The 56019-nt window shown below is 65.1% G+C and carries 56 protein-coding genes, 3 pseudogenes and 1 riboswitch (1 of these 60 only partly in view); of the genes and pseudogenes, 23 read left to right on the top strand and 36 right to left on the bottom strand.

The features are described 5' to 3' along the window. Positions 1 to 111 precede the first annotated feature (111 nt). The 7 genes from E3O45_RS14435 to chvE (E3O45_RS14465) all read right to left on the bottom strand — a co-directional run bounded on the left by E3O45_RS14435 (position 112) and on the right by chvE (E3O45_RS14465) (position 7210). Positions 112 to 372 (bottom strand): Txe/YoeB family addiction module toxin, encoded by a 261-nt coding sequence (locus tag E3O45_RS14435; RefSeq protein ID WP_134444030.1) that lies wholly within the window; start codon positions 370 to 372, stop codon positions 112 to 114. After that, positions 369 to 620 (bottom strand): type II toxin-antitoxin system Phd/YefM family antitoxin, encoded by a 252-nt coding sequence (locus tag E3O45_RS14440; protein WP_134444031.1) that lies wholly within the window; start codon positions 618 to 620, stop codon positions 369 to 371. The genes E3O45_RS14435 and E3O45_RS14440 overlap by 4 nt, the downstream gene beginning before the upstream one ends. Positions 621 to 685: 65 nt before the next feature. Beyond that, complete coding sequence (locus E3O45_RS14445) at positions 686 to 1948, bottom strand: FAD-binding protein (RefSeq protein WP_134444033.1); 1263 nt, start codon at positions 1946 to 1948, stop codon at positions 686 to 688. 26 nt (positions 1949 to 1974) lie between these two features. Continuing rightward, entirely contained in the window at positions 1975 to 3204 is a 1230-nt protein-coding gene (locus tag E3O45_RS14450) for an ROK family transcriptional regulator (protein WP_241985376.1), read from the bottom strand. Between the two features lie 59 nt (positions 3205 to 3263). Further along, positions 3264 to 4454 carry a multiple monosaccharide ABC transporter permease gene (gene mmsB, locus E3O45_RS14455; protein ID WP_134444034.1) on the bottom strand — a complete coding sequence of 397 codons (1191 nt, stop codon included), beginning with the start codon at positions 4452 to 4454 and terminating at the stop codon, positions 3264 to 3266. Between the two features lie 5 nt (positions 4455 to 4459). Continuing rightward, positions 4460 to 6010 carry a multiple monosaccharide ABC transporter ATP-binding protein gene (gene mmsA / locus E3O45_RS14460; protein ID WP_134444035.1) on the bottom strand — a complete coding sequence of 517 codons (1551 nt, stop codon included), beginning with the start codon at positions 6008 to 6010 and terminating at the stop codon, positions 4460 to 4462. A 78-nt stretch (positions 6011 to 6088) separates the two neighbouring features. Then, positions 6089 to 7210: a multiple monosaccharide ABC transporter substrate-binding protein gene (gene chvE / locus E3O45_RS14465; RefSeq protein WP_134444240.1), complete on the bottom strand. Its 1122-nt coding sequence runs from the start codon at positions 7208 to 7210 to the stop codon at positions 6089 to 6091. Between the two features lie 507 nt (positions 7211 to 7717). Here chvE (E3O45_RS14465) and xylA point away from each other — a divergent pair. From xylA to E3O45_RS14485, 4 genes are all read left to right on the top strand, one after another. Beyond that, a complete protein-coding gene (gene xylA, locus E3O45_RS14470) occupies positions 7718 to 8914 on the top strand; it encodes a xylose isomerase (RefSeq protein ID WP_134444037.1) in 1197 nt (398 codons plus the stop codon). Positions 8915 to 9129: 215 nt separating this feature from the next. Next, positions 9130 to 10599, top strand: a complete 1470-nt coding sequence (locus tag E3O45_RS14475) for a xylulokinase (RefSeq protein WP_134444038.1) — start codon at positions 9130 to 9132, stop codon at positions 10597 to 10599. Positions 10600 to 10888: 289 nt separating this feature from the next. Next, positions 10889 to 11776, top strand: a complete 888-nt coding sequence (locus E3O45_RS14480; protein WP_241985377.1) for a thioredoxin domain-containing protein — start codon at positions 10889 to 10891, stop codon at positions 11774 to 11776. A gap of 1 nt (position 11777) precedes the next feature. Further along, on the top strand, positions 11778 to 12290 hold the full coding sequence (locus E3O45_RS14485) for a CHY zinc finger protein (protein WP_134444042.1): 513 nt from the start codon (positions 11778 to 11780) through the stop codon (positions 12288 to 12290). A gap of 285 nt (positions 12291 to 12575) precedes the next feature. On the opposite strand, the gene crcB is transcribed toward E3O45_RS14485, so the two are convergent. The 4 genes from crcB to E3O45_RS14505 form a co-directional block, all read right to left on the bottom strand. Beyond that, positions 12576 to 12956, bottom strand: a complete 381-nt coding sequence (crcB, locus tag E3O45_RS14490; RefSeq protein WP_134444044.1) for a fluoride efflux transporter CrcB — start codon at positions 12954 to 12956, stop codon at positions 12576 to 12578. Then, a complete protein-coding gene (locus tag E3O45_RS14495; RefSeq protein WP_241980675.1) occupies positions 12953 to 13417 on the bottom strand; it encodes a CrcB family protein in 465 nt (154 codons plus the stop codon). The genes crcB and E3O45_RS14495 overlap by 4 nt, the downstream gene beginning before the upstream one ends. Then, positions 13415 to 13484, bottom strand: a riboswitch (Fluoride riboswitch). Its footprint overlaps the gene before it by 3 nt. An 88-nt stretch (positions 13485 to 13572) precedes the next feature. After that, positions 13573 to 14073 (bottom strand): universal stress protein, encoded by a 501-nt coding sequence (locus E3O45_RS14500; RefSeq protein WP_134444046.1) that lies wholly within the window; start codon positions 14071 to 14073, stop codon positions 13573 to 13575. Positions 14074 to 14254: 181 nt separating this feature from the next. Beyond that, a complete protein-coding gene (locus tag E3O45_RS14505; protein WP_092448311.1) occupies positions 14255 to 14614 on the bottom strand; it encodes a helix-turn-helix transcriptional regulator in 360 nt (119 codons plus the stop codon). 146 nt (positions 14615 to 14760) lie between these two features. Between E3O45_RS14505 and arsB the strand changes: the two genes are divergently transcribed. The 3 genes from arsB to E3O45_RS14520 are packed head-to-tail and all read left to right on the top strand — an operon-like array spanning position 14761 to position 16890. Next, positions 14761 to 15828, top strand: a complete 1068-nt coding sequence (gene arsB / locus E3O45_RS14510; protein ID WP_198414315.1) for an ACR3 family arsenite efflux transporter — start codon at positions 14761 to 14763, stop codon at positions 15826 to 15828. A gap of 16 nt (positions 15829 to 15844) precedes the next feature. Then, the gene (locus tag E3O45_RS14515; RefSeq protein ID WP_104131561.1) at positions 15845 to 16249 is read left to right on the top strand and encodes an arsenate reductase ArsC; all 405 of its coding nucleotides are present in this window, start codon (positions 15845 to 15847) and stop codon (positions 16247 to 16249) included. Between the two features lie 2 nt (positions 16250 to 16251). After that, positions 16252 to 16890 (top strand): arsenate reductase ArsC, encoded by a 639-nt coding sequence (locus E3O45_RS14520; RefSeq protein ID WP_134444049.1) that lies wholly within the window; start codon positions 16252 to 16254, stop codon positions 16888 to 16890. Positions 16891 to 16988: 98 nt separating this feature from the next. Here the strand turns inward: E3O45_RS14520 and E3O45_RS14525 are convergent, their stop codons facing one another. The 5 genes from E3O45_RS14525 to E3O45_RS14545 all read right to left on the bottom strand — a co-directional run bounded on the left by E3O45_RS14525 (position 16989) and on the right by E3O45_RS14545 (position 21863). Then, complete coding sequence (locus E3O45_RS14525; protein WP_105033762.1) at positions 16989 to 17255, bottom strand: metal-sensitive transcriptional regulator; 267 nt, start codon at positions 17253 to 17255, stop codon at positions 16989 to 16991. Between the two features lies 1 nt (position 17256). Next, the gene (locus E3O45_RS14530; RefSeq protein ID WP_134444051.1) at positions 17257 to 17559 is read right to left on the bottom strand and encodes a rhodanese-like domain-containing protein; all 303 of its coding nucleotides are present in this window, start codon (positions 17557 to 17559) and stop codon (positions 17257 to 17259) included. Next, on the bottom strand, positions 17556 to 19208 hold the full coding sequence (locus tag E3O45_RS14535) for an FAD-dependent oxidoreductase (protein ID WP_134444052.1): 1653 nt from the start codon (positions 19206 to 19208) through the stop codon (positions 17556 to 17558). The genes E3O45_RS14530 and E3O45_RS14535 overlap by 4 nt, the downstream gene beginning before the upstream one ends. Before the next feature lie 199 nt (positions 19209 to 19407). Next, positions 19408 to 21597 (bottom strand): cation-translocating P-type ATPase, encoded by a 2190-nt coding sequence (locus E3O45_RS14540; RefSeq protein WP_241985378.1) that lies wholly within the window; start codon positions 21595 to 21597, stop codon positions 19408 to 19410. Between the two features lie 38 nt (positions 21598 to 21635). Next, positions 21636 to 21863: a heavy-metal-associated domain-containing protein gene (locus E3O45_RS14545; protein WP_092448318.1), complete on the bottom strand. Its 228-nt coding sequence runs from the start codon at positions 21861 to 21863 to the stop codon at positions 21636 to 21638. A 126-nt stretch (positions 21864 to 21989) separates the two neighbouring features. Between E3O45_RS14545 and E3O45_RS14550 the strand changes: the two genes are divergently transcribed. Continuing rightward, complete coding sequence (locus E3O45_RS14550; RefSeq protein ID WP_104131557.1) at positions 21990 to 22301, top strand: metal-sensitive transcriptional regulator; 312 nt, start codon at positions 21990 to 21992, stop codon at positions 22299 to 22301. Between the two features lie 119 nt (positions 22302 to 22420). Further along, the gene (locus tag E3O45_RS14555; protein ID WP_092448320.1) at positions 22421 to 23080 is read left to right on the top strand and encodes a response regulator transcription factor; all 660 of its coding nucleotides are present in this window, start codon (positions 22421 to 22423) and stop codon (positions 23078 to 23080) included. On the opposite strand, the gene E3O45_RS14560 is transcribed toward E3O45_RS14555, so the two are convergent. After that, complete coding sequence (locus E3O45_RS14560; protein ID WP_241985379.1) at positions 22980 to 24746, bottom strand: GAF domain-containing sensor histidine kinase; 1767 nt, start codon at positions 24744 to 24746, stop codon at positions 22980 to 22982. The genes E3O45_RS14555 and E3O45_RS14560 overlap by 101 nt on opposite strands. 66 nt (positions 24747 to 24812) lie before the next feature. Beyond that, positions 24813 to 25667, bottom strand: a complete 855-nt coding sequence (locus E3O45_RS14565) for a universal stress protein (protein WP_134444055.1) — start codon at positions 25665 to 25667, stop codon at positions 24813 to 24815. A 212-nt stretch (positions 25668 to 25879) separates the two neighbouring features. Here E3O45_RS14565 and E3O45_RS14570 point away from each other — a divergent pair, with 212 nt between their 5' ends. The 4 genes from E3O45_RS14570 to E3O45_RS14585 all read left to right on the top strand — a co-directional run bounded on the left by E3O45_RS14570 (position 25880) and on the right by E3O45_RS14585 (position 29178). Beyond that, on the top strand, positions 25880 to 26935 hold the full coding sequence (locus E3O45_RS14570; protein ID WP_134444057.1) for a zinc-dependent alcohol dehydrogenase family protein: 1056 nt from the start codon (positions 25880 to 25882) through the stop codon (positions 26933 to 26935). Positions 26936 to 26957: 22 nt separating this feature from the next. Next, positions 26958 to 27152 (top strand): hypothetical protein, encoded by a 195-nt coding sequence (locus tag E3O45_RS17820; protein ID WP_198418274.1) that lies wholly within the window; start codon positions 26958 to 26960, stop codon positions 27150 to 27152. 118 nt (positions 27153 to 27270) lie between these two features. Then, the gene (locus E3O45_RS14580; RefSeq protein ID WP_134444059.1) at positions 27271 to 28149 is read left to right on the top strand and encodes a universal stress protein; all 879 of its coding nucleotides are present in this window, start codon (positions 27271 to 27273) and stop codon (positions 28147 to 28149) included. 114 nt (positions 28150 to 28263) lie between these two features. Then, positions 28264 to 29178 carry a hypothetical protein gene (locus E3O45_RS14585; RefSeq protein ID WP_134444061.1) on the top strand — a complete coding sequence of 305 codons (915 nt, stop codon included), beginning with the start codon at positions 28264 to 28266 and terminating at the stop codon, positions 29176 to 29178. A gap of 79 nt (positions 29179 to 29257) precedes the next feature. On the opposite strand, the gene E3O45_RS14590 is transcribed toward E3O45_RS14585, so the two are convergent. Continuing rightward, positions 29258 to 30133: an NUDIX hydrolase gene (locus E3O45_RS14590; protein WP_134444063.1), complete on the bottom strand. Its 876-nt coding sequence runs from the start codon at positions 30131 to 30133 to the stop codon at positions 29258 to 29260. A gap of 89 nt (positions 30134 to 30222) precedes the next feature. Here E3O45_RS14590 and E3O45_RS14595 point away from each other — a divergent pair, with 89 nt between their 5' ends. From E3O45_RS14595 to E3O45_RS14625, 7 genes are all read left to right on the top strand, one after another. After that, positions 30223 to 30999, top strand: a complete 777-nt coding sequence (locus tag E3O45_RS14595; RefSeq protein WP_134444064.1) for an MBL fold metallo-hydrolase — start codon at positions 30223 to 30225, stop codon at positions 30997 to 30999. 201 nt (positions 31000 to 31200) lie between these two features. Further along, positions 31201 to 31482 carry a hypothetical protein gene (locus E3O45_RS14600; protein ID WP_134444066.1) on the top strand — a complete coding sequence of 94 codons (282 nt, stop codon included), beginning with the start codon at positions 31201 to 31203 and terminating at the stop codon, positions 31480 to 31482. 277 nt (positions 31483 to 31759) lie between these two features. Further along, positions 31760 to 32722 (top strand): hypothetical protein, encoded by a 963-nt coding sequence (locus tag E3O45_RS14605; RefSeq protein ID WP_134444067.1) that lies wholly within the window; start codon positions 31760 to 31762, stop codon positions 32720 to 32722. After that, positions 32723 to 34303, top strand: a complete 1581-nt coding sequence (locus E3O45_RS14610; protein ID WP_241985380.1) for a hypothetical protein — start codon at positions 32723 to 32725, stop codon at positions 34301 to 34303. Continuing rightward, a complete protein-coding gene (locus tag E3O45_RS14615; RefSeq protein WP_134444069.1) occupies positions 34300 to 34980 on the top strand; it encodes an ABC transporter ATP-binding protein in 681 nt (226 codons plus the stop codon). Before E3O45_RS14610 ends, E3O45_RS14615 begins: the two co-directional genes overlap by 4 nt. Continuing rightward, a complete protein-coding gene (locus E3O45_RS14620; protein ID WP_370450382.1) occupies positions 34977 to 36545 on the top strand; it encodes an ABC transporter permease in 1569 nt (522 codons plus the stop codon). The genes E3O45_RS14615 and E3O45_RS14620 overlap by 4 nt, the downstream gene beginning before the upstream one ends. Before the next feature lie 69 nt (positions 36546 to 36614). Further along, entirely contained in the window at positions 36615 to 37769 is a 1155-nt protein-coding gene (locus E3O45_RS14625; protein WP_134444070.1) for a lytic transglycosylase domain-containing protein, read from the top strand. Positions 37770 to 37781: 12 nt separating this feature from the next. Here E3O45_RS14625 and E3O45_RS14630 read toward each other — a convergent pair whose 3' ends face one another. Continuing rightward, positions 37782 to 39095 carry a class I SAM-dependent methyltransferase gene (locus tag E3O45_RS14630; RefSeq protein WP_134444071.1) on the bottom strand — a complete coding sequence of 438 codons (1314 nt, stop codon included), beginning with the start codon at positions 39093 to 39095 and terminating at the stop codon, positions 37782 to 37784. Next, positions 39092 to 40471, bottom strand: coding sequence for an FAD-binding oxidoreductase (locus E3O45_RS14635; RefSeq protein ID WP_134444073.1), 1380 nt, complete (start codon positions 40469 to 40471; stop codon positions 39092 to 39094). The genes E3O45_RS14630 and E3O45_RS14635 overlap by 4 nt, the downstream gene beginning before the upstream one ends. 202 nt (positions 40472 to 40673) lie before the next feature. Here E3O45_RS14635 and E3O45_RS14640 point away from each other — a divergent pair, with 202 nt between their 5' ends. Next, positions 40674 to 41225, top strand: coding sequence for a YdeI family protein (locus E3O45_RS14640; protein WP_134444074.1), 552 nt, complete (start codon positions 40674 to 40676; stop codon positions 41223 to 41225). A gap of 35 nt (positions 41226 to 41260) precedes the next feature. Here the strand turns inward: E3O45_RS14640 and E3O45_RS14645 are convergent, their stop codons facing one another. Next, positions 41261 to 41803 carry a bifunctional nuclease family protein gene (locus E3O45_RS14645; protein ID WP_241985381.1) on the bottom strand — a complete coding sequence of 181 codons (543 nt, stop codon included), beginning with the start codon at positions 41801 to 41803 and terminating at the stop codon, positions 41261 to 41263. Between the two features lie 117 nt (positions 41804 to 41920). Beyond that, positions 41921 to 42102: pseudogene (locus tag E3O45_RS14650) on the bottom strand (ribonucleotide-diphosphate reductase subunit beta); the annotation flags it as partial. Between the two features lie 83 nt (positions 42103 to 42185). Between E3O45_RS14650 and E3O45_RS14655 the strand changes: the two are divergent. Further along, the gene (locus E3O45_RS14655; RefSeq protein ID WP_134444076.1) at positions 42186 to 42488 is read left to right on the top strand and encodes a hypothetical protein; all 303 of its coding nucleotides are present in this window, start codon (positions 42186 to 42188) and stop codon (positions 42486 to 42488) included. A 168-nt stretch (positions 42489 to 42656) separates the two neighbouring features. On the opposite strand, the gene nrdF is transcribed toward E3O45_RS14655, so the two are convergent. The 11 genes and pseudogenes from nrdF to E3O45_RS14705 form a co-directional block, all read right to left on the bottom strand. Beyond that, positions 42657 to 43631: a class 1b ribonucleoside-diphosphate reductase subunit beta gene (gene nrdF, locus E3O45_RS14660; RefSeq protein ID WP_104132179.1), complete on the bottom strand. Its 975-nt coding sequence runs from the start codon at positions 43629 to 43631 to the stop codon at positions 42657 to 42659. A 174-nt stretch (positions 43632 to 43805) separates the two neighbouring features. Continuing rightward, entirely contained in the window at positions 43806 to 45911 is a 2106-nt protein-coding gene (gene nrdE / locus E3O45_RS14665) for a class 1b ribonucleoside-diphosphate reductase subunit alpha (RefSeq protein ID WP_134444248.1), read from the bottom strand. Between the two features lie 26 nt (positions 45912 to 45937). Next, the gene (gene nrdI / locus E3O45_RS14670) at positions 45938 to 46342 is read right to left on the bottom strand and encodes a class Ib ribonucleoside-diphosphate reductase assembly flavoprotein NrdI (RefSeq protein WP_092448337.1); all 405 of its coding nucleotides are present in this window, start codon (positions 46340 to 46342) and stop codon (positions 45938 to 45940) included. A 53-nt stretch (positions 46343 to 46395) separates the two neighbouring features. After that, positions 46396 to 46629 (bottom strand): glutaredoxin-like protein NrdH, encoded by a 234-nt coding sequence (gene nrdH, locus E3O45_RS14675; protein WP_092448338.1) that lies wholly within the window; start codon positions 46627 to 46629, stop codon positions 46396 to 46398. A gap of 452 nt (positions 46630 to 47081) precedes the next feature. Next, entirely contained in the window at positions 47082 to 48311 is a 1230-nt protein-coding gene (gene mmsB, locus E3O45_RS14680) for a multiple monosaccharide ABC transporter permease (RefSeq protein ID WP_134444077.1), read from the bottom strand. A 30-nt stretch (positions 48312 to 48341) separates the two neighbouring features. Beyond that, positions 48342 to 49871, bottom strand: a complete 1530-nt coding sequence (mmsA, locus tag E3O45_RS14685) for a multiple monosaccharide ABC transporter ATP-binding protein (RefSeq protein WP_134444079.1) — start codon at positions 49869 to 49871, stop codon at positions 48342 to 48344. A gap of 143 nt (positions 49872 to 50014) precedes the next feature. Beyond that, positions 50015 to 51085 (bottom strand): multiple monosaccharide ABC transporter substrate-binding protein, encoded by a 1071-nt coding sequence (gene chvE, locus E3O45_RS14690; protein ID WP_370449877.1) that lies wholly within the window; start codon positions 51083 to 51085, stop codon positions 50015 to 50017. A 113-nt stretch (positions 51086 to 51198) separates the two neighbouring features. Further along, positions 51199 to 51426, bottom strand: a pseudogene (locus E3O45_RS14695) (L-arabinose isomerase); the annotation flags it as partial. Next, positions 51375 to 52085 (bottom strand): L-ribulose-5-phosphate 4-epimerase, encoded by a 711-nt coding sequence (locus E3O45_RS14700; RefSeq protein ID WP_134444084.1) that lies wholly within the window; start codon positions 52083 to 52085, stop codon positions 51375 to 51377. The pseudogene E3O45_RS14695 and the gene E3O45_RS14700, both read right to left, overlap by 52 nt. Then, the gene (locus tag E3O45_RS17595; RefSeq protein WP_166789509.1) at positions 52082 to 52243 is read right to left on the bottom strand and encodes a hypothetical protein; all 162 of its coding nucleotides are present in this window, start codon (positions 52241 to 52243) and stop codon (positions 52082 to 52084) included. Before E3O45_RS17595 ends, E3O45_RS14700 begins: the two co-directional genes overlap by 4 nt. Before the next feature lie 252 nt (positions 52244 to 52495). Then, positions 52496 to 53533 carry a LacI family DNA-binding transcriptional regulator gene (locus E3O45_RS14705; RefSeq protein ID WP_166789520.1) on the bottom strand — a complete coding sequence of 346 codons (1038 nt, stop codon included), beginning with the start codon at positions 53531 to 53533 and terminating at the stop codon, positions 52496 to 52498. A 124-nt stretch (positions 53534 to 53657) separates the two neighbouring features. Here E3O45_RS14705 and E3O45_RS14710 point away from each other — a divergent pair, with 124 nt between their 5' ends. After that, positions 53658 to 54476, top strand: coding sequence for a shikimate 5-dehydrogenase (locus tag E3O45_RS14710; protein ID WP_134444085.1), 819 nt, complete (start codon positions 53658 to 53660; stop codon positions 54474 to 54476). Between the two features lie 105 nt (positions 54477 to 54581). Here the strand turns inward: E3O45_RS14710 and E3O45_RS14715 are convergent. Further along, positions 54582 to 55749: pseudogene (locus E3O45_RS14715) on the bottom strand (cystathionine gamma-synthase). Positions 55750 to 55772: 23 nt separating this feature from the next. Then, positions 55773 to 56019, bottom strand: the 3' end of a protein-coding gene (locus E3O45_RS14720) for a cystathionine beta-synthase (protein ID WP_134444087.1). The gene runs 1118 nt beyond the window's last position; 247 of the gene's 1365 nt are visible here — the last part of the coding sequence; its start codon lies off the right edge, out of view; it ends in the stop codon at positions 55773 to 55775.

A 56019-nucleotide genomic window follows, 5' to 3' on the forward strand; every position in this document is an offset into this window, starting at 1 on the left:
CAATTCCCCCATTGGCTACCGCGCCAGCAACACCCAACCCACGCCGAGACATGGACCCGTATTCCGCGGCATCAAGCCGAAATAGGCGTTACTGACTCACGCTCCTAGAGATCAATCGTCGTAGTGGAACCGTGCCTGCAGGATCACCAAGTCATTGCCCACGATTCGATAAACGAGGCGGTGCTCTTGGTTGATCCGTCGGGACCAGACGTCGCTGGCGCGATGCTTAAGTCGTTCCGGCTGACCGCGACCGTCTGCAGGAGTACGCATCGCATCATCGATAAGGGTGTTGATTCGTTTGAGAACCCGACGGTCGTTAACCTGCCACCATTGGTAGTCGTCCCACCCGGCCAGGTCAAAGACTAGCCTCACGACCGGTCGAGGTCGTGGGGCGCGTAGTTGCCCTGCTCAGAACGTTCGATCGCGTCGGCGAGGCGTCGTGCATTCGCCGGGGTGGAAAACAGGTACAAACTCGTCTGCCAGGCTTCGTAGTCCTCTTCCGAGATGAGAACTCCGTTTCCAGCCTTGGACGTGATCGTGACGGCCGTGTGATCGTCGTTGACTTGGCCCAACAGAGGAAACAACGATTTGCGGGCATCGCTGGCGGTAATCGTGGTCATCGTTTTTCCTCCGGCTCGGGCGTCTGACTGGTACGAGAAATAGTACCATAGCGAGAGGGTAACGACTAGACCCGTGCCGTTACACAGAACACCGTGTGCTCCAGAAACGCGTTCCGAAACTTGCCGGCCGGATCGAGCCGATCGGCCAGGGCCCGAAAATGCCCGAGCCAGGGATAGGCGGTCGCGAGGGTTGCGACATCCGCTTGAAAGAGCTTGCCCCAGTGCGGCCGCACCACGAAGGGGGCGAGCGCGGCTTCGAGGGCGGGCAGCAACGCCTCGACGGCGGCCTGATCGGGCTTCCAGGTGAAGTGCAGGGCAACGCCCGCACGCTCGAAGCTCGGGCTGAGCCAGAGGTCGTCGGCGGCGATGCTGCGAATCTCGCTCACCAGCAGTAGTGGCGCGATGCGCGAAGACAGCGCCCGCATGGCCTCGATCGCGGCGACGGCGTACTCCCGCGGCACGTGGTATTCGCTCTGCAACTCGTCGCCGTCGCTCGGCGTGAACGCCAGGCGAAAGTGCGCGAGCCGCTCCGACCACGGCCCGGCTACGCCGAGTTGTTCGGTGCAGTTGATCGCAGAAATTCCGGGCAGCGGATGCCTGCCCTCGGTCGCCGCCGTCCCCCCGAAGAACTCCGGGCCGCCGGCGAAGTCAGTTCCGCGGCTCTTCACCCAGGCCTGCTGTACCGTCTCTCCCTGCCAGTCGGTGAACAGACTCACGCTGTAGGCGCTCCCCATGACGGCGTCGAAATCGTGCAGCACGTCACTCCAGGGCAGGTTTTCGTAGACGAACTGCCGCACGTCAAAGCTCGGCTGAATATCGAGCGTGACTCGGGTGACGATGCCGAGGGCGCCGAGCCCCACCACCATGCCGGCGAAGTCGGGCGTCGACCGGTCGACCCGCAGCAGCTCGCCCGAGGCCGTGACGATCTCGAGGGCCGACACCGCGGTGGCGAGGCTGCCGTTCTGGTCGCCGGAGCCGTGGGTTCCGGTCGCGATCGCACCGGCGACGCTGATGTGCGGCAGCGAGGCGAGGTTGTGCAGGGCATACCCCTGGCGTTGCAGCTCCACGGCGAGGGTGCCATAGGTCGTGCCGCCCGAGACCTCGACGCTCAGCGCGACCGGGTCGATGCGAATCGAGTCGTCGAACCCGTCAAGCGCGACGAGCGTTCCGGCCGAATCGGCGATGGCATTAAAGGAGTGACGCGAACCCAGGGCGCGTACCCTGGTGGCTGCGGCGACGATCTGTTGCATCTGCTCAACGCTGGTTGGGTGCACGATCGGTGCCACATAGCGGTAGTTGCCGGCCCAATTGCGTTCACTCTGGTTCATTCGGACCGCCTCACGATATTTGGTGTTTATAACAACATACCAAAACGGGGGCGGTCCCGCACGCAACCGGCCGGGTCATCAAGCAGTCCGGCAAAGGCGAGCTCGGCCGCCCCGACCATCATGAGCCGCGAGCGTAGCTGGGCCCGTTCGAGCAGCACCGCGTGCCCGAGGCTTCCAATCGAGCTCACGCTCACCGCTTCGGCCAGACGCTCCCGGCCGACCGACAGCAGCGATCCCAGAAAACCGCCGAGCACGACCATCTCCGGGTCGAACATGTTCACAAAGTTCGAAATGGCCACCGACAGAAAGTCAATCTGTCTGGCTACCTCGCGCAGCACTGCCGGGTCGCGCGAGACCCCGAGGGCGATGTCGAGTTCGTCCTGGTCGACCCGCTGCAGTCTGAGCACCTTAAGCAGTCGCGGCATGCTTACCTCGGTTTCGAGGCAGCCGATCCGCCCGCAATGGCAGCGCACGCCCGCCGAGTTGACCAGCGTGTGGCCGAGTTCGCCGGCATACCCGCTCGTGCCCCGCAGCGGGCTGCCGCCAATGATGAGACCACCGCCGATGCCGTTCGACGCGCCGTTGAGGTAGACCAGGTCGGTCGTGCCGCGAGCCGCCCCGAACAGACTCTCGGCGATGGCGCCGAGGCCCGCGTCGTTACCGGCGAACACGGGGTAGTGCAGGGCCTTGGCGAGGGCCGTGGTGATGGCACTATCGCGCCAGCCGAGGTGCGGAGCGATCAGCACGCGCCCGTCGACCGTATCGACCAGGCCGGGTACGGCCACGCCGACCCCGGAGATCTCGTAGTTATTCTCGATCTCGCCGCGCATCCCGTCGACGATGGCCTTGACCGCGTTCACTGTTTCGAACACGGTCGGAACCCGGGCCGTATCAAAGCGGATGCGACGAATCACCTCACCGCCGAGCCCCACGAGCCCGACGGTGATCGCGTCAACGTCGGGACTCACCGCGATGGCGGCAATCTTCAGGCTCGGGAACACCTGCAGGCTGGGCCGGCCGACCCGGCCGGGTACGTCTTCGGGCTCGCCCTCGAACGCCAGGCCGAGCTCAACCAGCTCGGCCACGAGGGCCGAGATGGTCGAGCGGTTCAGGCCGGTGCGACGCGTCAACTCGGCGCGCGAGCATCCGCTTGAATGATGAATCATGGTGAGAATCATCGACAGGTTGAACCGGCGCAACTGGTCATTGCTCGAACCGCCGCGCGAGGTCAGTGTGGGCAGCGCCAATTTGGTCACGATTTTCCACCTCTCGGGTTCAGTTATACCCGACAGAATACCGCAGGCTTCGAGCGGAGCTAGCGGCCGCCGGCCCGACGCTTGTTGAAGATATCGAAGGCCACGGCGAGGAGCAGCACGAGACCTTTAATGGTCATTTGCCAGGCGGCATCCACCGACAGAATCGACAGCCCCATGTTGAGCACACCCATCACGAGGGCGCCGATGACTGCGCCGATCACCGTGCCGACACCACCGGTCACCGCTGCGCCACCAATGAAGACGGCGGCGATGGCGTCGAGCTCGTAGTTCTGCCCGGCCGAAGCCACGGCGCCGCCGGCGCGGGAAGTCGAGACTATGCCCGCCAGCCCCGCGAGCACGCCCATGTTGACGAAGATAAAGAAGTCGACCCACTTGGTCTTGACGCCACTCATCTTGGCGGCGAATAGGTTGCCGCCCATGGCATAGACGTGACGGCCGAACACGGTCTGGTTCAGCAGAAAGGTGTAGCCGAGAATGAGCACGGCGAGCATGATCAGAATGATCGGGGTGCCACTATAACCCGAGAGCAGCCAGGCGAACCAGATAATGGCCACGGCGGCGATGCCGTTCTTGATCCACAAGCTCACGATCGGTTCGCGCGGCAGGTCGAGTTTGCGAAGCGTGGCGCGGGTGCGCAGCTGCTGCACGATCAGGGCGAGCGCGGTCAGCACGCCCAGTGCCATGGTGAGCAGATCCCGGCCGCCGACCTCCCCGAGCCAGGCGGGAAGCCAGCCGGCGCCGATGGCGGTGAATTCGGAGGGGAGCCCACTAATGGTGCCACCGGTGAGCAGCACCAGGGTGAGCCCGCGAAAAATCAGCATGCCGGCGAGCGTGACGATGAACGCGGGGATACCGACGAACGCCACCCAAAAGCCCTGCCAGGCACCGACCAGCGCACCGACGAGCAGCGCGATGATCACGGCTGCCCACCACGGCAGCCCCCAACTTCCCATGCTGATCGCGGTTACGGCGCCGACCATCGCAACGACTGAACCGACCGACAGGTCGATGTGGCCGGCGATGATTACGATGACCATGCCGATGGCGAGAATCAGCACGTAGGCGTTCTGCTGAATCAGGTTGTTCACGTTGCCGGGAAGTAGCAGTCGTCCGTGCGTAAGAATCTGGAACAGCACGATAATAATCGCCAGGGCGGCGAGAATTCCGTACTGTCTGAGGTTGACCGCGAACTTAGGCTTGGATCGCTTCACGGGGGTTGTCGTGCTCATCGGGGTCAGTCCTTTCCCGCGGTCATGTAGTGCATGAGTGTTTCTTGGGAGGCATTCGCTGCGGCAACTTCACCGGTGAGCTTGCCCTCTGAAATGACGTAGATGCGGTCGGAAAGGCCGATGAGTTCTGGCAGCTCGGAGGAGATCACGACGACGGCTTTGCCCTGCGCTGCCAGCTCGTTGATGATTCCGTAGATCTCGTATTTGGCGCCGACGTCGATGCCGCGGGTCGGTTCGTCGAGAATGAGGATGTCGGGGCCGGCGAAGATCCACTTCGACAGCACGACCTTCTGCTGGTTACCGCCGGAGAGCTTGCCGGTGATCGACGAGACGCTCGGCGCCTTGATGTTCATTTTCTCGCGGTAGGAGTTGGCGACCTTGTACTCGCGGTGCCGATCAATGACGCCCCACCTGGCGAGCTTGGCGAGTGCGGCAGCCGAGACATTCACGGTGATGTCGCCGATAAGGTTGAGACCATACAGCTTGCGGTCTTCGGTGGCATAGGCGAAGCCGTGCTTGATCGCCTCGTCTACCGTGCGCAGCTGAATTTCGTCGCCGTTTTTGAAGATCCTGCCGGAAATCTTGGTGCCGTAAGAGCGGCCGAAGATACTCATGGCGAGTTCGGTGCGTCCGGCTCCCATCAGCCCGGCGAAACCGACGATCTCGCCGGCCTTGACGGTAAACGAGGCAGCGTCGACGACCTTGCGGCTGGTGTCCACCGGATGGTAAACGGTCCAGTCTTCGACGCGCAGAACCTCGGTGCCGATCTTGGGTTCGCGCGGCGGAAACAGGTTGTTGAGTTCGCGACCCACCATAGAGCGGATGATCCTGGCCTCGGTTGCGTCCGGGCCATCCATTTTGATGGTCTCAATGGTCTTACCATCACGAATGACGGTGACCGTGTCGGCGATGCGCTTAATCTCTTTCAGCTTGTGGCTGATGATGATGCAGGTAATGCCCTGGCCACGCAGGTGTTCAATCAGGCCGAGCAGGTGCGCAGAGTCCTCGTCGTTGAGGGCTGCGGTCGGCTCGTCGAGAATGAGCAGCTTGACCTGCTTGGAGAGCGCCTTGGCGATCTCGACCAGCTGCTGCTTGCCGACGCCGAGTTCGAGCACCTTGGTGGCCGGGTTTTCGGCGAGGCCGACCCGAGCGAGCAGCAGGGCGGCTTCGCGGTTGGTCTTATTCCAGTCGATGACGCCACGTCTGGAGTTCTCATTGCCGAGAAAGATGTTTTCGGCGATCGATAGGTAGGGGCTCAGCGCGAGTTCCTGGTGGATGATGACGATGCCGTCGGCCTCGCTGTCATTGATCGTCTTGTAGGCGACCGGTTTGCCCTCGAACTCGATGGTGCCCTCGAAGCTGCCGGAGGGATACACACCGCTGAGCACCTTCATCAGTGTTGATTTACCGGCGCCGTTCTCGCCGCAGACGGCGTGTACTTCACCGCGAACGACGTCGATGGACACACCGTCGAGTGCCTTAACGCCGCTGAAATCCTTCACGATGTTGTGCATCCTGAGGATGGTCGTGTGCTCCAAGGGCAGCCTCCTGATCATAATTGTGTGTTGCGTTGAAGCCCAGTGATGGGCAGAAAGGTCGGCCCCGCTCACGCGGGGCCGACCGACGGAGACTCGTTAGAGTCCGACGTCCGCTGCCTTGGTGAAGCCGGAGTCGATGAGCTTGGTCTGCACATCATCTTTCACGACGACCTCGGGGTCGAGCAGGAACGACGGAACGACCTTTTCGCCGTTGTCGTAGGTCTTCGTGTCGTTGACGGTGACATCTTCGCCAGCCGCGATCTGCTGGATCATGTCGAAGACCTGCTTGCCGAGCGTGCGGGTGTCCTTCCACACGGTCATGGACTGCTCGCCGTCAAGAACGGCGAGCACGTTGGCCTTGTCGGCGTCCTGGCCGGTGATGATCGGGTAGCTCTCGCCCGGCGTGTAGCCGGCGCTCTTCAGAGAAGCGATGATGCCGATGGCGAGGCTGTCGTTGGGCGAGAGCACAACGTCAACTTTTTCAGAGCCGGAATAGAACGACGACAGGCGGTTGTCCATTTCGGACTGCGCTGAGGCCGAGATCCAGCCTTGGATTCCAATGGAAGCCCAGTCGTCGTTGGAGGACGGCGACTTACCGCTCGGAACGACCAGCTGGCCGCTCTCGACGTAGGGCAGCAGAACGTCCCAGGCGCCGGAGAAGAAGAACTTGGCGTTGTTGTCGTCCGGGCTGCCGGCGAAGGGCTCGAGGTTGAACGGGCCGGCGCCGTCGGCGAGGCCGAGCTGCTCTTCGATGTACTGGCCCTGCAGGGTGCCGACCTTGTAGTTGTCGAACGTCGCGTAGTAATCGACGTTCTCGGTGCCGTTGATCAGACGGTCATAGGCGATGACCTTGGCGTCCTGGCCGGCGGCCTCGGCGAGCACAGGGGCGAGTACTTTTCCATCCACTGCTGCGACGACGAGAATCTTGGCGCCGCCGGCGACCTGGTTCTGAATCTGGCTGATCTGCAGGTCGGTCTTGTTGTCGGCGTACTGCAGGTCAGCGGTGCAACCAGCGTCTTCGAGCAGCGACTTGAGCTGCTCGCCGTCATTGATCCAGCGCTCGAGGCTGCGGGTCGGCATTGAAATTCCGACGTTGCAGTCGGCGCTGGCTGCTGCGCCATCGCCTCCGGCGGTCGTGCTCGTGTCGGCACACGCCGCGAGGGACAGGGCTACGGCTCCGGTCGCCGCTAGGGCGAGGATCCTCTTGGTTAGGGTCATCATTGGTGCTTTCCTCTCTGAATGCTGCCAGGCGCAGGGGCGGCGAACCGACGACTGCTCAAACGGTGGACATTCCGCGAGACCGCCACGAAGGGCATTACGGTATGTCACCGCGGTAAGGGTGATGTGAAGCGTGGATTCACGCCGTCAAGCATGCGGAATCCTGTGCATGGGTGAAAATGTGGTGCTGAAATCGACCGGGCGAATCTGCCTGATCGGGCGAGTTGAAAATCGTCGCGGACGACTTTGTTCACGGAGAGAACATATCTAATTTCTTCGTCGTTTGCCAACTGTTTTTTTATTTTTGGGCCGAATTGCGAGCAATCGAGAGGGATTTGTTACCAAGTCACGCAGTCTTTCCCCCAAACGGGGGTACTTAAACTGCTGAATAGTTCTGGCCGGAGTCAAATGGCCAACTTCCTCAAGTGACCGCACAATTGCATTCATTCCTGATATATGTTTGAGTAATCAACAAATCACCAATGCAGCTGAAATGGAAGTAGTGACATGACCGTGAGCCTGACCCCCACCCGCGACGACAAGTTCTCCTTCGGCCTGTGGACCGTCGGCTACAACGGCAGCGACCCGTTCGGCGGCCCCACCCGGCCCAAGCTCGACGTGGTCGACGCCGTCACCAACCTGGCCGAGCTCGGCGCCTACGGCCTCACCTTCCACGATGATGACCTGTTCGACTTCGGTTCAACGGATGCCGCCCGCCAGCAGCAGATCGACCGCCTCAAGCAGGCCCTCGCCGACACCGGCCTGATCGTTCCGATGGTCACCACCAACCTGTTCAGCGCTCCGGTCTTCAAAGACGGCGGGTTCACCTCGAACGACCGGGCCGTGCGCCGGTTCGCGCTCCGCAAGGTTTTGCGCAATATCGACCTCGCCGCCGAGCTCGGTGCCCAGACGTTCGTCATGTGGGGCGGCCGCGAGGGCGCCGAGTATGACGCGGCCAAGGACATCCGTTCGGCGCTCGAGCGTTACCGTGAGGCCGTCAACCTGCTCGGCGACTACGTCACCGACAAGGGCTACGACATCCGCTTTGCCATTGAGCCCAAGCCCAACGAACCCCGCGGCGATATTCTGCTGCCGACCGTCGGCCACGCGATGGCCTTCATCGAAACGCTTGAGCGGCCCGAAATGGTCGGAGTGAACCCCGAAGTCGGGCACGAGCAGATGGCCGGCCTCAACTTCGCCGCCGGCATCGCCCAGGCGCTGTACCAGGGCAAGCTGTTCCACATCGACCTGAACGGTCAACGCGGCATCAAGTACGACCAGGACCTGGTCTTCGGCCACGGCGATCTGCAGAACGCGTTCGCCCTCGTCGACCTGCTCGAAAACGGTGGCCCGAACGGCGGCCAGACCTACACCGGGCCGCGTCACTTCGACTACAAGCCTTCACGCACGGAAGACGTCACCGGGGTGTGGACCAGCGCCGCGGCCAACATGCGCACCTATCTGCTGCTCAAGCAGCGGGCCGCCGCCTTCCGCGCCGACCCCGAGGTGCAGGCGGCCCTCGCCGCGTCGAAGGTGCCTGACCTGTCGAACAACACCCTCGCCGTCGGCGAAAGCTACGACGATCTGCTGGCCGACCGCGGCTCCTACGAGGACTTCGACACCGACGCGTACTTCGGCGGCAAGGGCTTCGGCTTCGTGCACCTGCAGCAACTCGCCCTCGAACACCTGCTCGGCGCCCGCTAGCCCCTGCATCACTCCGCATTACTCACACTTGGCCCCGCGAGCGGATGCTCCGGGGCCAAGGGTCGCTATTTGCGATGCGCGCGGCACCCACGCCTCGTGGCCGCACCCGATATCGGTGCGCGCTACGCCCGTTACCGTAGCGGCTACCCACATCGGGCGCGCTCATCCGATATTTTTGTGTGAATTGTGCCGCCCCACCTACGAACGGACATGTCATGACACTGGTTGCCGGAGTCGATTCGTCGACACAGAGTTGCAAGGTCGTCATTCGTGACGCCGACACCGGAGCGCTGGTGCGGTCCGGTCGGGCCAGCCACCCCGAAGGCACCGAGGTCGACCCCGCCGTATGGTGGGACGCCCTGCAGGAGGCCGTCGCTGACGCCGGCGGCCTCGACGACGTCGCCGCCATCTCGATCGGGGCGCAGCAGCACGGCATGGTCGTGCTCGACGTCGACGGCGAAGTCATTCGCCCGGCGCTGCTCTGGAATGACACCCGCAGCGCCCCGGCCGCCCTCGACCTGCTGCGCGAAGTAGGCGCCGCCGAGTACGCCGCCCGCACCGGAGTCGTTCCGGTCGCGTCCTTCACCGCGACCAAACTCCGCTGGCTGCAGGACGCCGAACCGGCCAACGCGGCCCGGGTCGCCGCCGTAGCCCTGCCGCACGACTGGCTCACCTGGCGTCTGCGCGGCTTCGGCCCGGCTGCGACCTCCGTCGTCGCCGATGGCCCGGCCGCCGAAAACCCCCTCGGCCCCGTGCTAACCGAGCTCACCACCGACCGTTCCGACGCGAGCGGCACCGCGTACTGGTCGCCGAGCACCGGCGAGTACGACCTTGACCTGTTCGAACTCGCCCTCGGCCACGCCGCCGTGCTCCCCCGCGTGCTGGATGCCGCCGACCAGGCCGGCGTCACCGCGCGACTCGTCGACAGCAGCAACCACGCCTGGCTCCCCGCCGGCATCGTGGTTGCCGCGGGTGCCGGCGACAATGCGGGTGCCGCCCTCGGCCTCGGCGCGAGCGCCGGCGATGTCATCGTCTCGATCGGCACGAGCGGCACCGTGTTCGCCGTCACCGATCAGCCCACAACGGATGCCTCCGGCTCCGTCGCCGGGTTCGCCTCGGCTTCCGCAGACTTCCTGCCCCTGGTCGCGACCCTCAATGCCGCCCGCGTTCTCGACTCCATCGCAGCGCTGCTCGGCGTCGACTACGACGAGTTGGGGCGCCTCGCCCTAGAAGCCGAGCCGGGGGCACAAGGCCTCGTGCTGCAGCCGTACTTCGCCGGGGAACGCACGCCGAACCTGCCGGAGGCGACGGCATCCGTTTTCGGAATGACTCTCGTGTCGACGACCCGGCCGAACCTGGCACGCGCCGCGATCGAGGGCATGTTGTGCGGACTGGCCGACGGCCTCGACGCCGTGCAGGCGCTGGGCGTGAGCGTCGGGCGCATTCTGCTGATCGGCGGGGCGGCGCAGAACCCGGCCGTGCGCGCCATCGCCGCCCAGGTGTTCGCCGCTCCGGTCGTGGTACCGGCGCCGGGCGAGTATGTCGCCGACGGCGGGGCAGTGCAGGCGGCCTGGGCTCTGACCGGCACCTGTCCGACCTGGGCTGCGGCCATTGCGGCCGAGCCGGTGCCCGACTTTTGCCCGGTCATCCGCGCCCAGTACGCGGCGCACGCGGTCGGCGTCTGACTCCGGAAGTCCGGCCTGGTCGAGCCAGGCCAGGCTGCACGTTGATTCCAAACGCGGCGCCTAACTCTGACGCGAACATCGAACTGCTCCGGCTGGAAACGCATCAGCTTGGGGCACACGACTGAGCCTGAGCATCCGCTTGCACCGGCCTGCGGGTCTGACGGCGACTCGACCGGTCGGGATGCAATCGGCTCTCACAGTCGCCTCACAGGCTCCCGGAACCAGACCGTTTGGCAGGGCCGCTAACGTCGTAGGCAACAGCAGCGACAAACGAATGGTGAACTTCCGCATGAGCACTTCCGGCCAGGCCCGCCCGCCCAAGAAGGACCGACGCGAAGACGCCCGCGAAACCGCCCGCCTCATGCGCGCCGAGCAGGTCAATCGGGACAAACGCCGTCGACTCTTTCTGCGCGGAGGCATCGGTATCGGCCTGCTCGCCGTGGTCGCCATCGTCGCCGTGGTCATCGTGAACAACGTCACCGCCCCGGCAGCGGCGAGCCCGGCCAACATGGCCAGCGACGGCATCCTGCTCGGTAGCGACGGCACGACGGTTTCCGCCGCCGCGACAGCAGCTCTCGAAGCGGATGCCGACCCGATCGCCACCGACCAGAGCGCGCTTGTCGACACGGCCAACATCGTGATGTACGTCGATTACCTGTGCCCGATCTGCGGCGATTTCGAGGCCACCAACGGCGAGCAGATCACCGAGTGGGTCACCGCCGGAAATGCCACGGTCGAGGTTCACCCGATCTCGATTCTCGACCGGTTGTCGTCGGGCACCGAGTACGCCACCCGCGCCGCAAACGCGGCTGCCTGCGTGGCCAACTATGCCCCCGACAACTTTCTCGACTTCAACGCGGCTATGTTCGCCGATCAGCCCGCCGAAAACACGACCGGCCTGACCGATGCCGAGCTGACCAGCCTAGTTGAGGGGTCCGGGGTGACCTCCAGCGAGGTCGCCCGCTGCATCGCCGATCAGACCTACTCCGACTGGGTCGACGCCTCGACGCAACGTGCGCTCGAGGGACCGATTCCCAACTCCGACATTGATGCAATCGAGGGAACCCCGACGGTGCTGGTGAATGGCGTGAAGTATTCGGGCTCCAACAGCGATGCCGCCACTTTCGAAGCCTTCGTCACTGAGCAGGCGTCCGCTGATGCCGAGTCGGGCGAATAGCATGTACGGCCCGATTCATCGACCGGGCCCGGGCCCGGAAAGCGGGCCCACGATCGATCATGGGCCCGGCTCCGCAACCTGGGCCCGACGTTCTCAGCCCAGCGCCAGCCCCGCCAACAGGGCGAGCGCAGTTCGACCGCCGGATGCCGGCGCAGCATCCGCGAAAACGGATGCCGCGCCGCCCGTGTTCGGGGCGGTTCTCGATTCGGCGACCCGCTGCATCCACTTTCACTCTGAACTGGACATCGTGGCGATCAGGTTCGCCTGCTGCCGGCGCTATTACCCGTGCTACCAGTGCCACGACGAGGCGGTGCGGGGCGAACCCGTTCCGCATGCGGCCGGGCGGTGGCCACAGTCCGAGTGGTCGGAGCTCGCGATTCTGTGCGGGGCCTGCCACCGCGAGCTCAGCATCACCGAGTATCGCCAGGTCGAGCGCTGCCCGCACTGCGCGGCCGAATTCAACCCCGGCTGCCGCCTGCACGCCCACCTCTACTTCGAGGAGTCCGACGGCTGATCCGGCCACGGGCCGATACCTTCCGCCCCCTGAACGCTGGTCATCTCTGGTGAGGTGCCAACTTTGGCCCCATGAACTCCGGCCAAGGGGCCAAAGATGGCACCTCAAGAAATCCAAGGGGCCAAAGATGGCACCTCGCGGCGGCGCACGTACCCCATTCTGCGGGCTCCCATTTCAGGCCCAATCTTTTCCGGGCCCGGGCCCGGAAAGCGGGCCCATGATCGATCATGGGCCCCCGTTCGCAACATGGGCCCGGCCTCGCGGGAACCCGAGCCAGAGGCAGAGTCAGCCGAGCGCCAGCCCCGCCCACAGACCGAGTGCTGCGCCGCCCACGGATGCCGCGAGCATGCCGATCCCGTTGGCCAGCGCCGCGAGATACCGCCGTTGCTGGGCCAGTCGCACGGTCTCGAAACTCGCCGTACTGAACGTCGTGTAGCCGCCGAGCAGACCGACGCCGATCACGAGGCTCCACTCCGGCGCGAGCAGGTGGTTCAGGGCGAGGCCGGTGACGAGGCCAAGCAGCAGCGAGCCGCTCACGTTGATGATGGTCGTGCCGAACGGAAACACCCCGCCGAGGCGGGAGCGCACGAGGCCGTCGAGGTAGAACCGGGCGGCCGCGCCCACACCGCCGGCGCAGGCGATCCCCAGGAACAGGAGCGGGGTCATCCGTTCGCCCCCGGATGCCGGTGCAGAGCGGCGCCGAGCACGATGCCGAGCCCGGTGGCCACGCCGCCAAGCAGCACGGTACCGAGAGCATAGGTGAGCGCGAGGCCGATCTCACCGCCGATGAGTAGCAGTGCACTCGCGGTCGCCAGCGCACTGTAGGTCGTGAAGCCGCCGAGCAGACCGGTGCCGAGCAGGAGTCGCAGGCTGCGGCGGCCACCGGCATCATGTCCGCTGCGCACGAGGGCCTCGAGCAGGAGGCCAAGCAACAGGGCACCGAGTAGGTTGATTCCGAGCGTGGTCAGCGGTAGGCGACCGTCAGGAAGCACGAGCGAGAGAGCTTCGCGCAGGGCGGTGCCCGCCGTTCCGCCGAGAAACACCAGGCCGAGGTAGCGCCAGCGCAGATGCGCGGCGCGCGGCGTGATTTCGTCGATGGTGTCCTGCCCGGTGTGGTTCCGTCGCAATGAGTAGGAACCATCAGCGCGGGCAGTTTGAGCGGATGCTCCGGCGGGATCCATCGCCGAGGCCAGAATACACGCCTGCGCCCGGGTAGGCCTCCGGCACGTGGCGACTGCGGCAGGTAATCGCTGCGGCGCGAGATAACCGCGCGGCTGGACGGCTACCGCTCCGACTCCCACGGCAGCTCGTCGCGGAACGCTACCGGGGCGAGCGGAACGACGACGACCGGCCGGTGCTGCCGGTGGGCGAGGTGTACGGCCACGGAGCCGCCGAAGAACTCCTGCACGCTGGCCCGCACGCCGGATTCGCGGGTACCGACCACGATCATCGCGGCGTCGAGCGTGTCAGCGAGGTGGGCGAGGGCACGGGCCGGATCGCCCGCCACCGCCCGGGTAGACCAGACCAGGTTGCTGCCATCGAGCAGGGTCGCCAGGTGAGCGCGGAGGGCCACGCTGAATCCGTCGTCATCGGTGTCGTCAAGGTCGGGGTCGACCGGCAGGGAGATAACGCCGCCATCGGCGAACTCATCCACGAAATATCGGCCGGCATCGACCGTGGCGCAGACCAGCTCGGCCTGAAACCGGGCCGCAAAGGCAGCGGCCTCCAGCACAACGGCGTCGGGCTGGCCCGGAATCACGCCGACGATCACATAGGTGCTCACGGGTGGCTCCTCTCCCCTGGCGTCAGCTTGACAGCAATTGCGCCGAGCGCATAGGGCCAGAACAAACCGAACAATTCGAAAAACGACACACGACACAAACGGATGCCCCGGCGCCGGCCATCAGCACGAACGGCGGCCTGACAGGACGGCTCAGGTCCCGGACGCGATCAGGCGGCCGACCTCAGACGGCGGCGAGCACGCCCGCGACGGAGTCGAGCGAGCCGGGTACCAGGCTGTAATACGACCAGGTTCCTCGCTTGGCCCGGCTGAGAAAACCTGCGTCGACGAGCACCTTCAGGTGGTGCGAGATGGTTGGCTGGCTCAGCGTGAGCTGGTCGGTGAGGTCGCAGACACAGGCCTCGGCGTCGGCGTGGGCTGCCACGATCGAGATGATGCGCAGTCGGGCGGGGTCGGCGAGGGCCTTGAGCGAGCGGGCCAGGGAGTCTGCATGGTCCGGGGCGATGGCTGCGCGCGCCAGCGGGGAGGAGCAGGCATCCGCTTGAGAAATGTCGGTCAGGGGCAGGGTCCGGGTAAACGTCATCTGAACAGATCCTCCTTAGATTGACATTGGTCAATGTATTGATCTAGCGTGGACATCGACAACGATCAATGTTACCGCGAATCGCTGTCGTCAAGACTTGGAGATTCGTGAGCATTACGGCACCTGCCCCCACCCGACTCGGCGCGATGGACCGGCTGTTGCCAGTCTGGATCCTCGCCGCCATGGGCCTCGGCCTGCTGCTCGCCGTGTTCGTTCCGGCCGTCGGCGATCTGCTGCACGCGTTCACGATCGGCTCGATCAGCGTGCCGATCGCCATCGGGTTACTGATCATGATGTATCCGGTGCTCGCCAAGGTGCGTTACACGGATGCCCGTTCCGTCGCCTCCGACAAGCGCCTGCTGATCTCTTCTCTGCTGCTGAACTGGCTGGTCGGTCCAGCGCTCATGTTCGCCCTGGCCTGGATCTTTCTGCCCGACCTGCCCGAATACCGCACCGGGCTGATCATCGTCGGCCTCGCCCGCTGCATCGCCATGGTGCTGATCTGGAACGACCTCGCCTGCGGCGACCGCGAAGCCGCAGCATTTCTCGTGGCCGTGAACTCGGTGTTCCAGGTCGTCGCGTTCGGTGCCCTTGGCTGGTTTTACCTGCAGGTACTGCCGGCCTGGCTCGGTCTGCCCACCACGAGCGCCGAGTTCTCGATCTGGGCGATCACCGCGAGCGTGCTGGTGTTCCTCGGAATTCCCCTGCTGGCCGGGTATTTGTCTCGCCGCATCGGTGAGGCCCGCCGCGGCCGCGACTGGTACGAGGCGCGCTTTCTGCCCCGGGTCGGCCCGTTCGCGCTCTGGGGACTGCTGTTCACGATCGTCATGCTGTTCGCCCTGCAGGGCCAGCAGGTCATCGACCACCCCGGCGACGTGGCCCGCATCGCACTGCCGATGCTGGTCTACTTCGCGATGATGTTCCTCGCCGGTTTCCTCACCGGGCGCCTGCTGCGCCTGAGCTACGAACGCACCACGACGCTGGCCTTCACCGCCGCCGGCAACAACTTCGAGCTTGCGATCGCCGTCGCGATCGGAACCTTCGGCGCCCTCAGCGGCCAGGCCCTCGCCGGCATCGTCGGCCCGCTGATCGAAGTGCCGGCGCTCGTCGCGCTCGTTTACGTCGCGCTCTGGCTGAAACCGCGACTCTTTCCCGAACGGATGCCGGCGGCCGACTCTGCGCCGGCCGCAGCATCCACTCGTACCCTCGTCTAACTGAAGGAACTTAGAAATGAAACCCTCCGTACTGTTTGTCTGCGTACACAACGCCGGACGCTCGCAGATGGCCGCTGGCTTTCTGACCGCACTGTCGCAGGGCCGCGTCGAGGTGCTCTCGGCCGGCTCGGAGCCGAAGGATCAGATCAACCCGGTCGCGATCGCCGCGATGGCCGAAGAGGGCATCGACATCGCCGGCAACGTGCCGAAGATCCTCACGACCGAGGCCGTCAAGCAGTCCGACGTCGTCATCACAATGGGCTGCGGCGACGCCTGCCCGATCTTTCCGGGCAAGCGTTACGAGGACTGGAAGCTGGACGATCCGGCCGGCCAGGGCATCGAAAGCGTGCGCCCCATTCGCGATGAGATCAAGGCGCGCATCGAGGCGCTGCTCGCCGAGATTCTGCCGGTCGAGGCTTAGGAATGCTTCCCGGCCTGACCTACCCGGAAGAGTCGCTCAAGCGCCTCGCCGGTGAGCTCGCCGAGCAGTTTCAGGGCATCTTCGCCGCCGAGACCGTCGAACGTTACGTGCTCGAGTCTTATACCGGGCTGCTGCGCACGTCGAGCGTGAAGGCTCATTTGACGACCCGCACGGCACGCTTTGCTCGCGAGCGCCTGAACGCGCTGGGCCAGGCCAAGGGTGCGATCGAGCGACCGGTGCCCGAGGTTCTGTTCGTCTGCGAGCAGAATGCCGGCCGCTCGCAGATGGCTGCGGTGTTCACCAATTTTCTGTCGGGCGGTGCCGTGCACGTGCGTTCGGCCGGATCGATGCCCCTGCCCGAGCTGAACCCGACCATGGTCGCGGTCATGGCCGAACTGGGCCTGTCGCTCGACGAGTCATTTCCGAAGCCGCTCACGGACGACGTGGTGCAGGCGGCGGACGTCGTGATCACCATGGGCTGCGGCGATGCCTGCCCGATCTACCCGGGCAAACGCTACGTCGATTGGGAGCTCGTCGATCCGGCCGGCCAGCCGATCGAGGAGGTGCGGCGCATCCGCGACCAGATCCGGGCGAACGTCACGGAGATGCTGGCCGGTCTCGGAGTGACCCCCGCCGCCTGAGTCCCCTTCTGGCCCGGGCCGAGAAACGGGGCCCCGGACAGATCTTGGGCCCCGTTTTTTTCAGGTGGGCCCGGCGAGCAGAACCCCGCCCGCACGCCCTACGCGAGCGTCAGGAACAACTTCTCAAGCTCGGGGACCGTCAGCGAGTTCTCGTTGTCGGGGTTCGCGATGCAGTCGCGCATCGCGGTCGACACGATGACGAAGCCGGCCTTGTCGAGGGCACTCGACACGGCAGCCAGTTGGGTCACGACGTCGCGGCAATTGCCGCCGCCCTCGACCGCGGCGATGACGGCGGTCAGCTGCCCCTGCGCCCGGCGCAACCGGTTCAGGATCTTCTTCTGCTCGGCGGCGCGAACGTCGTCCATCTCAGGCCCCCTGCTCGGTCGCCAGACCGGCCTGCTGCCAGGCGGTGGTGCCGCCGGCAATGTTCACGGCGTCGTGGCCGTGCGCGGCCAGATACTCCGCCACCTGCGCGCTGCGTCCGCCGAGGGCGCAGATGACGTGCACCGGAACATCCGCTGGAATCTCGCTGATTCGCCCGACGACCTCGCCCATCGGAATGTGGATCACGCCGGGAACGTGGGCGGCTTCGTACTCCCACGGTTCGCGCACGTCGATGACAACGGGTGCGGTGAGCGCGGACAGCTCGGTGACGGTGATTTCTTTCATGCGAGGGCTCTTTCCAAAATGGGTGAAGTGACGGTTCCGGCCAGCCAGGTGCGGTAGCCGCCGTCGAGGTTGCGCACGTCGAATCCGTGCTGGGTGAGAATGCGCGCGGCGGTGTGGCCGCGCTGACCGACCTGGCAGTGCACGATCAGCGGCACCGGCGGAAGGTCAGCGAGTCGGGCTCGCAACTCGTCGAGTGACACGTTGAGCGCGCCCGGAATGCTGCCGGCGGCAAATTCGCCCGCCGACCGCACGTCCACGAGCACAGCGCCGGCCGCCCGCGCCGCCTCCAGCTCGTGCCACTGCAGGTTCACGCTCGTTCCCTGCGCGAGGTTGTCGGCGACATATCCAAGCTGGTTGATCGGGTCTTTTGCCGAGGCATACTGCGGCGCGTAGGCGAGTTCCAGACGCGTCAAAGCGGATGCCGTCATCCCGGCCGCCATCGCGACCGCGAGCACGTCGATGCGCTTGTCCACCCCCGCACCGCCCACGATCTGCGCGCCGAGAATTGCATCGGTCGCGGCATCGATGAGCAGCTTGATCGACATCCCCTCCGCGCCCGGGAAGTAGCCGGCGTGGTTGGCGGGGTGCGTGTGTGCGATGCGGTGGGCGCGCCCAGCGGCGATCAGGCGCTTCTCGTTCCAGCCGACGGTGGCCACGGTGAGGCCGAAGATGGCGACGATTCCGGCGCCGACGGCCGGCTCAGCCTGCTCGGGAGTGCCGGCGATGCTGTCGGCGACGGAGCGGCCGTGGCGGTTCGCGAGGCCGGCCATGGTGACGAGCGTGCCGGAGCCGTCGACGGCATCCGTTTTCTCGACGCCGTCGCCGACCGCGAAGATGAGTGGATCGCTGGTGGCCTGGGTGCCGTCGACCCAGACGCCGCCGCTCTCGCCGATGCGCAGACCAGCCTGCTCGGCGAGGGTCACGTCGGGGCGCACGCCGCTCGCGTCGATCACGAGGTCGGCGGGTACGGCGGTGCCGTCACTGAGCGTGACGCTCTGCCCCGACGTTCCAGTCACGACGGTGCCCAGTCGCACGTCGACGCCGCGTTCGCGCAGCCGGTCAAGCACGGGCGCGGCCATTTCGGGGTCGAGGGGGGTGAAGATCTGGCTGCCGCGCTGCACGAGGGTCACCTGCACCCCGCGGTGCACGAGGTTTTCGATGGCTTCGAGGCCGATGAATCCGCCGCCGATGACCACAGCGGATGCCGTTTCGACGCCCGCGAGCACCGCGGTGATGTGGTCGACGTCATCGACCGTGCGCAGCGTGTGGGTGGGAATGGTGCTGTCGGTCGCGCCGGAACGCGCCGAGGCGCCGGCGGCGAGCACGAGGCGGTCGTAGCTCTCGATGCTTTCTTCGCCGGTGAGCAGATTACGCACCGAAACGGTCTGTTCGACGCGGTCGATCTGCACGACCTCGGTGTCGATGCGCACGTCGAGCGCGAAACGACTTCCGAGAGATTCGGGGGTCTGCAGCAGCAGATCACTGCGCTTACGGATGATTCCCCCGACGAAATACGGCAGGCCACAGTTCGCGAACGAGACGTAGTGTCCGCGCTCGAACACGATGATCTCGGCGCTCTCGTCGAGCCGGCGCAACCTGGTAGCCGCCGACATTCCGCCGGCGACGCCGCCCACGATGATGATTTTCACGTTTGTCTCCATTCAAATTAAACCCTAGAGGGTATCCAGGGCACAAGCCTGCGGGCGCGGCGGCGGCATCCGCTCGCCCGGGCCCACCTTGCGGAAGCGGGCCCATGATCGATCATGGGCCCAGCGACCGGGCCCGGGCCCGAAAACAAGAAACCCGAAAGCCCGAACCCGGAAACACAGGAGGTCCGGAAGGAAATACTCAGGCGACCGGCAGCGCGCGGAAGCCGCGCAACCGCAGACTGTTGGTCACCACGAACACCGAAGACAGGGCCATCGCAGCGCCGGCGATCAGCGGATTCAGCAGCCCGGCCATCGCGAGCGGAATCGCCGCGACGTTGTAGGCGAAGGCCCAGAACAGGTTCGCCTTGATCGTCGTGAGGGTGCGCCGAGACAAACGGATGGCATCCGCTGCGGCGAGCAGATCACTGCGCATGAGCGTGAGGTCACTCGCCTCGATCGCGACATCGGTGCCCGAGCCCATCGCAATGCCGAGGTCAGCGGTCGCCAGGGCGACGGCGTCATTCACGCCGTCACCGACCATCGCCACCACGTGCCCCTCCGCCTGCAACCGCGCAATCACCCGGGCCTTGTCGGCGGGCAGCACCCCGGCGGTCACGTCGGTAATGCCGACCGAGGCGGCGACATTCTGCGCCGCCGCGAGATTGTCGCCCGTGACCAGCATCGGCGTCAGCCCGAGCGCCCGAAAGCGCTCGACCGCCCCAGCGCTCGTCGGCTTCACTGTGTCGGCGACGGTCAGCACGCCGCGCACCTGGCCCTCCCAGGCCACCATGACGGCGGTCTGGCCGAGCCCCTCGGCGGTGCCCAGCACGGCCTGCAGCTCAATCGGCACCCTAAGCCCCCACCGCTCAACCAGCCACGCGGGCCGGCCGACCAGCACCAGGCGGCCGTCTACCTCGGCCTGCACCCCGAGCCCCTGCTCCGACAGAAACGCCGACGACGGCAACAAAGGGCCGAGCTTCGACACCGCGCCCGCCGTGATGGCGCGGGCGATCGGATGCTCCGACCCGCTTTCCGCCGCCCCCGCCAGAGCCAGCAACTCATCGACAGAGCCGCACTCGTGTGGCACAACGCTCGACAGGGTCATGCGCCCGGTCGTGATCGTGCCGGTCTTATCGAGAACAATGGTGTCGACCCGGCGGGTGGATTCCAGAACCTGCGGCCCCTTGATCAGAATGCCCAGTTGCGCGCCGCGCCCGGTTCCCACGAGCAGCGCAGTCGGCGTGGCGAGCCCGAGGGCACACGGGCAGGCGATGATGAGCGTCGCGACGGCCGCGGTGAACGCCATCGTCGCGCCGGCGCCGACCAGCAGCCAGCCGGCCAGGGTCGCCAGGGCGAGCCCGATCACGATCGGCACGAACACGGCGGAGACCCGGTCCGCCAGACGCTGCACCTCGGCCTTGCCGGTCTGCGCCTGCTCCACCAGTCGGCCGATATGGGCCAGCTCGGTGTCAGCGCCGACCCGGACGGCCCGCACCACGAGGCGCCCGCCGGAATTCAGGGTTGCCCCCACAACGTTGACGCCCGGTCCGACCTCGATCGGCACCGATTCGCCGGTGAGCAGGCTCGCGTCAATCGCACTCGAACCGTCCACGATCAGGCCGTCGGTCGCGATCTTCTCCCCCGGCCGCACCACAAACTCGTCGCCGACCACCAGCAGCGCGGTGCTGATCCGGCTCTCCACGCCATCCTTCAGCAGCGTGGTTTCCTTCGCGCCGAGTTCGAGCAGCGCCTGCAGCGCCGCCCCGGAGTTGCGTTTGGCCCGCGCCTCCGCGTAGCGCCCGGCCAGAATGAACACCGTGACAGCGGATGCCACCTCGAGATAGATTTCATCGGCGCCGCCTCCCGGGGTGGCCGAGAAGGTGAAGCTCATGGTCATGCCGGCCATCCCGGCCATGCCGAAGAACAGGGCATAGAGCGACCAGCCGAGGGCGGCGAGCACGCCGACGCTGACCAGGGTATCCATGGTCGCGGCGCCATGGCGGGCGTTCACCCAGGCGGCGCGGTGGAACGGCCAGGCTCCCCAGATGGCGACCGGGGCGGCGAGGGTCAGGGCCAGCCATTGCCAGTTCGTAAACTGCAACACCGGAATCATCGACAGGGCGGCGACCGGCACGGTCAGCGCGGCCGAGACGAGCAGGCGCTGGCGCAGGGTGGCCAGCTCGGGGTCGCCGGTGTCCGCTACGGGCGCGGCTGCGGGCCGCACGGCCGTGTAGCCGGTGGCTTCAATCGTCTTGATGGCGTCGTCGACACTCGTGCCGGCCGGCACGAAAACGCTCGCCTTTTCGGTGGCGTAATTAACCGTGGCGGCGACCCCGGGCATCCGGTTGAGCTTCTTCTCGATGCGGGCAGCGCACGAGGTGCAGGTCATCCCACCGACGAGGAGGTCTACCTGTTGACCATCCGACATCAGGCCGCGGACACCAGCTGGTAGCCCGCCTCCTCAACGGCTGCGGCAACCAGAGCACGGTCGAGCGGGGCGGCGCTCGTGACGGTCACCTGCGAGGTGCCACCCTTAACCAGTTCCACGGTGACGTTCTCAGCCCCTTCGAGAGCTGCAATCTCTTCGGTCACGCTCGCGACGCAGTGACCGCAGGTCATTCCGTCAACGCCGTAGGCGGTGGTCGTGCTGTTCATGGTCAGAACCTTTCTGTTTCCCCGCGAAGGGGTCTCATTCGAGCATACCCCTTGGGGGTACTCAGAGCACTACTATACCCCGAGGGGGTACACTGAGACACTAACGACGACGCAGAGGATAACCGTATGAACGAGTCAGAGTCGACCCACGACGGGCCGCACGGCTACATCTCCAACAAGGATGCCTACCTCAAGCGTCTGCGCCGCATCGAAGGTCAGGCCCGCGGGCTGCAGGGAATGGTCACCGACGACAAGTACTGCATCGATATCCTCACCCAGATCTCCGCCATGACGAGCGCCCTCGAATCGGTCGCACTCGGCTTGCTCGACGATCACCTGAATCACTGCGTGCTGCACGCCGCTGTCGCTGGCGGCGCCGAAGCCGAGGCCAAGCTCCGCGAGGCTTCCGCCGCCATCGCACGTCTGGTGCGTTCCTAAAGGACCGGACCTTTGGCCCTAGTCCCCGGGTGCAGCCCGGCGCGACACTTAACAGTCAGCAATACGCACCGGCCAGCATCCGTGCCGACAGCATCCGTGCCGATTGAAGAGGGACCTCCATGAACAGCAACGCCGCCACGGCCGCTCCCGTGCGGGTTTTCATTCTCGACGATCACGAGCTGGTCCGGCGCGGACTGCGCGAGCTGCTCGAGGGCGAAGGATTCGAGGTCGTGGCCGACTGCGGCCTGGCCGCCGAGGCAACCCCGCTCATTCTCGAGCTGCGTCCCGACGTGGCCATTCTCGATGCCCGTCTGCCCGACGGCACCGGCATCGAGGTCTGCCGGGACGTGCGTTCGGTCGACGAAGCCCAGCAGTGCCTAATTCTCACCAGTTACGACGACGAGCAGGCGCTGCGCGGTGCGGTTCTGGCCGGCGCGGCCGGCTATCTGCTCAAGGAGATTCGCAGCACCGACCTGCTCGGCAAGATTCGGCGCGCGGCGGCGGGCGAATCCCTCTTCGACCCGGCGATCAAGGCGGGCATCATCGCCGGCCTGGCCGACCCGCAAGATGCCCGGCTCGCCACGCTCACCGCGCAGGAACGCAAGGTGCTCGACCTCATCGGCGCGGGGCTGACCAATCGCGAAATCGGCCAGACCATGTTTTTGGCGGAGAAGACCGTCAAGAACTACGTGTCGTCGATGCTCGCGAAGCTGGACTTTCAGCGCCGAACCCAGGCTGCCGTGTTCGTTGCGAAACGTGGAGACGAACACCGACTGTAATTTCCGGCACCGGCACAGACCAGCGCAGCCGGGTTCCCTCGCCGAGGGTGCTGCGCACCGAGAATTTACCGTCGAGCAGCGCCGCGCGTTCCTTGAGGTTGTCCAGGCCGCTGCGCCGCGCCGGCTTGCTGAAACCGATGCCGTTGTCGGCGATGACGAGCTTGATCCGCTCGTCCTGGGCGTCCACCGAAATGTCAATGCTGGTCGCCTGCGCGTGGCGAGCAGCATTGCTCAGCCCCTCCGAGATCACAGCGAGCAGGCTGCCGCTGAGGTCATCGGCGAGCGGTCCGTCAATCGGCCCGGATAGGCGGATACGCGGGGCGAACGGCAGACCCTGCGCGCCCTCCTTGATCACGGCGAGAATGCGACTGCTCAGCGTGCCGGTGTCCTGAGCCATTCCGCGCAGGGAATAGATCGTGTCACGCAGTTCACGAATGGTCTCATCGAGCTCGGTCGTCACCGCGTTGATGCGGTCCAGCGCAACCGGATCGTTCGTGAACCGGCGCAGGCTCTGCATGCTCAGCCCGGCGGCGAACAGCCGCTGAATGACGAGGTCGTGCAGGTCGCGCGCGATCCGGTCGCGGTCGCCGAGCACCGCCTGCTCCTCGCGCATCCGGTGCACCGTGGCCAGCTCGAGCGCGAGCGATACCTGGGTGCCGAACACCGCGCTCATCTCCACATCGGTGCGGCTATAGGCAGCGGATGCCGGTGCTCGCGACAGCAGAATCACGCCCTGCCCGTCGCCGGCCGGCCCCAGTGCGGCCACCAGTGTGGGACCCAGGAGCGACCACTGCGCCGCGGAGGCCGGGGACGCTGCATCCTGTCTCAGAATAGGCGGATTGCCGAGGGCTGAGGACGCACCGGTGTCGTGCAGTTCGTCGAGCGTGCCGGGGCGCAGCAGTACCGTGCCGCCGACCAGGCGGGCGGCGACTTCGGCCGAGGCGTCCACGCCGGCAGCGGCCGCACAGTACAGGCTGTCGTCGGTGGGAAACCCGATCACGGCCAATTCGGCACCGGAAGCGAAGAGGACGCGCTGCACCACCAGATCGAGGCCGTTGTTCTCGTCACCGTCGTCCGGGCGCAGCAGGTCGCGGCCCATCGCCGCGACCGCCTCCAACCAGCGGCTGCGGCGGCGGGCTTCGTCGTAGAGACGGGCGTTTTCGATCGTCACGCCGGCGGCCGCGGCGAGCGCGACGGCCAGTTCCTGATCTTCGTCGGTGAAGTCGCCGCCGCCTTCTTTTTCGGTGAGGTAGAGATTGCCGAACACCGTGTCGCGCACCCGAACCGGAACGCCGAGGAACGACTTCATCGGCGGGTGATGGGCCGGAAACCCGAAGGAGTCGGCGTGCTCGTGCAGATCGTGCAGCCGGATCGGGCGCGGTTCGCGAATGAGCAGGCCGAGGACGCCGTGGCCGGTCGGCAGCGCCCCGATCCGGTGAACGGTTTCCTCATCGAAACCGACGGTGACGAAGTGGCTCAGGACGGGACCACTGCCGATCACTCCGAGGGCACCGTACCGGGCCTGCACTAGCTGGCAGGCCGCGGTCACCACACGCTCGAGCACCGCTTCGAGGCTGAGGTCCTCAGCAACCGACACGACGGCATCGAGCAGGCCACGCATGCGGTCCTGGGTGAGCGCCAATTCGGCGATACTCTGATCCGACACCGTGTTCCCCCCCACCCAGTCAGCGATCTGTGCTCTTACCTTGGCACGGTTTGGTGGGAGGTGATCTTACTTGTGGGTGGTTCTCGTCACAATTGTCGGGCAGGTGATGTGCAGCAGCACCTCGTGGCTGACCGATCCCATCAGCAGACGGGTCAGCGACCCGCGGCCACGGCTGCCGACCACGAGAAGTTGGGCGCGCCTGGCGGCAGCGACAAGCGCCCGGGCCGGCGACTCATCGGTCTCCAGAACCTGGTGCACGGTGAGGTCGGGGTAACGTGCGGTCAGGCCGGCCACGGACTCGGCAAGCACAATGCGTTCCTCTTCCATGCGCTCGGTCACGGCGTCTGCCGGGATGCTGCGCAGCACGCGGCGGTTCGGCAGGTGCACCGCGTACAGGGCGTAGAGCTCCTGGCCGGTGCGGTCGGCCTCGGCGGCGGCGAACGCGACGGCCGCCACGGAATCGGCTGAGCCATCCACGCCGACGTACACGCCCGAGCGCTCAATTTCGGGCAGGGAGGGGATGACGGCGACGGGGCAGGTGGCGAGCGCGGCAATCTGCAGGCTCACGCTGCCGAACAGTTCGCCCTCGACCCGGCCCTTTCGATCAGTGCCGACCACGATGAGCTCGGCTTCCTTGGACAACTCGCTGAGTACGCGCGGCGCGCTGCCGGTGCGCAACTCGGTGTGGGTGGTGACGGTGGGGGCCAGGGCGGCGGCGCGGGTGCCGGCGTCGGTGAGCAGCTTCTTCTCGGCGTCGAGAATGGAATCGTAGTAGCCGTAGCCATCGGCCAGCCAGGTTTCGTACACGGTGTGCATGAGGGTCACCGGGCTCTTCACGTTCTCGGCTCGCTGCATGGCCCACGCGAGGGCGGTCTCGCCGGCGGCAGAATCATCAATGCCAACCACAATCATCCGGTTCATTGCTCTACCTCTTCTGATAGCTCAGGTCACAGCGGTGCAGTGCACCACCTACGCCTCATCCTCCCAGTGCGCGCAGAATAATAGAAGGGCCGGAAGTCCCGATTAGGTGGGTTTTTCCCAACGGGACTTTCGGCCCTGTTGGGCGCAGGAGCTCCAGAACTAGCGTGGCTCTGACGGGTCGTTTGCCCGCCCACGAACCAAGGAGATACCCCGTGAAGGCACTTGTCTATGGCGGCCCCGGCCTGAAGAGCTGGACCGACGTTCCGGATCCGACGCTGCACAGCCCGACCGATGCGATCGTGCGCGTGGACACCACCACAATCTGCGGCACCGACCTGCACATTCTCAAGGGAGACGTTCCCGCCGTCACGGTCGGCCGCATCCTCGGCCATGAGGGCGTCGGCACAATCACCGAGGTCGGTTCAGCCGTCAGCAACCTGAAGGTCGGCGACCGGGTCATCATCTCCTGCATCAAGAGCTGCGGCCACTGCAGCAACTGCAGCAACGGGCTCTACTCGCACTGTCTCGGCGATGAGGGTGCCTCCGGCATCGGCTGGGTCTTCGGCCACCTCATCGACGGCACCCAGGCCGAGTTCGTGCGCGTTCCCTACGCCGACAATTCCCTGCACAAGCTGCCGGACGGCGTCAGCGACGACCAGGGCGTCATGCTCAGCGACATCCTGCCGACCGGTTTCGAGATCGGCGTGCAGTACGGCCGGGTCAAGCCCGGCGATGTCGTCGCCGTGATCGGTGCCGGCCCGGTCGGCCTCGCCGCCATCGCGACCGCGGGCCTGTACGGCGCCGCGACCATCATCGCGATCGACCTCGACGAGAACCGCCTCGAGCAGGCCCGCTCCTTTGGCGCGACCGACACGGTCGTCTCCGGTGCCGCCGACTGGAAGGAGCAGGTTCTGGCCCTCACCGACGGCGCCGGCGTCGACGTGGCCATCGAGGCCGTCGGCATTCCGCAGACCTTCACCATGGCCACCGAAATCGTGCGCCCGGGCGGCAACGTCGCCAACGTCGGCGTGCACGGCAAGCCGGTCGACCTGCACCTGGAGAACCTCTGGATTCAGAACATCAACATCAGCATGGGGCTGGTCAACGCCAACACCACGAAGATGCTGCTCAAGCTCGTCGCGAGCAAGAAGCTGCCGGCGGAGAAACTGGCCACGCACCACTTCAACTTCGACCAGTTCCTCGAGGCCTACGACACCTTTGCTCGCGCCGCCGAAACTAAGGCCCTCAAGGTCGTCATCGCCCGCTAACAACGTTTCCCGGGGAGGTTTCATGCGCGCCCTGATCGTCTACGAATCGATGTACGGCAACACCCGTCTCGTCGCGGAGGCGATCGGGCGTGGCCTGGCCCCGGCCGAGGCGTGCGGAAATGGTTCGGCTCCCTGCCCGATCTGGCTCCGCCCCAATCGCGACGTGTCCCGAAATCTACCGGCGTTGCGTACCGTGCTGAGCGGATGTCGTCGCTAATCTCGTGACTTTCGGCCCTACTTGGGGATGATCGCCGTGGCTAACCTGAAAAGTAGAAGTCGGCGACGGTCACCCGAGCATCCACTCACGGCCCAGCACCGCAGAAAGGGTTGGGCTCATGACTGACACGCTCACTACCGCCAAGATGGTGGTTGCCTGGGACGGAACGGAGCCGGCCCGAGCGGCCCTGAACTGGTCGCTGGCCCGTGCAACCGGCGGGGACCTCACGCTGGTACAGGTGCTCGATCGCACGGTGTCGTCGGCGGACTATTTCGCGCTGGAGTCCACGACAGCACGCGCCCGCGAGGTACTCAGCGATGATGCGGAGCGGGTCAGCGCGAAGTACCCGGCGCTGACGGTGCACTCCGAATTGCTCTCCGGAGACCCGATCTTCGAACTGCGCGCGCTGAGCGGAACGGACACCCTCGTCGTCGTCGGAACCCACCGTCGCCGCGGGTCGACCCTGCGCTACGAATGGTCGTTGGGGGCACGCCTGGCCGGTTCGGCCAACGGACCCGTCGCGATCATTCCGGAGGGCGACAGCGCTGTGCCGTTCAACACCGGGCACACCGGCGTTGTGGTCGGCGTCGACGGTTCGGCTGCTTCCAACGCCGCCATCGAATTCGCGGCGGCCGAAGCCGAGCGTTCCGGCGAAGACCTCATCGCGATCCATGCCTGGCAGGAACCGCTGGTCTGGCGCGACACGACCGAACCTGACGCCCGGCTTCTGGAGACCCTGGAGACCTCGCACCGGCGCATCCTGGACGAGTCGCTGCGTATCGTCGCCGCCCGCTACCCGATGGTGCGCATCCGTCCGTCGCTGGTGCGCGGCCCGGCCCAGTCGGTGCTGCTCGACGCAGCCCGCGGGGCGGCGCTGCTGGTCGTCGGCGACCACGGCTTCACAGGCCTGTCGAAATTGCTGCTCGGCTCCGTGAGTCACTCGATCGTGCTGAACATCCAGTCGCCCATGGTGGTCATCCCCGCCCCGACGGCCTGACCCGCACTGAGCAGCGCCTCGCGGCACTCGTGCGAGACGCTGGCACCCCTGGGAACGAGTGCCCGCTTCCGTCCTGAGTGCCGCGAGCTGGCCGCCCGCGGTTAGGGTTTTGGTATGAGCACATTTGCGCTGCCCCCTCGCCGACTGCGCATTTTGGCGACCGGCGTAGCTCTGCTGGGGCTGCTGGCGACCCTGGTCACCTCTCCGACGCCACCGGTTACCGCAGCCCCGCTGCCGACCGCGGTGACGGAACCCGCTCCGTTCGACCCCGGCCTCATCATCAGCGACTACAACTTCTTCACCCCGGATGCCCTCACCGAGAGCGAGATCCAGGATTTTCTCGAAGACCGCTCCTGCGCCCCGAGCGACGGCGTGCCGTGCCTCTGGGAGTACCGCGAGACGACGACCAGCCAACCGGCCAAGGGCGCCGGGCACTGCCTGCCCTATACCGGCGGCGCGAACGAGACCGCCGCCCGCATTATCGCGAAGATTGCGGCGGCCTGCACGATCAGCCCCGAGGTGCTGCTGGTGCTGCTGCAAAAGGAGCAGTCCCTGCTGACCCGGCCGAGCGAATCGGGCTACCTGCGCGCCACCGGCTACGGGTGCCCGGACACCGCCGACTGCGACGCCCAGTACTTCGGGTTCTTCAACCAGGTCTACAACGCGGCCTGGCAGTTTCGGCAGTACACCCAGGAACCCGACCGGGCATTCAAAGTCGGCACGGTCGACGTGGGTTTCAACCCCAACGCCGAGTGCGGTTCAACCCCAGTCGCCATCGAAAACCAGGCCACGGCTAACCTGTACAACTACACGCCTTACCAGCCCAACCCGGTGGCCGTGCAAAACGCTGGTGACGAGGGCGATGCCTGCTCGACCTACGGCAACCTCAATTTCTGGCTGTTCTACAACGCCTGGTTCGGAGATTCCGCATTCGTACCGTTCTCCGTCGTGTTCGACGAGTGCTTGAACTTCGTCGGAGGCCAGAACTGCCGCGTGCCGTCGCTGATCCCCGTCGGCCCGGCCGCCTGACCCGGGCGCCTTACCCGGGCGTCCGAGCGTTCCGTTCAGCAAGCGCTCAAATCGAGCGGCCAGACGAGCGGCTGAGGCGTTACGCCCGATCGCTCGCCGTGTACACCCACGGGACCTGGCCGATCTCCAGCCGATGCCGGCCCCCTTCCTGCTCGATGTGGGCCTGGTCGTCGTAGGCCACATCGCCCGCCCAGAACAGCACTTGCCCACGCTCGCTCGCTCCGAGTCGGGTCTCGTAGTGCGCCAACCCACGCCCGGTGAAATGCGCCACGATCGCGGCCACCGACTCGAACCCCTGCAGCCCGTGCAGCGTCACCCAGGTCGGTGCCACGAGCGTCATCACAGCGGATGCGTGCCGCTCCAGCGCGATCGCGGGCCGAAGCCAGGCGTAGTCGATGACCTCATCTTCGGCGAGCACAATGATGCCGGCCGGTGCCGCCGTGAGGTAAAACCAGGTGCGCATGCGCTTCGGCGCGATCGGGGGCGGAATCCACAGCGCGGTCGAGACGAGCGCATCCGGCGACACCGTAAGCCCGGTCTCCTCCCGCACCTCGCGCACGGCGGCCCGGCGGGCGGCGAGCTGTTCGACGGCCTCGGCTGCCTCGGCTGGCGCCGGGGCGATAGGGTCGTCCGAATCAGCAGAATCACCAGCATCCGCGCCGATGATCATACCCTCGGCACCCTCGGCGGCGGTCGCTGCGCTGCCACCCGACGCCGCGACGTCCGCTATATCCGCGGCATCCGTTAGTAATCGGTCCTCCGGATCAACGCCACCACCGGGAAACACCCAGGCACCGGCAAACGACCCGCGATGGCGCGGACGTTCGAGCAGCAACACCTCGGGCCCCTCGGCACCGTCACGCAGCAACACCACCGTCGCGGCCACCCCGAGAGGCGCAGCCGGGCTCGCACCATCCCCGATGGGAACCGGGCCGGTCTGTGCATCTCGCGTCATCGCGTCGTCCTCATCGATCGGGTTCCCCCACCCTAACGCCGACCCCCGACATCGGCACCGACACCGACACCGACACTAAGCTGCGAGCTATGCCCGACCACGACGCACAACCGCAGCGCACGAGCCCATTCACCCGCAGCCTGCTCGCTCCGAACGCGGGACCGATGACCCTCGACGGCACCAATTCGTACCTCATTGCCGCGCCCGGCACGACCGACATCGTCGTGGTTGACCCCGGTCCCCTCGACGATGGCCACCTCGCTGCCCTCGCCGCGGCTGGGCGGGTCACACTCGTGCTCGTGACCCATCGGCACGCCGACCACACGGCCGCGAGCGCACGGTTCGCCGAACTGACCGGAGCCCCGGTGCGGGCGTTCGATCCGGCGTATTGCCTGGGCGGCGACCCCCTCGTCGACGGTGAACTGATCGACGCTGGCGGCACCAGCATCCACATCGTGCACACCCCCGGGCACACCGACGATTCCGTCTGCCTGCACCTGCCGGACGACGGCCCGACCGGCTCGGTGCTCACCGGCGACACCATTCTCGGCCGCGGAACCTCCATCATCGACGGCACCCTCGCCGACTACCTCGCCTCACTCGAATGTCTGCGCGCGCTCGGCCCGGTTATTGTGCTGCCGGCTCACGGCCCGGTGCTGCCCGACCTCGCCGCCAGCTGCGACACCTACCTCGCCCACCGGCGCGAGCGTCTCGACCAGGTGCGTGCCGCCCTGCGAGAGCTTGGCGACGATGCGAGCACAGCTCAGGTTACCGACGTGGTCTACGCCCAAACGGATGCCGCGGTGCGGTTCGCCGCCGAGGCATCCGTTCGCGCGCAGCTGGCCTACCTGCGCGGCAGCAGCTGACCCGCAAAGCTACTTGCCGGGCTTCTTTTTCTCCAGGTGGCTGGCCCTCAGGGCGCGGGCTCTTGCCGCGGCGGTATCCGCTTCAGCGCTGAACCGTGCGTTCCGCATGCCTGAGCTTGCCGCTCGGGCAACCTTGTTGCTCTGTTTGGGATTTTGGGCCATGGTGCTGTTTCCAATCACGTGTAACCGGGAGGCGACTCCTTGCTGCCCACCATATCCGCCCGAAGCACGCCGCGGCTGTGTGGCGCACGCGCCGAGATCGACGAGTCGAGTTTCGGTCCGGCAGCAGAAGAGGCCTGCACGCGCAAAACTGAGGCCTTGGCCGCAAACAAGACGCAACCCACCGAAACCTCCGTCGAGGATTTCCTCGACGCGGCAACGCCTGCCCGCCGCCGCGACGACGGCAAGACCCTCGACGTGCTGCGCCAGCTCATTGCCATCGCGTGGACCCGCGGCGATGACCCGGCGGCCCCCGCGGGGTAGCTCCCAAACGCTCGAGGTCGGCTGCGCCCGAAAACCCACGTTGCGCGAACGGATGCCGCCGCACCCGCCCGCACCGCAGCATCCGTTCGCCCACAGCTGGCCCAGCCTGCACTCCGTACGCAGCTCGCCATCCCTTCCCTGACTTTGCGTACAAAACAGACCGAGCGGTATGGTTCTTGTACTGCTGCAAAGCGGCGTTCACCCCCAAGCGGCCACAGCAATGCGGTACCTTATGGGGAAACGGGCATCGTCGCCATCGTATTAAAAGGGGAAATTCATGCGCCAACGCTCGCTGCTCACGGCCATCGCCGCTACTACACTGCTCTCATTGACGCTCGCTGGGTGCAGCTCTGACCAGGCGGGAGCCAAGCTCGACCCGGCCGAGAGCCCGCTGACCAAGTACATGTCGGTGATGAACGAGGGCTACGACGAAGACTCCATGTTGGCGCAGCAGAACGAGCAGGAAGAACTGACTGCGACCTGCATGGCTGACGAGGGCTTCGACTACGTTCCGGTCGACAACTCGCAGTACAGCGGCATGATGAGCGCCGACGACGGCGAAGAATATGGCACCGAGAAGTGGGTCGCCGAAAACGGTTACGGCATGAGCCAATCGCCGGAGCAGATCGCCGAGCAGCAGGAGCAGAGCCAAGAGTTCGTCGACCCGAACCAGGACTACGTCACGAGCCTCTCCGAGGGCGAGCAAGCCGCGTACTACGAGGTGCTCTATGGCGTGCCGCCCACCGAGGAAGAGATGGGCGAGGACGGTTCTTACGAGTACAGCTGGGAGACGTCGGGCTGCCAGGGTTTCGCCAGTCACGAGATCAACGGCGACCAGCCCTCACAGGACGAACATGCAGCCCTCTATGAAGCGATGAGCGCCATGTACGAAGCAGCCCAGTCCTCTCCCACGCTCGTGAAGCTCGATTCCGAGTGGGCAGCGTGCATGGCCGACGCCGGCTATGCAACCTTCACCAAGAAGGCGGACGCGCAGGAGTCGATTTCGACCGCGCAGAGTGAGCTCTACGAAAACCAAACCGGCGCCGGCCCCGATGAGGTGGTGCTCGCCGAGATGCGCGACAAGGAACTCGCCGTCGCCATGGCCGACTTCACCTGCGCCGAAGAGATTGACTACACCGACGCCTCGATGAGTGTGCAGTATGACCTCGAAGAGCAGTTCATCATTGATCACAAGTCCGAGCTGGACGCGCTCATCGCAGACACCGAGCAAGGCAAGTAGGTGTCGCGCCGGTTCGGTCGACGAACGAGCGCGCCCGACGAGTTGGCGCCCGCCGCCGAATCGGTCGCGCCGAAACCCCACTCGCGCAGCCAGGGCTGGCGTCGGCTGTTCGTCGGCAACCGGGTGATCTGGGTCATGGCCACCGTCGCCATTGTCGCCCTCGTGGCCGGCCTCGGACTCGGCCAGCTGATCGTCTCGCCCGGGCAGGCGGCAGCGGATGCCGATGCTCCGGCCGCCGGACTCATCACCGTTCCCATAGAAAACCGCACGCTCGCCAACGACGTCACCATGCGCGGCGACGCGACCTACGCCGACTCAGTCGAAGTGAGCATCGAAACCGGCGAACTCGCCGGGCCACCCATCGTCACCGGGCAGGTGCCCGAGGTCGCCGCAATCTTCGACACCGCGTCGATCGCGCTCGAGGTCACCGGCCGCCCGGTGATCGTGTTGCCGGGCGACCTGCCGGTCTACCGCACCCTGCGGGTCGGAGTGTCCGGCCCCGACGTGCTGCAGCTCAAGCAGGGTCTAAGCGTGGCCGGAATCGATGCCGGTGCGCTCGACTCCGACGTGTTCGACGCCCAGACCGCGAGCGCGGTCACCGCGCTCTACGCCAAGGTCGGCTACCCGGCCCCCACCGGCGGCTCCGAGGTCGCCAGCGCGGTGAGCGGCGCCGAAGCCGGCGTCTCGAGCGCGCAGGCATCCGTTGACAGCGCCAATAACGCACTCGCCACCGCCCAGGGCGCGGCGTCCAACGTCGACGTGGTCGAGCAGGGCAACCTTGTGCGCAGCGCCGAGCGGGCGCTCGCTTCTGCCCGGGCCGACGGCACCCCTAATGAGATAGCGGATGCCGCCGAGGCCGTCACCCTGGCCGTCGCGCGCCGAGTCCAGGCCCTGGCCCCGCGGGACTCAAGCGCGGAGACGGCCGCCGTTACCGCGGCCAAGGCCGAGCTGACCCGCGCCGGGGAGACCCTGAGCGACGCGCGCGACGGTGCGCTGGCCTACCTGCCCGCCGGCGAAGTGCTCTACCTGCCGGGACTGCCCCGCCGGGTCGACGAGATCAGCGTGAAACGCGGATCGAGCATCACCGGACCAGTCATGCGGGTTTCGGGCGCGACCCTGGTCATCTCCGGATCGGCGACCGCCAGCGACGCCGCCCTGCTTGAAGTCGGGGCCCCGGCCATTCTCGCCCTGCCCGACGGCGACCAGGGCGCCACGATCACCTCGATCCTGCCAGCCGAACCGGCCAGCGGCGCAGCAACAAGTAGTGCACCAGCTAGCGACCGCTTCACCGTTCTGTTCGCCCCCGACGCGCTCACCGACGAGCAGATCCAGGCCGTGCAGGGCAGTAACGTGCGCGTGCGCATCCCGGTCAGCTCCACCGAGGGCGAGGTGCTCGCCGTTCCGCTCGCCGCGCTCACCGCCGGTCCCGGCGGCGAATCCCGGGTCGAATTCGACCCCGGCGAGGGCGCGGAAACCGTGCTGGTCGAGGTCACCACCGGGCTCGCCGCCGAAGGATTCGTTGAGATCACGGCCGTCGACGGCTCGCTGGCGGTCGGGGATCTCGTCGTGGTGGGCCGGTGATCGCGGCCCCGGTCGTCGAACTGGTCAACGTCACGAGGTCGTTTCCCGGCCCGCCCGAGGTGCAGGCGCTCAAATCGGTCAACCTGCGGGTTGAACGCGGCGACTACCTGTCGATCGTCGGTCCGAGCGGATCCGGCAAGTCCACCATGCTCAACCTGCTCGGACTGCTCGACCGGCCGAGCGTCGGCGAATACCACCTCGACGGCACCTCTACCAGCCTGCTCGACGAAAAGCAGCGCGCCATCGTGCGCGGCGGCACCATCGGCTTCGTCTTTCAGGCCTTCCACCTGCTGCCACACCGCACCGTGCTCGACAACGTACTCCTCGCCACGCTCTACAGCGGAGTTCCGCGCGGCGAGCGCGAAGACCGGGCCCGAGCCGCCCTCGATCGGGTGGGGCTCAATCATCGGCTGGACTTTCTGCCCGGCACCCTCTCCGGCGGCGAGCGCCAGCGGGTCGCCGTGGCGCGCGCCGTGGTCGCGTCGCCCGAGCTGCTGCTCGCCGACGAACCCACCGGAAACCTCGACGAAACCACCGGTAGCGAGGTCATGGACCTGTTCGAAGAGCTGCACGCCGACGGCCTCACCCTCATCGTCATCACCCACGACCAGGCCGTCAGCGATCGGGCCGACCGCCGCGTGCGCATCACCGACGGTCGCTTGAGCGAGCTGTCATGACGTTCTCCTTTAAGCGGATGCTGCGCCGCCGTTCCGCAGGCACCGTCGCGGTCGACGCGGCGGTCGCCGCGCCCCTCGCCGACGAGTCCCCCGGCCCCCTCAGCGCGGACCTACCCGCGGGCTCGGCTTCCACCGCGGTCGACCGCGCCAACGTGGCGTCCACTGGAGTAGCGCGCACCGAATCGCAGCCCGCCGGCTCAGCTTCCACCCCCACCGGACTCGCCAACGCAACCGGCACCCCGACCGCCGCCGCATCCGCTGCCCCCGGCCCTACCGCCGACGAACAGGCCGCCGCAGAGGTCGCCGCACCATCCGGCACCCCGAGCATCGTGCCGGTCATTCGCCGGACCGACCGGTTCTCGGTGCAGGACCTGCTGGTCGAGGCGAGCTACGGCGTCGGCGCCCGGCCCAGCCGGCTCGTCATGACGACCCTCGGTACCGTGCTCGGCATCGCCTCCCTGGTGGTCACCATCGGATTCGCGCAGACCGCCGCCGGGCAGATCTCCAACCAGTTCGACGCGGTCTCGGCGACCCAGATCATGATCGAGCCGGCCTCGACCCGCAATTCGAGCGGCGCTGAGCAGGCCACCGGCCGGCTGCCGTGGGATGCCCCGGAGCGGGTCGATCGGCTGGCCGGGGTGGAACGCGCGGGTCTCGTGGCGGATGTCGATGTTGCCGGCCAGGCCGTGACATCCGTTCCGGTCAATGATCCTTCGGCCGCGCAAACACTGAGCCCCGCCGTCATCGCTGCCTCATCTGAACTGCTCGCCGCGGTGCGCGGGCAGGTCGTCACCGGACGCTTCTTCGACGCCGGCCACGACGAGCGCGGCGATCGGGTGGCCGTGCTCGGGGAGCGGGCCGCCGAAACGCTCGGCATCAACCGGGTCGACAGCCAGCCGTCGATCTTCATTGGTGAGGTGTCGTACACGGTCATCGGCATCATCGACGGCGTCGAACGTCGTGCCAACCTGCTCGACGCCGTCATCGTGCCGCTGAACACTGCCCGCGTGCAGTTCGGCCTGACCGCCCCAGCCGAACTGCACGTGCAAATTGAGGTCGGTGCCGGCGCTCTGGTGTCGCGGCAGGCGCCGATCGCACTCGACCCGAGCGCTCCGGAGAATTTCACGGTGCAGGCGCCCGCCGCGGCGTCATCGCTGCAGGACAACATTCAGGCCGACATCAACATCGTCTTTCTCACCCTCGGCATTCTTGCGCTGCTCGCCGGCGGCCTCGGCATCGCTAACGTCACCCTGCTCTCGGTAATGGAGCGGGTCGGCGAGATCGGCCTGCGCCGGGCGCTCGGCGCGACCCGGCGCGACATTGCCCGGCAGTTCATCGTAGAGTCGGCCGTGATCGGCCTGCTCGGCGGGTTGATCGGCTCGGCCCTCGGGGTCTTCGCGGTCGTCGCCGTCTCACTGTTGCAGGGCTGGACGCCCATTCTCGACCCGTTCGTCGCCATCGGCGCCGCCCTGCTCGGAACGATCGTCGGCCTCGCCGCGGGCGCCTATCCCGCCGTGCGCGCCTCCAACATCGAGCCGATCACCGCCCTCCGCGGTGGCACGTAGGCCGCCACACACAGGTTTTCCGAGGTCGAACGGCTAAACTCGCCGTCTACGGGGTGAGGACTAAGTTCCATGAAACAACCGGGCATGTTTCTCTGCCTCGTGACCGCCGCCGCCATCGCGGCCGGCAGCGTCACCACGAGTTCGGCCGCCGCCGTCGACGATTACCCGACCTGGGACCAGGTGGAAGCCGCCAAGAGCAGCGTCGCCGCCACTCTCGCCGAGGTGGCCGCGATCGAACTCTCGCTCGACGAGTTGCAGACCCGCACCGCCACCCTCGGCGACGACGCCGTAGCGCTCGGCGCCGCCCATGAACAAACACAGGCGGATTACAGCGCAGCCGCAGCCCAGCAGAGCGTGCTCTCCGTTCAAGCGGATGCCGCATCCGCTCGCTCTGTCGACAGCAGCACCCGACTGGGCGCGTTGGGGGCCCAGCTTTACCGCGCCGCAGGCACCGATTTGAGTCTGGGCGCCTTCTTCGACAGCACGCACTCCGACGACCTGCTGTTTCGGCTCGGCACAATGGAGCGGCTCACGGAGCAGGCGGGGCGACTCACCGCGGAGGCTGATGCGGAACGCAACTCGGCCGAGGCACTCAGCGCGCAAGCCGAAGCGATGACCACGGAGCGCGACCGATTGCAGGCCGCAGCACTGGCCGGGCTGACGGCTGCGCGCGCGGCCCAGCAGGCAGCCGACGCGGAGGTCGTCGTAAAGCAGTCCGCGAGCGAGGTGCTCTATGCCCAGCTCGCGTCGCTGAAGAACTCATCCGCCGACGTGGAGAGGCAGTATCGAAACGGCGTGGCCGCCCAGCAGCAGTATCTCGAACACCAGCGCCAGGCTGCGGCCACCGCGGCGGCTGAGGCGTCCGCGTCATCCGGATCACCCGCGTCGTCGCCCGTACCGCCCGCCGGAGCCGTGATCGATCGCAGCGGCGCGCAGGCGATCGCCGCCACCCAGGTCGCCGCCCGGGGCTGGGGCACCGCCGAATTCACCTGCCTGGTTCAGCTCTGGCAACGGGAGTCAGGTTGGCGGGTGAGCGCCTACAACGCGTCCAGCGGCGCCTACGGAATTCCCCAGTCGCTTCCTGGGAGCAAGATGCAGACTGCAGGCGACGACTGGCAAACAAACCCCGCCACCCAGATCACCTGGGGCCTCGGCTACATCGCTTCCCGCTACAGCACCCCCTGTGGCGCCTGGGCACACTCCGAGGAGTACAACTGGTACTGAGCCCGGCTGCTGCTACGGCGTCCACCACGGCCGCAACGGCAGATCCCCGGCCGCGCCACCCTCGTGGGGCCTGGTCATCAGCACCTGGTGCAACTGGATCCCATTGCGCTCGAAGCCGAGCCTCGAACCCGCCATGTACAGCCCCCACACTTTCGCGGTGGGCAGCCCGACCTCCGCGACGGCCTCGTCCCAATGCTCGACCAGGTTGGCGCCCCAGTCGCGCAGAGTGAGCGCGTAGTGCTGGCGCAGGTTTTCCTCGTGCAGCACCTCGAGGCCTGTATCCTGCGCTTCGCTAATGATCCGGCCCGAGCCGGTGAGCTCCCCATCGGGGAAGACATAACGATCGATGAACCCGCGAGTCGCCGGTTCGGTCTGATTCTCCGGCCGGGTGATGCAGTGATTGAGCAGCAAGCCGCCGGGGCGCAGCCTGTCCTGCAGAAAGCGGAAGTACGACGCATAGTTGCGCACGCCGATGTGTTCGAGCAGCCCGATGGACGATATCGCATCAAAGCCGGTTTCCGTGACGTCGCGGTAGTCGCCGAAGCGAACCTCCGCCAGATCGCTCAGGCCGTCCTCGGCGACGGCCCGCTGCGCCCACGCGGTCTGCTCGATCGAGAGCGTGACTCCGGTGGCGCGCACACCGCGCCGGGCGGCGTAGCGCACCATGCCGCCCCAACCGCACCCGACGTCGAATAGCCGGTCGCCCGGCCTCAGCCGCAGCTTCTCAAACACGAGTCGGTATTTGTTCTCCTGCGCCTCGTCCAGGGAGGCGTCGCCGCTCGGGTAGCAGGCGCAGGTGTAGGTCATCGACGACCCAAGCACCCACTCGTAGAACCTGTTCGAGACGTCGTAGTGGTGGTGGATCGCGTCGGCGTCACGAGTCTTGCTGTGTCGTAGCCCTCCCGCAACGCGGCGCCAGCGGGGTTCCGCCTCCTCCGGCGGCGGCTCGATCGGGCGCAGCTGCCTGATTCCAATAGAGCGGATGATGTCCACCATCAGCCGCGCCGGTGGCCGGGTGAAAACCAGACTCTCGGAGAGTGCCTTGAGCAGTTCGTACGGGTCCCCAGGGTGCACCCCGCGGAGGTCGAGGTCGCCGGCGATATAGGCGCGGGCCAGTCCGAGGTCGCCACGGCCCGTGGCGAGATAGTGGGTGCCGCGCGGCGTCAACAGGTCCAGCCCGAGCGGGACGTCCGGGGGTCCGGCCGAACTCCCGTCGTAGGCGGTGAACCGCACCGGAAGGCGTCCGCCGGCCAGAATCTCCAGAACCTGCGCGATGGTGAACGTGCCGGCCGAAGCATCCGTTTTACGATCTTTGAACGTCGTCATTGTCGTTGCACCGCCTTGGCATAGAGGTCGAGGAGACGTGAATCGGGGTCGTAGCGTTTTTTCGCGGCCCGGTAGGCTTGCCCGCCGTAGAGTTCGTCGAAGTCTTCACGGGAGTAGAACGAGTCGGAGTACAGCGACTTGTGCTCGTCAAGCTCGCCGACCTTGCGTTCGATGCGCCGGTTGGTCTCCCCCTCGATCGACCCGACCGGCACCGTCGACCAGAACCCGACGTTGACGTAGCTCTGCCGAGGTCGCATCGGGTAGAGCGGCCAGCGGTCATCGCCCCGCAAGCGCAGCGGGCACAGCCAGATCGGTGTAATCGGCACCGTGTCGAGGAACCAGTCCAGAAATTCCGCGCACCGCTCCAGAGGCACCTCAACGTCTTGCACCACTCGCTCGCGGGGCGGCCGGCCGTGCAGTTTCTCGAGGAGGTCGCCGATCTGAAACCGCCGTTCGAGCCGCATCAGGGTTCCGTAAAAGCTGCTGCGCCGGTAACGCCCGGGCCAGCACCAGCGAATAAGCGGATGCTGCGCGCCGAACGCCTCGGAGCACCAGAACCAGTCGGTGTCCCAGCGCCAGAGGTAGTCGTGAATCGTGAGGCGGTCGATTGGAACACCGCGCTCGTGTCGGATGGAGCGGTAGTAGATCTGTTGGCCGGTGTAGTCACTGACGGGGCCGGGCTCGCTGGTCTGCCGGCCCACGCAGAGGTAGCTTTCGTCGGCGCTGAACACGACACCGTCGAGATAATCGACGGCGACACCGTCGAGGCTGCCGGTCAGCAGGATGCCGTTGATCGCCGCGACCAGGTCGACGAACGCGTGGAACCGCACGTGCGTGAGAGCGACGAAGGGCTGGACAGGTTCGAGTTCGATGCGTAGCCGTACCGCGTAGCCCAGAGTTCCGTAGGAGTTGGGGAAGGCATGGTACAGCTCGGGGTTCTCGCGGCGCGATGCGGTGAGCAGTTCTCCAGCGCCGGTGAGGATGTCCAGTTCCAGCACGGATTCGTGGGGCAGGCCGTTGCGGAACGATGTCGACTCGATGCCGAGGCCGGTGACCGCGCCGCCGAGGGTGATGGTCTTCAACTGCGGCACGACCAGCGGCGCCAACCCGTAGCGCAGCGTCTCGGCAACGAGGTTTTCGTAGGTGCACATGCCGGCCACGTCGGCCGTTCGCGCCTCCGTATCAACAGCAATGACGCCGGTCAGTCCGGACGGGTCGAGCCCTGCGACCCGGGCTTTGGTCCGGGTCCGGAACAGATTCGAGGTGGACTTGGCCAGTCGAATCGGGGCCGCCACCGGGACGGCGCGATAGCTCTGCAATAGGCGCTGCACGCCGGCGGCGTGAGCACTCCGGGCGTCGAGCACAACAGCGGGCACGCTCTCACGTTAGTCCCCGGTGAAGCGATCACACCAGTGCTCGTTGCCACCGATATCGCCCGCGTTCTGACAGGCTCAGGCCAGGACCACGACGATCGGCACGCCGGCCGGCACACCAGAGCGGCCAGCAATCTTCTTCGCCAGGCCCGACGAGTTTCGCGCCTGGCTCGACGCGAACCAGACCGCCGCGACGGAACTTTGGATGGGCCTCTACAAAAAGCACGTGCCTGACCGCGGGCTCACCTGGGAGCAGGCCGTTCCCGAAGCCCTGTGCTTCGGCTGGATCGATTCGGTGGCCCAGCGCATCGATGAGGATTCGCGGCGCCAGCGATGGACACCGCGCAAGCCCGCAAGCACCTGGTCGGGTGTCAACATCGCTTTGATCGAGAAGCTCACCGCAGAGGGACGGATGCATAAGGCCGGCATCGCCGCGTTCGAGCGTCGGCATGAAGACAGATCGGGGGTGTATTCCCACGAGAATCCCGACCGGGAGCTGCCTCCCGAGGCGGCGGCGCGGCTGGCGGCGAACCCCGCTGCATCCGCTTTCTGGGAGGCGGCCACAGCGACGTACCGCCGCGAGGTCACCCACTGGGCGCTCACCGCAAAGCAGGAGACCACCCGCGAGCGGCGGCTCGCTCAGCTGATCGACGACAGCGCAGCGGGACGGCTGGTTCCCTTCCAGCGCTATGGCGACGTGCCGAAGTGGGCCGAACGCGCTGCAGACGCGGCGCGAGCTGCCGCATCCGGCCAGTAGAACAAGGCATCATGGGCGGGAGACCGCGGCTGGCATCAGCTTTGAAAGTCCTCCGGGTCGACGTGCTCCAGAAAATCCTTGAATTCGTCGAGCGATTGCTCCCCGTCTGTCGTCTCCTCCACGTCGCGGCCAGGTTCAACCATCGCGGCCGGAATGCCCTCGGCCTCCAACACGTCGTCGGCGACGAAGACCGGCGCTCCGGCGCGCAGCGCGAGTGCGACGGAATCCGAGGGCCTGGCATCGAGCACGAGTGAGCCGGCCGCCATGCCGAGAGTGATTTCGGCGTAGAAAGTGCCTTGGTCGATGCGGGTGACGTCCACTCGCTCGACGTGGGCACCAACGCTGTCGAGCAGCGTATTCATTAGATCGTGCGAAAGCGGCCGCGGCGGCGTCTCACCGCTCAGGGCAATCAGCGTGGAATTCGCCTCCTGCTCCCCCACCACAATCGGCAGCACGTTCCCAACGGTCTGCGCCTCTCCGACCGGTTTCAGAAGGATGATGTGCTGGCCATCGCTGTCGATCGCAACCCCGAGAACGCGTACCTGAACCATGGTGGCTCCCGTCGAATCATCGGGCATGACACCGCCATCATATTTCGGTCGCCGGTCACGCGCCCAGACGCGTCGGGATGAGAGTTTCCGGCACGGGAACGATAGGGCGGGTGCGGAAGCATCCGCCCCGTCGATGATTGAGATCTAAAAGTCCCAGTCGTCGTCTTCGGTGACCACGGCCTTGCCGATCACATACGACGAACCCGAGCCCGAGAAGAAGTCGTGGTTCTCGTCGCCGTTCGGTGAGAGCGCCGAGAGAATCGCCGGGTCACGTCGCAGACGTCCTTCGGGAAGATCGCCTCGTAGCCGGGGTTCATCCGCGCTTTGTACCACCACCGTCCGAACACCGCACGGTGCGTGTGATTACTCGAACGACACGCCGCGAAAATTCGACTTGCGCGAATGGAACATGAGCGCTGTAATTGTAGAACGTTGCTTTTACAAGAGCTGGTTCCAAGACCCGTCTATACAAGCATGGCCCGAAATTCTGAAGAATTCCGGGCCTAGCCACGCCAATGGCTATCTGCTCAAATTGTTAGACAAGCGTTCTGAAGGCGCACATTCCCTTGCGGTTGATACACGGCGGGAATGTCCTGCCTCTCTGGAAGTGATAGACTTCTCCGTACTGGTCGGCGTAGTTCCCTTGCAAGGGAACGCGCTGACCAGTTTTCCAAGAGCCATCGGGGCCCAGCGGTTTGTGCGTCATTTTTGACTACTTTCTTGCGGCTGTGTAAATGGCTTCACAGGCCAGCCGCACGCACCTGCAAAGTTATTTGGGTGTACTCATATCCTGCCTTCTGGTCTGTGCTCGGAATTGTAAAATCGCTGTCGGTGCCGCGGGAGGTTGAACTTGCCGCCGCCCGCGGCACCTGAAATGGAGCTAGAAGTCCCAGTCGTCGTCTTCGGTCACGACGGCCTTGCCGATCACATACGAGGAGCCCGACCCGCTGAAGAAGTCGTGGTTCTCGTCGCCGTTCGGTGAGAGCGCGGAGAGAATCGCCGGGTTCACGTCGCAGACGTCCTTCGGGAAGATCGCCTCGTAGCCGAGGTTCATCAGCGCCTTATTGGCGTTGTAGTGCAGAAACTTCTTGACGTCTTCGGTCAGGCCGACCTCGTCATAGAGGTCCTGCGTGTACTGCACCTCGTTCTCGTACAGCTCGAACACGAGATTGAAGGTGTAATCCTTGATCTCGTCGCGACGCGCCTGCGTCTCTTTTTCGAGCCCCTTCTGAAACTTGTACCCGATGTAGTAGCCGTGCACGGCTTCGTCACGAATGATCAAACGGATGAGGTCGGCCGTGTTGGTCAGGCGGGCACGGCTGGAGAAATACATCGGCAGGTAGAAGCCCGAGTAGAACAGGAACGACTCGAGCAGCACCGAGGCGACCTTGCGCTTGAGCGGGTCGTCACCCTGGTAGTAATCCATGACGATCGAGGCCTTGCGCTGCAGGTTCTCGTTCTCGGTCGACCAGCGAAAAGCTTCGTCGATCTCCTTGGTCGAGGCCAGCGTCGAGAAGATCGAGGAGTAGCTCTTGGCGTGCACCGACTCCATGAAGGCGATGTTCGTGTAGACGGCCTCTTCGTGCGGGGTGATCGCATCGGGGATGAGCGAGACAGCGCCCACTGTGCCCTGGATCGTGTCCAGCAGGGTCAGCCCCGCAAAGACGCGCATTGTGAGCTGCTGCTCCACCGGCGTCAGCTGGTTCCACGACTGGATGTCGTTGCTGAGCGGAACCTTCTCCGGCAGCCAGAAGTTATTGGTCAGGCGGTTCCAGACGTCGACGTCTTTATCGTCTTCGATCTTGTTCCAGTTGATCGCGTCAACGTGCGACACCAGCTTGAGCTTGTCAATCATGGGAGGTCCTCTTCGGATACTGCTTATTGGGTATTGCTTGGGTCGTTACTCGTCGGCGCCGGTGTGCGAAACCCAGCCAACCGCTGGTCGAGCTTGCCGAGACCGCCACGGTATTTCGATGGCGGTCGGGGCAAGCTCGACCAGCGGATTTAATCCATCATTCGATGCGCAAGATTAAAGCGCGCACGAGACGCAACCCTCAATTTCCGTGCCTTCGAGGGCCATCTGGCGCAGACGGATGTAGTAGATCGTCTTGATGCCCTTTTTCCACGCGTAGATCTGCGCGCGGTTGATGTCACGAGTCGTCGCGGTGTCCTTGAAGAACAGCGTCAGCGAGAGGCCCTGGTCAACGTGCTGGGTCGCCGCGGCGTACACATCGATGACCTTCTCGTAGCCGATCTCATAGGCGTCCTGGTAGAACTCCAGGTTGTCGTTCGTCATGAACGGCGCCGGGTAGTAGACGCGGCCCAGCTTGCCTTCCTTGCGAATCTCGATCTTGGCCGCGATCGGGTGAATCGACGCGGTCGAGTTGTTGATGTACGAGATCGACCCGGTCGGCGGCACGGCCTGCAGGTTCTGGTTGTAAATACCGTGCGCGACAACGGATGCCTTCAGCTCGGCCCAGTCCGCCTGCGTCGGAATCGACACTCCGGCCTGGGTGAACAGCTCGGCGCCGCGGTCAGTCGTCGGCTCCCACACCTGGTCGGTGTACTTGTCGAAGAACGCACCGGAGGCATAGGTGCTGTTTTCGAAGCCCTCGAAGGTGCGACCGCGCTCGATGGCGAGGGCGTTCGAGGCGCGCAGCGCGTGGAACAACACCGTGTAGAAGTAGATGTTGGTGAAGTCGATGCTCTCTTCACTGCCGTAGTAGATGCGCTCACGGGCGAGGTAGCCGTGCAGGTTCATCTGGCCGAGGCCGATGGCGTGCGAACGGTCGTTGCCGTCTTCGATGGAGCGAACCGAGCTGATGTGGCTCTGCTCGGACACCGCGTTCAGGCCACGAATGGCGGCGTTGACGGTGCGCCCGAGGTTGCCGGAGTCCATCGCCAGGGCGATGTTCATCGACCCGAGGTTGCAGGAGATGTCCTTGCCGATCTCGTTGTACGAGAGGTCCTCGTTGTACGTGGTCGGGGTGTTCACCTGCAGAATCTCGGAGCAGAGGTTCGACATGTTGATGCGACCGTCGATCGGGTTGGCCTTGTTCACCGTGTCTTCAAACATAATGTACGGGTAGCCGGACTCGAACTGAATCTCGGCGAGGGTCTGGAAGAACTCGCGCGCCTTCATCTTCGACTTCTTGATGCGGGGGTTGTCGACCATCTCGTGGTACTTCTCGGTCACCGAGATATCGGCGAAGGGCACGCCGTAGACCTTTTCCACGTCGTAGGGCGAGAAGAGGTACATCCACTCGTCATTCTTGGCGAGCTCAAAGGTGATGTCGGGAATGACGACACCGAGCGAGAGCGTCTTGATGCGAATCTTCTCGTCGGCGTTCTCCCGCTTGGTGTCGAGAAAACGCATGATGTCGGGGTGGTGCGCCTGCAGGTAGACGGCTCCGGCTCCCTGCCGGGCACCGAGCTGGTTGGCGTAGCTGAAGGAGTCTTCGAGCAGCTTCATCACGGGGATGATGCCGCTGGACTGGTTCTCGATCTGCTTGATCGGGGCGCCGGCCTCACGAATATTGCTGAGCAGGAGTGCCACGCCGCCGCCGCGCTTGGACAGCTGCAGCGAGGAGTTGATGCCGCGGCTGATCGACTCCATGTTGTCTTCGATTCGCAGCAGGAAGCAGGAGACGAGCTCGCCGCGCTGGGCCTTGCCCGAGTTCAAAAAGGTCGGCGTCGCGGGCTGAAAACGGCCGGCGATGATTTCTTCGACCAGTTCGACGGCAAGCTTCTCATCACCGGATGCGAGACCGAGCGCCGTCATGACGACGCGGTCTTCGAAACGCTCGAGATAACGCTTGCCGTCGAAAGTCTTCAGCGTGTACGAGGTGTAGTACTTGAATGCGCCGAGGAAGCTCTGGAAGCGGAACTTCTTGGAGTAGGCGAGGTCGTTCAGGCTCGTGATGAACTCGAACGAGTACTGGTCGAGCACGGCCTGCTCGTAATATTCCTTCTCGACCAGGTAGTCGAGGCGCTCGCGCAGCGAGTGGAAGAACACCGTGTTCTGGTTGACGTGCTGCAGAAAGAACTCCCGCGCGGCTTCCTGGTCTTTGTCGAACTGGATCTCCCCGTTCGGCCCGTACAGGTTGAGCATGGCGTTGAGCGAGTGGTAATCCATGCTCGGCGCATCCACTGGTGTGACTTTCACGGCTGTTGTTTCCAAAATTCTTCCAATCCGTCGTGAACGATGCGTACATCATCCGGTGTTCCAAATACTTCAAAGCGATACAGGTGCGGCACCTTGCACTTGGCGGCGATGATGTCGCCGGCCAGGCAATAGGCCGTGCCGAAATTCATGTTGCCGGCGCCGATGACGCCGCGAATCAAGGACCGGTTGGTCTCGTTGTTCAAAAACTTGATGACCTGCTTGGGGACAGCCCCGCCGTCACGGCCCCCACCATAGGTGGGCACGCACAGCACGAACGGAGCCTGGACGACGAGCGGCTCGTCGCGGGCGTGGAGCGGAATGCGTGCGGCCGACCGGCCCAGTTTTTCGACAAACCGATGGGTGTTGCCCGAGGTGCTGGAAAAGTACACCATGTCAGTCATCCGTGCGAGTCAATCCTGAGTTTGTGGGTGTTGGCGCGAGGGTGCGATCTGAACTACGCGAGGCGAGCGGCGAGCGCGTTGATCTTGTCCGGGCGAAAGCCGCTCCAGTGCTCTTCGTCGGTAATGACGACGGGCGCCTGCAGATAACCAAGGGCCTTGACCGCGTCGAGAGCGTTCTCGTCGACCGAGAGATCGCGCACCTCGTACTCGATGCCCTTGTTGTCGAGGGCACGGTAGGTGGCCGTGCACTGCACGCAGGAGGGCTTCGTGTAAACGGTGATTGCCATGATTATGGCCTCTCTTCTTGGCTGATTCAGTCTAATTCTGCTCGCGATACTTCGCAAGTATGTTCTATAAAAAACTTCGACCTCGAGCCGGAATTCGTCGGAAATCGCAGTGTAAAGTGAGCAAGTTTTCGCCTGGCAATACTGCCTGGCTAGAGTCTCAATACTACATCTAGTGATCAAAGAAGAACAGAGCCACTACATACGGTAATTACATTTATGTAGTTATCCACCGACATTCCACAAGCCGCACACCGCCGACCGGCCCCAGACCGCCCGAATTCCGCGGAACCCCGGACAGTTATCCACAGGGCCTTGCCCTGACTATATTTTGCCTGTGGAATGTCCGACGGCGTGTCGCGGCCGGTCCCCACAGCGCGCGCGCACGGCACACAGAAAGGCCGGAACGCTCACGCGTTCCGGCCTTCGGGTGGGTAGTGCTAACGCAAGAACGGTCAGTGACCGCCCGACCGGCGCTTGTTGTACACGTCAAAAGCCACAGCGAGAAGCAGCACGAGGCCTTTGACTGCCTGCTGCCACTCGATGCCAATGCCGAGAATCGACATACCGTTGTTGAGCACACCAATGATCAGACCGCCAATGATGGCGCCGCCGACCGTACCGATGCCACCCTGCACGGCCGCACCACCGATGAACGCTGCCGAAATGGCCTCGAGTTCGAAGCCATCACCGGCCTTCGGGCCGGCGAGATTAAGCCGGGCGGTGAAGATGAGGCCCGCCAGGGCGGCGAGAATACCCATGTTCACGAACAGGTAGAAGTCGACCTTGCGGTTCTTGATGCCGGAGAGTTCGGCTGCGTGGCGGTTGCCGCCGATCGCGTAGATGTGGCGGCCGAACACCGTCCGGTTCATCACAACACCATAGATGAGCACGAGCACGGCGAGCACGATCAGGGTGACCGGGATGCCCTTATAGCTCGCGAGCGCGTAGGCGAAGAAGCCAACTGCCGCGGTGATCAGGATGAGCTTGGTCACGAACCACACCAGGGGCTCGACCTCTTGGCCGTACTTGGACCGTCCCAGGCGAGTGCGCACCTGCTGCACGATCAGAGCAATCACGGCGATCAGTCCGACTCCGAGGGTGAGCGGGTCAAGGTCGAACTCGCCGAACACGTCGGTGAGAAAGCCGTTGCCGAGCGCACGGTACTCGGCCGGGAATGAGCCGATGTTCGTATTTCCGAGCACAACGAGCGCCAGGCCGCGAAAGATGAGCATGCCCGCAAGGGTCACGATGAACGCCGGGATTCCCACATAGGCAATCCAGAAGCCCTGCCACACGCCAACGAGAGCGCCGATGCCGAGCGACATAATGATGGCCAGCCACCACGGCAGGCCCCACTGCACGGCGAAGACACCGGAACATGCGCCGACGAAAGCGGCCACCGATCCCACCGACAGGTCGATGTGGCCCGCAACGATCACCATCACCATTCCAATGGCGAGAACGAGAATGTAGCCGTTCTGCACGATCAAGTTGGAGATATTTTGCGGGCGTAAAAGGATGCCGTCGGTCAGGACCGTAAACAGCACCACCACCAGAACGAGGGCAATGAAAATACCGTTCTTGCCCAGGTCGGCCAAAACGTGACTCAGCCAAGACGTGGCTTTGTTCTCACTCGGGTTGACCAGGCCTCCCGTGGCCGGCGTGGTCTCTTGATCACTCATTGGGGTTCTCCTTTTCCGCTAGCGCCGGCGCTAGCGGGCCTTTTCCATGGTCATGTGCTTAATGAGGGTCTCCGGCGTGGCGGTCTCAATCGGGAATTCCCCGGTGATGGCACCCTCAGCCAGGGTATAAATGCGATCGCAAATGCCGAGCAGTTCCGGCAGCTCCGAAGAGATGACAATAACGCCCTTACCGGCCGCGGCAAGTTTGTTGATGATTGTGTAAATTTCGTATTTGGCCCCCACGTCGATCCCGCGGGTGGGCTCGTCAAGAATCAAAACGTCGGGGTTGGAATAGATCCACTTCGACAGCACCACCTTCTGCTGGTTGCCACCAGAAAGTTTGCCGGTCTTGACGAGCACGTTCGGAGCCTTGATATTCATACTCGTGCGGTATTCGTTGGCGACCTGATACTCCTCGTTGTCATTCACGAGGCCCTTGCGTACCAGCCGATGCAGCGCCGCCATAGAGACGTTGCGCTTAATGTCTTCGATCAGGTTCAGGCCGTAGGTCTTGCGGTCCTCAGTGGCGTAGGCGATGCCGTTGTCGATGGCTTCGGTCACGGTGCGGGTCTTGATCTCGGTGCCGTGCTTGAAGACCTTGCCGGTGATGCGGCTCCCGTAGGAACGCCCAAACAGGCTCATTGCGAATTCCGTGCGGCCAGCCCCCATGAGGCCGGCGATTCCCACAATCTCACCGGCACGTACGCTGAGGTTGACGTGGTCAACCATCATGCGCGTCACGTCTTGCGGGTGAAAAGCGGTCCAGTCCTCAACCCGAAGGATCTCTTCCCCAATGTCGGGAGTGTGATCCGGGTAGCGGTGCTCGAGGTCACGACCGACCATGTCTTTGATGATGCGTTCTTCGGTGACGTCGAGCTTGGCGATGGTTTCAATGGCCCGGCCGTCACGGATGATCGTGACCGCGTCGGAGACTTTCTTGATCTCGTTGAGCTTGTGGCTGATGATGATCGACGTGATGCCCTGACCCTTGAGGTGCAGGATGAGATCGAGCAAATGGTCGGAGTCGTCATCGTTGAGGGCCGCCGTTGGCTCATCCAGGATCAGCAATTTCACTCGTTTCGAGAGCGCCTTAGCAATCTCGACGAGCTGCTGCTTGCCGACGCCGATGTCCATGATCCGCGTCGTTGGATTTTCGCGCAGCCCCACCCGGGCAAGAAGCTTGGCAGCCTCAGAGTTGGTCTTGTTCCAGTCAATGAGACCGAAGGCGCCGCGCTGTTCGTTGTTCAGAAAGATGTTCTCGGCAATAGAGAGGTACGGACTGAGCGCGAGCTCCTGGTGAATAATCACGATTCCCTTGGCCTCGGAATCGCTGATGCTCTTGAACTCAACGATTTCGTCTTCGAAGACGATGTCGCCGGTGTAGGTGCCGTGCGGGTAGACGCCGCTGAGCACCTTCATCAGGGTTGACTTTCCGGCACCGTTCTCGCCGCAGATGGCGTGGACCTCCCCGCGACTGACGTCGAGTGTCACGTCAGAGAGCGCCTTTACTCCGGGAAACGTCTTGGTGATGCCGCGCATCTCAAGGATGTTCGTAGTCACGTGAGCACCTTCTTTATTCCTCTATTGCATGGTCAGAGCCCGGGCGATTTCGGCGACCGGTAAAAATGTGGGGGGCACAACGGCCGGTGGGGTAAAACTACCCCACCGACCGTTGGGCACGGGCTAAACAGGGGCAGCGAAACCTAGCCGTTGATTTCTGCTTCTGTCCAGTAGCCCGAATCAATCAGCACGGACGGGATGTTGTCCTTGACCACGATCGTCGAGTCGAGCAGGAACGACGGAACGATCTTCACACCGTTGTCGTAGTCCTCCGAGTTGTTGGTCTCGGGGGTCTCGCCATTCAGCAGGGCGACGGCCATGTTCACGGCGACGGATGCGAGCTCGCGCGTGTCCTTGAAGATGGTGCCGTACTGCTCACCCGAGTTGATCGCCTTGACCGAGTCGATCTCGGCGTCCTGGCCGGAGATGATGGGCCAGCCGTCGCCGACGGAGTAGCCAGAGCCCTCGAGGGCAGAGATGATGCCACGAGAGATGCCGTCGTATGGCGACAGGATGGCGTTGACCACGGTGCCGTCCGAGTACTGCGCGGTGAGGAGGTCCTCCATGCGAGCCTGTGCTTCTTCTCCGGCCCAGCGGAGGGTAGCGACCTGCTCGATGTCGGTCTGGTTGCTCTTGACCACGAGGACGCCGTCGTCGATCAGCGGCTGGAAGGCATCCATTGCACCGTTGAAGAAGAAGAATGCGTTGTTGTCATCGAGCGAACCGGCGAAGAGCTCAAGGTTGAACGGACCGGCCGGCGCGCCCTCGATGGGCGTTCCGTCGAGTTCGGCAAGTCCGAGTCCGTTCAGGACCGACCAGGCCTGCTGCTGTCCGACCTTGAAGTTGTCGAAGGAGGCGTAGTAGTCGACGTTTTCGGTATCGCGGATGAGTCGGTCATATGCGATGACGGGAATGTCTGCGTCAGCAGCGTCCTGCAACACGCTCGTGAGCGTCGTGCCGTCGATCGAGGCCACGATCAGGGCTTCGGCACCCTTGGTGATCATGTTCTCAATCTGCGAGACCTGCATGGGGATATCGTCCTCTGCGTACTGGAGGTCGACGGTGAAGCCCTGTTCCTCGAGCTGGCTCTTGACGGCGTTACCGTCGGCGATCCAACGCTCGGAGCTCTTGGTCGGCATGGCAACGCCGATCAGTCCCTTGTCGCCACCTCCGTCGGTGCCGGTGGATGTGGCGCCGGATGAGCAGGCTGCCATCGATACCGCGAGGGCACCCGCGGCCACGACTGCGAAGAATACGTTCTTTTTCACTGTGTTACCTTTCATTCTGTTTATCGTCATTGATGTGAAATTGCAGGATTGTGGAGCAGTTACAGGCCTTGTGCCAGACGGTAGTAGGCCTGATTCCAACGCACTTCGCGGGTGAAATCGCGCAGGGTGGTGGTTTTATCGATCACGAGAAGCTCGGTGCGAGCGATCTCGGCGAAATCGTGGAGCACCTCGGTGCCGCCGGCAGACGACGTTGCGGTGGTGCGGTCAGCTGCCATCACTGCAACGCCCCCTGCGGTGCTTGTCCGTAGACATTCTGGTAGCGGGCGAACAGGGAATCGATAGATTCCTGTGGGATCGGGACGAGTTCACCGCCCACGCGGGCAAGCTGAACCGTGCGGGCAACGTCCTCCACCATGACCGCGGCCTTCACAGCATCGCGAGCGTCCTTGCCGATCGTGAAGGGCCCGTGGTTCGCCATCAAGACGGCACGAGAACGGTGGCCGGTGAGAGTCTCCACGATGCCGCGGCCGATCGAATCGTCGCCGATAATGGCGAAAGGTCCGACCGGGATCGGGCCGCCGAATTCGTCGGCCATGGCCGTGATAACGCACGGGATGGCTTCATTGCGGGCGGCCCAGGCCGTGGCGTAGGTGGAGTGCGTGTGCACGACACCGCCGACATCGGGCATGTTCCGGTAGACGAAGGCGTGTGCTGCGGTGTCACTCGACGGCGAGCGGTCCGCGCCCGGCGTGCCGGGGATGACATTTCCGTCGAGGTCACAGAGAATCATATTCTCCGGCGCCAGGTCGGCGTAGTCGACCCCGCTGGGCTTGATGACGAACAGGTCGGCGCCCGGCACCCGGCCGGAGACATTGCCGGCGGTCCAGACCACGAGCCCGTTGCGAAACAGCTCCGCGTGCAGGCGGGTGATTTCAGCGCGAACGCGGGCGACCGCGACCTCGATCTGGGGGCCGTAGGTGCTCATGCGAACACCAGCGTGGCGCGGTCCGTGGCCGCGGCCGGACGGCCGCCGGCAGCGCGCACCATAACGGCCCGGCTCGGATTGGCCACGCTCAACGCGCGCGGCCCGCCGTCGACCGAGGTCAGGGACTCGGCGCAGGAGATCGCATCGGTTGTACTCACGGAATCGACTCCTATGTCAGGTCTGAGCGCGGACGATACCGCGAGTGGTTCGGGTGTGGTGACAGGGCAATCGCTTGACTCGATCTGCATGTTCCGACCGAATGTGATCGGTCACATTGCTGTGTGTTTATGTTAGCGGCATTGGGACACACTGTGTCAACAGCGACTGTGTCTCGTTTGAATAACGCTCGAAATCGCGCATCCCGCCGATCGAAATCGCTACAAAGGATCGATCGACCCGCAGGCCGACCCTCAGAATGCCGGGCGCGCGGTCGAGCCGCGAACGATGAGCTCCGGCATGATGGCGCCCTGATTTTCCGCGGTGGTGCCCGCGATGTTGGCCAGCAGCAGCGCGACGCAGCGCCGGCCGAGCTCGGCGAAGTCCTGGCGCACCGTCGTGAGCGGTGGCCAAAAGTGAGCCGCCTCCGGGATGTCGTCGAAGCCCACGATGCTCACGTCGCGGGGGACCTCGAGCCCGGCTTCCCGGATCGCGTGCATGAGGCCAAGGGCCATCTGGTCGTTGGACGAGAAGATTGCAGTGAAGTCCCGCACGTGCAGCAGTTCGCGCCCGGCGTGATAGCCGAATTGCGCAGTCCAGTCGCCGAGGATCGGCGCCGTGGTCGGAACTTCCCTGGCCCCCATCTCCTCCAGGAAGCCGTGCATGCGAGCCTCGGCCTCGATCCAGTCCTGCGGCCCGGCGAGATGATAGATGTCACGGTGCCCGAGGTCGATGAGGTGCCGAGTGGCCAGTCGTGCACCGGCGATCTGGTCCACGGTGAGGGCGTTGACGCCCACGTTCCCGGAGGACTGCAGCGTCACGAACGGCACATCGATCGACAGTAGCTTGAGGGCATTGAACACCTGCACCTGCGGTGCGATCACCACGATCCCCTCCACGGACTGGGACATCAGGTGGTCGACGGCCGCCGCGATGGACCCGGGCTCCCCACGATTGAGGTTCGCCGTGTTCACAAAGTATCCGGCGTCCCGCGCCGCGTCCTGGATCGCGGCGATGCTGCTCGCCGGGCCGTATTCGGCGCTCGACGCGGACAGCACACCGATCGTGCGGGATCGTCCGCGCGAGAGTGCGCGGGCGGCCCGATTGGGCCGGTATTGCAGTTCTTCGATGACCGCGAGCACCCGGGCTTTGGTGGAGTCGCGGATGCTGGCGTGATTGTTGAGCACGCGCGATACCGTCTGGTGGGAGACCCCGGCGAGGCGCGCGACGTCGCGGATGCTCGGCGCACGCTCTTTCGTTGAGTCGTCCGACACGGTCACCCCCGAAGTCATGTGCACGGTCACAATTTGGCCCGCGGTTACATTATGCAGGCACAGACCGCGATGTGACAGTCACATTGTGACGGTCACATTCGCCCGGCCCGACTCGTGTCGCAAAGCACGGCACACTGGAGTTATGCCCATTCTCAACAAAGACATGACCCTGTGCATCTCACTCGCGGCCCGCCCGAGCAACCTGGGCACCCGGTTTCACAACTATCTCTACGAAGAATTCGGCCTGAACTACATTTACAAGGCCTTCGCCCCGGTTGATCTGGCGAATGCGATCGCCGGCGTGCGCGGATTAGGCATCCGCGGTTGCGCCGTGTCGATGCCCTACAAAGAAGACGTCATCGCTCTCATCGATGAAATGGATGCCTCGGCGTCGGCCATCGACTCGGTCAACACGATCGTCAACAACGCGGGGCACCTCACGGCGTACAACACCGACTATTCCGCAGTGCAGCGTCTGCTCGCCGAGCACGCCGTGCCGCGGAACTATTCGGTCATTCTGCGCGGCAGCGGCGGCATGGCCAAGGCCGTCGCAGCGGCCCTGCACGATGCCGGGTTCGCCCAGGGCACGATCGTGGCACGCAACGAGGGCACCGGCCGGGCGCTGGCCGCACTCTACGGTTACGACTGGGCACCCGAGGTCGGCCCGCTCACCGCCGACCTCATCGTCAACGTCACGCCGGTGGGTATGACCGGAGGCGCGGCATCCGCTGAAACGTCATTTCTGCCCGAAACGATAGCGGGGGCACGCCTGGTCTTCGACGTTGTGGCCTCCCCCGCCGAAACTCCGCTCATTCTGGCGGCGCAAGCGCTCGGCAAGCCGGTCATCACGGGAGCCGAGGTCGTCGCGCTGCAGGCCGAGGAGCAGTTCTTTCTCTACACCGGCATCCGCCCAACTCCCGATCAGGTGCGCCGGGCCTCCGCTTTCTCCCGCGAGCCCTGACCCCGCTCTCTGCACCGGACCGGGCCCGGGCCCGGAAAGCGGGCCCATGATCGATCATGGGCCCGCTTTCCTAACCTGGGCCCGCAACAAACGCGTCGGTCCAGATCAGGCCCCGGGCAGCGCACCCTTCAGATCAGCGATGAGGTCCTCGACGTCTTCGATTCCGACCGAGAGGCGAATGATATTGTCGGGCACCTCGAGCTCGGTCCCGCGCACCGAGGCGTGCGTCATTTCCGAGGGGTAGTTCACGAGCGACTCCACGCCGCCAAGCGATTCGGCCAGCTGGAACAGGTGCATCGACTCGGCGAACTGGCGCGCGGCCGCGGCGCCACCGGCGAACGCGATGGAGATCATGCCGCCGAAACCGGACATCTGCTTCTTGGCCAGCTCGTGCCCCGGATGGCCGGGCAGCCCCGGGTAGTAGACCTGCTCGATGGCTGGGTGGCCGTCGAGAAATTCGGCGATGGCCTGGGCGTTCTTGCAGTGCCGTTCCATGCGCACCGAGAGTGTCTTGATGCCGCGGACGGTCAACCAGGAATCGAGCGGGGCCGNACCAGGAATCGAGCGGGGCCGACACCGGCCCGGCCGCGAACTGCAGAAACTTGGCCTTCTCGTGCAGCTCGTCATCGTTGATGATGAGCGCGCCGCCGAGCACATCAGAGTGGCCGCCAAGATATTTCGTGGTTGAGTGTACGACGACGTCAGCGCCGAAGGCAAGCGGATGCTGCAGGGCCGGCGACGCAAACGTGTTGTCGACGATCGCGATGACACCGTGCCGGTGCGCGATCTCGGACAGTGCCGCGATGTCGCTGATCTTCATCAGCGGGTTGCTCGGCGTCTCCACCCAGAGGATTTTGGTTTCGGGGCGGATGGCCGCCTCAACCGCCGCAAGGTCGCTCATCTCAACGGTCGTGTTGAGCACGCCCCAGGCTCCGTGCACCTGGTTAATGAGCCGGTGGGTTCCTCCGTAGACGTCGTTGCCGAGCACCACGTGGTCGCCCGGCTTGAGGATGGCGCGCAAAATGGTGTCTTCCGCAGCGAGACCGCTCGCGAACGACAGACCGTGCTTGCCGCCTTCCAACGCGGCTAGCAGGGATTCGAGCCCGGTGCGGGTGGGGTTGCCGCCGCGGCTGTACTCGTAACCGCCGCGCAGGTTGCCGATGCTCTCCTGCACGTAGGTGGAAGTCTGGTAAATCGGCGGAATGACGGCGCCGGTCGTCGGGTCGAATTCCTGACCGGCATGGATGGCGATCGTGTCGAACTTGTTAGCCATGGGTGCTCCCTGTGTAGAAATGATTAGACGCTCAGGTAGCTGAGCAGGTCATGCCGGGTGATGACGCCGAGTGGTTTGCCGCCGTCCGTCACGAGCAGCGCGTCGTGAGTGGCGAAGGCGGCGCGGGCGGCAGCGACGGGCTCGTTGACGCCGATCAGTGGCAGCGGCACGCCCACGATCGCCCCGATCCGGTCGGTGAGCTGCGCGTCGCCGGAGAAGACCCGGTCCATCAGAGCTCGCTCATCGACCGAGCCAAGCACCTCCCCCATG

Source organism: Cryobacterium sp. TMS1-20-1 (assembly GCF_004402355.1).
In the GTDB taxonomy this organism is placed as follows: domain Bacteria; phylum Actinomycetota; class Actinomycetes; order Actinomycetales; family Microbacteriaceae; genus Cryobacterium; species Cryobacterium levicorallinum.

Excerpts from the sequence above, each read along its gene's own strand:
- nrdE (WP_134444248.1), bottom strand. The coding sequence starts at position 45,911 with ATGGATTACCACTCGCTCAACGCCATGCTCAACCTGTACGGGCCGAAC.
- E3O45_RS14480 (WP_241985377.1), top strand. The coding sequence starts at position 10,889 with ATGAGCACTTCCGGCCAGGCCCGCCCGCCCAAGAAGGACCGACGCGAA.
- E3O45_RS14525 (WP_105033762.1), bottom strand. The coding sequence starts at position 17,255 with ATGGACGACGTTCGCGCCGCCGAGCAGAAGAAGATCCTGAACCGGTTG.
- arsB (WP_198414315.1), top strand. The coding sequence starts at position 14,761 with ATGGACCGGCTGTTGCCAGTCTGGATCCTCGCCGCCATGGGCCTCGGC.
- E3O45_RS14440 (WP_134444031.1), bottom strand. The coding sequence starts at position 620 with ATGACCACGATTACCGCCAGCGATGCCCGCAAATCGTTGTTTCCTCTG.
- E3O45_RS14520 (WP_134444049.1), top strand. The coding sequence starts at position 16,252 with ATGCTTCCCGGCCTGACCTACCCGGAAGAGTCGCTCAAGCGCCTCGCC.
- xylA (WP_134444037.1), top strand. The coding sequence starts at position 7,718 with ATGACCGTGAGCCTGACCCCCACCCGCGACGACAAGTTCTCCTTCGGC.
- E3O45_RS14595 (WP_134444064.1), top strand. The coding sequence starts at position 30,223 with ATGCCCGACCACGACGCACAACCGCAGCGCACGAGCCCATTCACCCGC.
- E3O45_RS14545 (WP_092448318.1), bottom strand. The coding sequence starts at position 21,863 with ATGAACAGCACGACCACCGCCTACGGCGTTGACGGAATGACCTGCGGT.
- E3O45_RS14640 (WP_134444074.1), top strand. The coding sequence starts at position 40,674 with ATGGGCCTCTACAAAAAGCACGTGCCTGACCGCGGGCTCACCTGGGAG.
- crcB (WP_134444044.1), bottom strand. The coding sequence starts at position 12,956 with ATGACCCCGCTCCTGTTCCTGGGGATCGCCTGCGCCGGCGGTGTGGGC.
- E3O45_RS14565 (WP_134444055.1), bottom strand. The coding sequence starts at position 25,667 with ATGAACCGGATGATTGTGGTTGGCATTGATGATTCTGCCGCCGGCGAG.
- E3O45_RS14530 (WP_134444051.1), bottom strand. The coding sequence starts at position 17,559 with ATGAAAGAAATCACCGTCACCGAGCTGTCCGCGCTCACCGCACCCGTT.
- nrdI (WP_092448337.1), bottom strand. The coding sequence starts at position 46,342 with ATGACTGACATGGTGTACTTTTCCAGCACCTCGGGCAACACCCATCGG.
- E3O45_RS14475 (WP_134444038.1), top strand. The coding sequence starts at position 9,130 with ATGACACTGGTTGCCGGAGTCGATTCGTCGACACAGAGTTGCAAGGTC.
- nrdF (WP_104132179.1), bottom strand. The coding sequence starts at position 43,631 with ATGATTGACAAGCTCAAGCTGGTGTCGCACGTTGACGCGATCAACTGG.
- nrdH (WP_092448338.1), bottom strand. The coding sequence starts at position 46,629 with ATGGCAATCACCGTTTACACGAAGCCCTCCTGCGTGCAGTGCACGGCC.
- E3O45_RS14630 (WP_134444071.1), bottom strand. The coding sequence starts at position 39,095 with ATGACGACGTTCAAAGATCGTAAAACGGATGCTTCGGCCGGCACGTTC.
- E3O45_RS14710 (WP_134444085.1), top strand. The coding sequence starts at position 53,658 with ATGCCCATTCTCAACAAAGACATGACCCTGTGCATCTCACTCGCGGCC.
- E3O45_RS14540 (WP_241985378.1), bottom strand. The coding sequence starts at position 21,597 with ATGACCTGCACCTCGTGCGCTGCCCGCATCGAGAAGAAGCTCAACCGG.
- E3O45_RS14555 (WP_092448320.1), top strand. The coding sequence starts at position 22,421 with ATGAACAGCAACGCCGCCACGGCCGCTCCCGTGCGGGTTTTCATTCTC.
- E3O45_RS14505 (WP_092448311.1), bottom strand. The coding sequence starts at position 14,614 with ATGACGTTTACCCGGACCCTGCCCCTGACCGACATTTCTCAAGCGGAT.
- E3O45_RS14550 (WP_104131557.1), top strand. The coding sequence starts at position 21,990 with ATGAACGAGTCAGAGTCGACCCACGACGGGCCGCACGGCTACATCTCC.
- E3O45_RS14605 (WP_134444067.1), top strand. The coding sequence starts at position 31,760 with ATGCGCCAACGCTCGCTGCTCACGGCCATCGCCGCTACTACACTGCTC.
- mmsB (WP_134444034.1), bottom strand. The coding sequence starts at position 4,454 with ATGAGCACGACAACCCCCGTGAAGCGATCCAAGCCTAAGTTCGCGGTC.
- E3O45_RS14485 (WP_134444042.1), top strand. The coding sequence starts at position 11,778 with ATGTACGGCCCGATTCATCGACCGGGCCCGGGCCCGGAAAGCGGGCCC.
- E3O45_RS14620 (WP_370450382.1), top strand. The coding sequence starts at position 34,977 with ATGACGTTCTCCTTTAAGCGGATGCTGCGCCGCCGTTCCGCAGGCACC.
- E3O45_RS14515 (WP_104131561.1), top strand. The coding sequence starts at position 15,845 with ATGAAACCCTCCGTACTGTTTGTCTGCGTACACAACGCCGGACGCTCG.
- E3O45_RS14705 (WP_166789520.1), bottom strand. The coding sequence starts at position 53,533 with ATGACTTCGGGGGTGACCGTGTCGGACGACTCAACGAAAGAGCGTGCG.
- E3O45_RS14445 (WP_134444033.1), bottom strand. The coding sequence starts at position 1,948 with ATGAACCAGAGTGAACGCAATTGGGCCGGCAACTACCGCTATGTGGCA.
- E3O45_RS14645 (WP_241985381.1), bottom strand. The coding sequence starts at position 41,803 with ATGCCCGATGATTCGACGGGAGCCACCATGGTTCAGGTACGCGTTCTC.
- chvE (WP_370449877.1), bottom strand. The coding sequence starts at position 51,085 with ATGGCAGCCTGCTCATCCGGCGCCACATCCACCGGCACCGACGGAGGT.
- E3O45_RS14590 (WP_134444063.1), bottom strand. The coding sequence starts at position 30,133 with ATGACGCGAGATGCACAGACCGGCCCGGTTCCCATCGGGGATGGTGCG.
- E3O45_RS14655 (WP_134444076.1), top strand. The coding sequence starts at position 42,186 with ATGAGCGCTGTAATTGTAGAACGTTGCTTTTACAAGAGCTGGTTCCAA.
- E3O45_RS14625 (WP_134444070.1), top strand. The coding sequence starts at position 36,615 with ATGAAACAACCGGGCATGTTTCTCTGCCTCGTGACCGCCGCCGCCATC.
- mmsB (WP_134444077.1), bottom strand. The coding sequence starts at position 48,311 with ATGAGTGATCAAGAGACCACGCCGGCCACGGGAGGCCTGGTCAACCCG.
- E3O45_RS17820 (WP_198418274.1), top strand. The coding sequence starts at position 26,958 with ATGCGCGCCCTGATCGTCTACGAATCGATGTACGGCAACACCCGTCTC.
- E3O45_RS14700 (WP_134444084.1), bottom strand. The coding sequence starts at position 52,085 with ATGAGCACCTACGGCCCCCAGATCGAGGTCGCGGTCGCCCGCGTTCGC.
- chvE (WP_134444240.1), bottom strand. The coding sequence starts at position 7,210 with ATGACCCTAACCAAGAGGATCCTCGCCCTAGCGGCGACCGGAGCCGTA.
- mmsA (WP_134444035.1), bottom strand. The coding sequence starts at position 6,010 with ATGATCAGGAGGCTGCCCTTGGAGCACACGACCATCCTCAGGATGCAC.
- E3O45_RS14580 (WP_134444059.1), top strand. The coding sequence starts at position 27,271 with ATGACTGACACGCTCACTACCGCCAAGATGGTGGTTGCCTGGGACGGA.
- E3O45_RS14585 (WP_134444061.1), top strand. The coding sequence starts at position 28,264 with ATGAGCACATTTGCGCTGCCCCCTCGCCGACTGCGCATTTTGGCGACC.